Source organism: Campylobacter sp. MG1 (genome assembly GCF_026616895.1).
Lineage (GTDB): Bacteria > Campylobacterota > Campylobacteria > Campylobacterales > Campylobacteraceae > Campylobacter_E.
In genome coordinates, this window is the sequence record NZ_JANYME010000004.1 from 115343 (window position 1) to 168488 (window position 53146).

Genomic DNA, 53146 nt, shown 5'->3' on the forward strand with positions numbered 1-53146 from the left:
AAGATTGCTTGATAATTTAGAAGGTTTTAAAACTTGTTTTGAAGGTTTTTCAAAGCTATTTATTTTGCCTGTTTATAGTGCTAATGAAGATGAAATTAAAATTGATTTAGCTAAGCATTTTCCTAATGCTTGTTTCATAGACGATATAAAAAGAGTTAATAATTCTTTAAAATTATTTAGTAATTTAGGAGAAATTACTTTAGATAAAGGCGTAGTGGTTGGATTTAACGCAGGTGATTTGACCTATAAATTAAGGGGCTTAAAATGATTAGATTTGCAATATTTTTAATATTGTTTTTTGCATTAATTGGTGTTTGCATTTATTATAAGGAAAAGTTAGGTTCTAAATTATATATTTTTGTAATGTCTTTTATAATTATTAGTTCATTAGTTGCTTTTATTTATACAGCATTTGATAATTCTGAGGGGATTTTAAAACAAAAAATATTAAATGCTTATATGAATGATGAAATTTTGGATTGTAGTGGTGTTAAAGTCAATAAAAAAACGCATAATTTTAATAATGGAACTTCAGTTTTTATTGATAATGTAACTTATGAAAAAACAAATATGTTTAAGTGTGAAATTTAGGAATTAATTTGAAAGGTATTATTTTATGTGCCCTGTCTGGCATTAGTTTTGGTTTAGCTTTTAGTATAGCACCATTAACATTTAATGATGGTGGTAGTAACCCTATAATATTAACTTTTTTACGCAATTTTTTTGCTTTACCTTTTTTGTTAGTAATGATGTTTGCATTAAAAGTTAGTTTTAAAATAAACAAAAATCAATTATTTTCATTAGTACTTTTAGGTATTTTAGGTAATGCTTTGACAGCACTTATGTTAAATGTCGCATTATTTTATGTAGATGTTGGTATAGTAATGCCTTTGCATTTTACATATCCATTATTTGTATTTTTAGGTATGGTTATTTTTTATAAAGAAAAAATTAATAGTAAAAATATTTTAGCTTTGTTTTTAGCAATGGTTGGAGTAGGGTGTTTTTTTGTAAGTGCAATAGGTGGTTTATCACAAATTTCTAGTGGTATTTTAAAGGGCTTAATTATTGCTTTAGCTTCAGGTATTACTTATGCTTTTTATATAATTTATATGGATAAGTGTGGTTTAAAAAGTGAAAATCCATTTAAAATTTCTTTTTATGTAAGTGTATTTTCTGGTTTATCTATTTTTATCTATGGTAGTGTTGTTAATGAGCTTACTTTTTATAATTTAACTCCTAAAGCTTGGATACTATCGTTGCTTTTTGCATTATTATGTAATGTTATAGCTTTATCATTTTTACAAGTAGGTATTAAGTATATAGGTGCAAATATGGCTGCAATTATTACTACATTTGAACCATTAACTGGTGTTATAGGTGGAGTAATTATTTTAGGAGAAAGTGTTACAGTTATAAAATTATGTGCTTGTTTTTTTATATTAGCTGGTGTTTTAATATTATCAAAAAAATAAATATGTGTATTTTATAATTATTTATAGAATAGATTTTTTAGTTTTAAATTTATATAATTAATTTATAAATAATACAAAAATGTTTTTTATAAAAATAATAATTTAAAACATAAAGATATTTTAAATTAATGAGTTAATTGTTTTGTCTTTATGATAATTTATAGATTTTTATTACGATTTACTTTTTTCTTATTGTAAATATCACATAAAATTTCTTTCTATAAAATATCTTTATTTAATCTTATTTTATTCATTAGTTAATTATTGCGAATATTTAGCGTAATTTTTATCTTATTTTTATGGCTTTTCTTTGTTATAACAATTTTGAAAGTTTTACTTTTTTATCTTTAGAATATTACTAAAATATTAGCAAGTTATTTTAAATTATTATTATTTAATTTTTTAATTCAAATATTAATAATATTTACAAGCTATTTTATTAATAAAAAATAAAAATTGATTATAACCATAATACTTAAAATAATTAAAATTATTATTTGTTTGTAAATAAGTAAGTAATTTAAATTAGGAATTTCAAATTGAAATTCCTAAAATTAAGGATAAATCCTTGTAAGACTAGTTTTTATAAATTATTATTCTACTTCTGCATCTACTGCATCATCTTTTTCGCTTTTTTTAGCGTCTTTACTATCATCTTTTTTGTAAAGATTTTCAGCTAATTTATGACTTGCGTCGCTTAGTTTTTTCATTTTCTCATCTATTTGAGCTTTTGTTGCATTTTCGTTATTTGCTACATCATTTAGCTCATTTATTGCACCTTCAATCTCTTGTTTAATCGCAGGTTCTACTTTATCTCCTAAATCATTTAGGCTTTTTTGAACTTGATGAACTAGGCTTTGAGCTTGATTTTTCGCATCTACTATTTCTCTTCTTAATTTATCAGCTTCTTTGTTTTTCTCAGCTTCGTTTATCATATTTTTAATCTCTTCATCACTTAATCCGCTTGAACCTGTGATTGTAATATTTTGAGCTTTACCACTTGCTTTATCTAATGCACTTACCGTTAAAATACCATTTGCGTCAATATCAAATGTAACTTCAATTTGCGGCACACCTCTTGGAGCTGCTGGGATACCTTCAAGATTAAAATTACCAAGAGATTTATTATCACGGCTAAACTCACGCTCACCTTGTAAAACATTAATAGTAACTGCACTTTGATTATCTTCTGCAGTTGAGAATGTTTGGCTTTTTTTAGTAGGAATTGTTGCACCTTTTTCTATGATTTTACTCATAACTCCGCCTAAAGTTTCAATTCCAAGACTAAGTGGAGTAACATCAAGTAAAAGCACATCTTTTACATCACCTTGAATAATTCCTGCTTGAGTAGCAGCACCCATTGCAACAACTTCATCAGGATTTACGCTTTTATTTAGTTCTTTTCCAAATACTTTTTTAACTTCTTCTTGAACTAAAGGCACACGAGTTGAACCTCCAACCATTACTACTTCTTTAATCTCGTTTTTGCTAATTCCTGCTTCACTTATAACTTCATTGATTTTTGTGATAGTTTCAGCCACAAGTGAGTCAATCATTCCTTCAAATTGAGCTTTTGTGATTGTTTTTACAAGGTGTTTTGGACCTGTTGCATCAGCTGTAATGAATGGTAAATTCACTTCAGTTTGATTTGTGCTTGAAAGCTCTTTTTTAGCGTTTTCTGCTGCTTCTTTTAATCTTTGTAACGCCATTTTGTCATTTCTTAAATCAATTCCTTGCTCATTTTTAAACTCAGTTGCTAAGAAATCAATTAATTTATTATCAAAATCATCTCCACCTAAAAACGCATTACCACCAGTTGCTAAAACTTCTACAACACCATCACCAGTTTCTAAGATTGTAACGTCAAATGTCCCACCACCTAGGTCATATACTGCAATTTTTTCAGCACTTACTTTATCAAGACCATAAGCTAGAGCTGCTGCGGTTGGTTCGTTTATAATTCTTAATACATTTAATCCTGCGATTTGACCTGCTTCTTTAGTAGCTTTTCTTTGTGCATCGTTAAAGTATGCTGGAACGGTAATTACTGCATCAGTTACAGATGTTCCTAAATAGCTTTCAGCATCTTCTTTAAGTTTCATTAAAACTTTTGAAGAAATTTCTTGTGGAGTGTAAGTTTTACCTGCAATTTCTATCGCACAAGCACCATTTCTATCTACTATTTTATAAGGTAAATGTTTTGCCGCTTCTTTAGCATTGTCTTCATTCATCATAAGACCCATAATTCTTTTAATTGAATAAATTGTTTTTTCTGGGTTTGCTACTGCTTGGCGTTTTGCACTATCACCTACTAAAACTTCGCCTTTATCTGTAAATGCTACTATTGAAGGAGTTGTGTTTTTTCCTTCTTTATTTGGAATTACTTTTTTTTCTCCACGCTCATAAATTGCTACACATGAATTTGTTGTTCCTAAATCTATACCTATTGCTTTTCCCATAATTTTCTCCTTTTATTTTGATACGCTTACTTTGCAAGCTCTAATTATTCTGTCATTTATCATATAACCCTTTTGAAACATAGCTGCAACACAATTTGGTTCAAGCTCTGCTTCAACATGCATCATAGCTTCGTGATAACTAGGGTCAAATTCATCACCTTCATTAGCTACGATTTCTTTAATTCCGTGTTTTGCTAGGATATTTTTAAATAAACTTAAAGTATTATCAATACCTTGTTTAAGTTGTTTTGAAAACTCATCATCTGCTTCAAAATTACTAGCATTTTCTAATGCGTCTAAAACAGGTATTAAATCCTTAAGCAATCCTTCTTGTGCATATAAAACAGCACTTTGCTTATCTTTTTCTAAGCGTTTTTTATAATTTTCAAAATCTGCATTAGCTCTAAGATAAGCGTCTTTTAATTTTGCAAATTCTTCATTTGCCTTATCAAGCTCTGCTCTTAAAGCAATTTCTTCATTACTTAACTCATTTTGTTCGCATTCACAATTTTCATTGCATTCGCAAACTTCTTCGTTATTTACTACATTTTCTTCTTGCGTGGCTTTTTCGCTCATATCGCCTCCCTTAATTGATTTAAAACATTTTCATAGTCTGTAAAAATACTACCTGCAATTATTAAAGAGCTTTTATTTTGCATATAATTACAATCTAATTTAACTCCCATAAAATCAGGTAAAAATAGCTCATCATAAATCAAGTTATTAGTAAAATAATCAAGTAACTTTAAATTCATAATAGAACTAAATGAAGAAAGTTTTACAATATTTGCAAAAATTTTTTCTCCACATATAAATTTAATTTTATTTTTAAAAGAATTTTCAATATCACTTAAAGTATTTATTAAATTTAATCTATATAAAATCGTCTTAATATCATTTATCTCGTATCCTTTTAACTGATTAAAAAGTATATTTAATTCATCGTTAAAATCAATCAAAACCCTATTTTCTATAAAATCTAAAATAATAAATCTATTTTCAATGTTTAAAATATCATTTAAAAATATTTTTTTGTTATCAACAATAAGGAAAAACAAATCATTCTCGTTAGCAACTCTTAATAAATTTAAAGTTGAGTTTAATTCTAATTTAGAATTTAATTCATAATTAAAAAATTGCTTCCAATAATATTTCATAGCTTTTTGAGTAGGAATTCTTCCACCGCTTGCGTGAAGTTTTGAAATATAACCATCACTATCAAGTTGTTTAAAATAAACTCTTATAGTGCTTGCAGGAACATTCAAACTATCTTGCAATAACATAGAGCCAATTGGATTTTGCTCGCTTAAATAAGCTTTAATCATTTGCTCTAGTATAAAATCAGTTTTTTTACTCATTATCACTCATACCTTAAAATTGATAAACGAATTATATCACTTGAGTTGTTAACTATCAAGTAACTATTTAGTCTAATACACTCAACTTAATTTAGTAAAATTATTTAATCATATATTTTATACATTATTTCGTATATATTTTATTTTTTAATGTATTAATTTAAGGATATTTTGTATTTTTTATATTTTTTTACAAATATAAACTCCGTTTTAGCGAAGTTTAATTTTTAAAATCGTATAATTTAAAAATGATTGAGACGAACGATATATTTAATTTATTACATAATGCGATAGAGAGTAAAGAAAATGGTAAGAAAATTTCTTTGCAAGCAATGTCGCAGCGTTTAGGATTACCTATGCGAACTTATCAAGACTGGCGTTTAGGTAATTCTAAACCACAAGCAGTAAAAGCTGTATTTACAATGCTTTGTGAATTAGATGATGATGAGTTATTATTTTTAATGTCTCGTATAAGAAAACAATTAAAGGATTAAAAGTGATTACCGAAAAGGAAAGAATAGAATTAAATTTAATATTTACTCATATAAAAACAAGTAAAAGGGATATGGTTAAAAAATATCTAAAAAATACATTAAAAAAGCTTTATATTTTAATCAAGAGATAATTTAATTTTTTAATGTGTTCTTATAAATTTAATACTCTTGTTTATTTTTTATTATTTTATCTAATTAATCAGTTTTATTTGTTGTAAATTCAATATTATCTAAAGGTATTTTTATGAAAGTAATTTTTGGCCCAGTTAATTCAAGAAGATTTAAAAAATCTTTGGGTATAGATTTAAGTCCTAATGAGAAATGCTGTAATTTTGATTGTTTATATTGTGAGCTTGGAAAAGCTAAATTAAAATATGAAAATAAATCAAATTTAAGTGTTGAATATATAATAAATGAGCTAAAAGAAGCTTTGAAAATACATAAAGATTGCGATTATATAAGCATTAGTGCAAATGGTGAACCTACTTTATATCCATATTTAGATGAATTGATTATAAAAATAAATGAAGTTAAAAAGAATGCAAAATCATTAATTTTGAGTAATGCAAGCACAATTTTTGATAAAAATATTCAAAAGGCATTATTAAATCTTGATAGCGTTAAACTAAGCATTGATAGTGTAAATCCTAAAGTATTTCGCAAAATTGATAGAACGAATATAGATATAAATAAAATAGTTCAAGGTATAAAAGAATTTAGTCAAATTTATAAAGGTGAGTTGATTTTAGAATGCTTGGTTTTAGATGGTATTAATGATAATGAAAAGGATTTTATTGCTTTAAATGATATTTTAAAGGATATTAAAGCAACTAGACTTGATTTAGGAACTATTGATAGACCGAGTGATTATAATGTAAAGGCTGCAAGTTTTGAGAAATTAAGCAAATTGGCTAGTTTAATAACTAATATAAAAGTTAATATTATGAGTAGAAATACTAACATAAATAAATATGATGATTTGCTTAAAACTATTAGTTTAAGACCATTAAGCTCACAAGAAATTGATGAAAAAGATATAAAAATGTTAGATGAATTAGTAGATAAAAATATAATAAAATGTGTGAAAATAAATGATATTAATTTTTATAAATTAAACAAATCAAATTCTAATTAATATAAAAGCTATTGTGATTAATTTGCTTATTTTAAGTGTATTTATAAACTAAGTGCGAATGAAAGAAAAAGGGCTTGATTTTAACATCAAGCTTTGTTATATCAATATTAAAATTATTTAAAAAATATTCATACAAAAGCGAATAATTAGATTTATCCGTATAAATACAAATAATATTCTCATCATCTTCTATTAGTAAAGTATCATAAAATCTTTGATTATTTAAAGTAAAAATTTTATAAATATTTTTAAAAAATACTAAAAGTATAAAATTACAAACACTCATAAAAATATAAAATATACTCAAAAAATTATTTAATTTATATAATTGTTGTTTGCTTTGAATATTAAGGCAGGTTTTATAGATTTTAGCATTTTTTAAATATATTGTTTTTTCTTCTTCATTAAGCTCATCTCTTTGCCTACAACTATGATTAATAAAATAAATAAAATCCTTATGAAAATATATAATATTAGGCTTTTTAAACTTATAATGTAAATATCGCTCATCAAAATATGCAGCAATAATAAATAAATTAATACTAGAAACTTTCATAGAAAAATTTCCAATATACATAAAAACACAAAAACAAATAAACAAAGCGCTAGAATGAACTAAGCTAGTAATATAAGCGTTTTTATCTTTTAAAGAAAATAAAGGCGTAAAATTACTAGAAGTTAAATATTCACTCAAATTTTCTCCTTATTAAACTTTTCTTCTATAAACTGTAATTGCGATTTTTGTAAAATCACCCCTTATATTATCATCATCTATTAGATTTGTAATGACTGCTTTATATGTTTTATTTTCAGGTATAAAATAAAATCCAAGATATCTTATTGCTACATGAACCTTTTCATTTTTAATATTTATACTTATTCTACCACTTACATCTGTGTTTTCATTTGGTGTAGCGACTTTATCAAATACTAATATCTCATTACCATCTTTAGTAAGCTCATATATTTTAATATCAAGTGCAAGTGGATAATAAGGATTATATATTATATCATTTTCTATTTTTTCATCGTATAAATGAACTGAGTAAAAATTCTTACCTACTTTACCATATTCAAAACGCAAAGGATAAAAAGCATAAAGTCCTAAATGCTCTCCTATATCTTTTCTTTGTGGCTTAAAGATTATTTCAAATTTAGTGCCTTTTTTGCTTAAGTCAAATAAAGTATATATAGGAGTTTTTGGTATTTTATCTTTATGAAATATATCAAATAATCCAGCATTTAATAATGAAACTAACATAAGTGATAATCCAAGTTTTTTAAACATTTAAACTCCTTTATTTTTTTCATATCATAACATTATTTAAGAATATTTCTTGGTTTGTAAGTGTGTTTAAAGGTTGAAATATAATTTTTAAATTCTTAGAATTTAAAATGGATAATTAAATATTTTTTATTGTTTAACATTTGCCTTTATTAGGAGTTTTATAAGTTGAATATTTGTAAAATTTTAATACAGATTATTTCAACTCATTTTTTCTCCTTTTTTAGATTTGTTTCACAACCAAAAATTTTAAATTTATTACATCTATTAAGAGTTTTTTCTGAATATGGTTGATAAATTACATTAGATACCATATCTAAAATATCAATAAAAGTTATATTATAATAACTGTCATATCTAATATGATTTAAATTATTAAATTTATGATAATTTAAAATATAATCACTACCCTTATACTCTATAATAAAAGTTTCTTTTGCTTCTTCGTAATATTTATTTGACATTTTCATTTTATTAGAATTTTTTAAAAGTTCTAATAGATTTTTATTCTTCATAGGATGATTGCAAAAATCTTTTTCTATAAATAATATATTTCCAATTTCACCTGATAAAGCTAAGTAATTTTTATCATCTAAAACTACATCACTTATAGTTATACTTTTATGTTTTTCTATGTATTTTTTACCTTTAATTTTACTTATAATATAAAGCTCATTATTTTTATCAACTTCATAAAAAGAATAACTCACATCATTATCAACACCATAGATATTATCACGCCCTATATCTTTATAAACTTTTCTATCAAGCCCTAAATCCCAGCAGTATTTAAGAGTATCTTTTACTTCTTGGCTTGCGTAAGGCTTAGCATCTACAATTTTTGGCTTTATTTTTATATCCTTATATCTAAAAAAATCTTGCCAAAAATTATTGAGTTTTAGTAATTTTCTACATTTTTCTGGCTCATCAATAAATCGTCCATGCTCATATCGCATATAGTTATCTTTATTGCATTCTATTGAGTTTTCTTGAATTATTTTTATATGTTCTATTAGTTCTTTAGGATAGGTTTTTGAGTTTTCAAGACTAGTGCTAAGCTCTTTTATTCTAGCTTTATAAGAACTTATAATACAATTATTATCATCTTTGCAATTACTAATGATTTTTATAAACTCATTTTGGTCTTGTTTTATCTCTTTTGTAATATATGCAAAGCTTTTATAAATACTATCTAGCTCTATTTTTAACTTATTTATTTGATATGAATAAATATTTGTAATTAGTAAAATAGCTAATATTTTAAACATAACTCTCCTTTATTTTTAATATCATAGCATTATTTAAGAATATTTCTTGGTTTATAAATGTGTTTAAAAGTTAAAATATGATTTTTAAATTCTTAGAATTTAAAATGGATAATTAAATATTTTTAATACTTTTAATGTGTTTTTTATGAATATGAGTAGTTATAGTGAAATTAAGCTAGGAAAACCTAGCTTAATTTTTTTAATGTAGTTCTTTCCAGATTGCGTTTTTCCAAGCATAAGCTAATATTGCTAATAATGCAAAATAAGCCATTATTTTGTATCCTAAATCTTCGCGTTCAGCTTTTTTACTATCTCCAACGCTAGTTAAATAAGCAACAACATCATCTTGAGCTTGTTCGTTAAGTCCAACTCTAGGCATTGCAGTTCCTGGAAGTTGTTTTTGAGTATCGTTTATAAATTTATGTAAATACTCATCTCCTTTAGCACGAATTATTATTGATAAATCAGGTGGCGTTGAACCCATATAATCTTTTAAATCTCCGCCATTTACTTTAGCAATAAAACCATCGTATTTAACATCATGACATCTTCCGCAAGCTTCTTCAAAGATAACTTTTTTGTTCTCAAAATTAATTTTTGCAACTTTTTCGCTATCGCTTAATTTACTTGCATTTATTTCATTAGCAATTTTTGTTTTTTTTGCTTCAAGAGCAGCTTTTCCGATACTATTTAAATATCCTACTATATTAGCAACTGATTGAGCATTTTCATCACTTATACTGCCATCATCTTCTAAAAATGCTGTCATCATAGGATGTGGATTTTCATCATTATATTTTTTGTTATTTTTCATAGCAAGTGCAGGATTAAGAGAAATTGCCATTAAGAATTTACTATCATAAATAGCTCCTGCTGTACTTAAATCAGGATAAATAATACCTTGAGCGCTAATTCCATCATCAGCAGCTACTAATTCATCAAATTCAACTCTATGACAGCTAGCACAATTAGCTTCAAAATCAGCTTTTCCAGCTTCAACATCAGTTTTTAAACTAGCTATTTTATCAACATTAGCCCAAAGTTTTTTAGTATCTTCTAATTTTTTTGTAGCAAAATCAATATCATCTTTTTTACCACTTTCATTAGCTTTTTTTAATTCAACTTCAGCTTGAGCTATATCGCCTGCTTTAAAATCAAAATTAACTTCGCTAGTATGTTCGTGCATTTGTGAATGAGCGTAAGGCTCAACTCCCCAATAAACAATACCTGTGAATATAACTAATATTGCAAATATTTTTAACTCTTTCATTACTTAGCCTTTCTTTCCATAAGAGTAATTACTGGTAAAACTACTATTAATAATGCTAAAAATGTAACAGAAGCAATAGTTGCTATTGTATTATTAATTCCAACAGGAGGTAATTTACCATAAATAGTAAGAACAATCATATCAATTACTAATAGCCAAAACCATACAAAAAATGCTCCACGCTTATGTGCAGGCGCTACTACATTTGAGCGGTCTAGGAATGGTAATACAAAGAAAATTACTTGAGCTATACCAAAGCAAGCAAGACCAACTTCATAAGAAAATCCTCTTAAGATTTCATAACTCCATAAGAAATACCATTCAGGATAAATATGTGGTGGAGTTTTAAGTGCATTTGCTGGTTCAAAGTTAATTGGATCCATAGCAAAATCATAGTGAAAGCATACTAGATAAAAATAGAAAATCATAAATAAGCAAACATAAAAAATATCTTTACATAAGAAATCAGGCCAAAATGATATAACTTTCGCTTCTTTTTTCTTGCCAGCTAAATATTTTTCAGCTTCTAAATCAAAATCAATTTCTTCAGCAATTTCGTTATTTACATGTGGAAATCTTAAAGCATAAAAGTGAATTGCAACAAATGCAATAACAACTATTGGTAATAAGCAAACATGTAGCATAAAAAATCTATTTAATGTAGCATCTCCAACAGCGTAATCACCTCTAATCCATTCAACTAATTCAGGTCCTATGAAAGGAATACCACCAAAAAGATTAGTAATAACCATAGCAGCCCAATAGCTCATTTGTCCCCAAGGTAGCATATAACCACTAAATGCTTCAGCAGAGAATAATACGAATAATACCATACCGCTTATCCAAATGATTTCACGACCTTTTTTATAAGAGCCATAATAAATACCTGTTAATAAGTGTATATACATTACTAAAAATACTACCGACGCAGCAACCCCGTGCATATGTCTCCATAGCCAACCATATTCAACTTCTTGCATAATAGTTTTATTTACACTATCAAAAGCAAGTGCAACATCAGGTTTATAATACATTACAAGTAAAAGTCCTGTAATAAATAGTATTGCAAACATAGTAAGTAAAATTACTCCCATTGCCCATAAAAAGTTAATTTTCTTAGGAATCCAGTATTGTGTCATCATAACTTGCATAAATTTTTTGATAGCAAGTCTTTGATCTAGCCAATCAACAATTCCATTTGATTTTTCAAAATGTGCCATGATTAAGCCTTTCCTACATTTTTCATAATTTCTTCATACTCTTTGCCAACTTCTCCTAAAACTAATTTAGTTCCATCAATTGAAAAAGGTGGAATTTCAAGTGGTTTAGGAGGTGGTCCTGACATATTTTTTCCGCTTACATTAAATTTTCCACCATGACAGGCACAAACAAATTCTTTATCAGCTGAATGATATGCTGGAATACAACCTAAATGAGTGCATAGTCCAATTACTACCGTATATCTTGCATCTCCTGCTATTATATCTGTATTGCTTTGTTCCATATCACTTGATTTTTTTAGAATGAATATTGGTTTTTTTCTCCATTCAACAGTTCTTAGCTCTCCATCAGCTAAAGGCGATAAATCAACGGTTGTAAAACCTGCTGCTTTTACACTAGGAAGTGGATCCCAAGTTTTTTTCATACCCACTAGTGTAAAAACACCACCAACAGCCGCAGCAGCGCCTAATGTAAAGCCCATAAAGCTTCTTCTACTAGCCATACTTATCCTTTCATAAAATTTGAAAATAAATAGCTAGTTTAATAGAATTTAGGTTAATATGAGTGGAATTTATTAATATTTTTAGAATAATATTTTTAATTATATTATTCTATAAAAAAATCTAAAATTTTAATTATATAGTTAGGGAAACATAAGTATGAAAACTGGGTCATTATTCGGAATTTTAATGTTAGTAGTGATTTTGTTGTCTGCTTGTATTTATGGTTTTGCTTTTTATAAGACACACGCAAAAAATGATGAATATGTAGCTAAAGTTGAAAGAATTAGTGGATTAAAAGGTAAAAGAATAAATGCTTTAAGAGGTGATATAATAAGTGCTGATGGGTATACATTGGTAACAAGTAGAAAAATTTATAGAGCTGAGATTGACATTAGAAGTATAGATAAAGATAGATTAGATTATTTTTTAAAATTATTCCAAATTTATGCTTTTTTAAGTGATAAAGAAATTAATAATATAAAACAAAAATTAAATGAAGCAATAAAAAATCAAAAACCGTATATATTTAAATTAAGTCAAAATATTGACCAAAAAGCAGCAAGTTATTTAAGAGAGTTGTCAAGAAAGCTTTATTACTCTGGCTTTTTTAAAAATTTTATAAATTCATCTGGCAAGGCTGAAATTAGAGGGCTTGATATAATAGAGCATGGTGATGTTAGGGTATTTTCAAAAGGAGATATTTTAACGCCTGTATTAGGTTATTTAAGAAGTGTTGTTAATAGTAAAGATAAGGTATATGAAAATTTACCTGAAAAAGGTTTAGAGAAATATTATGATAAGTGTTTAACATCGCAAAGTGATTATAAAATTGAAGGCTATAAAGATATAGGTGGAAATATTATTATAAATTCAAATAGTTTTGTAAGCAATCAAGTAGATGGTTGTAATTTGCATTTAAATATAAATTTAAAACTTCAAAAAGGTTTAGAAAATATAGCAACCGATGCTAGCAATGTTTATAAGGCAAAACAAGTAATAATAGGTGTTTTAGATAGTAAAACTGGAAAAGTATTAGCATTAGCTACATCAAAAAGATATGATCCACATAATAGAAAAAAAGATTTATCATTTTTAAATACTGATGCTGTTGAATATGAGTATGAGCCAGGTTCTGTTATAAAACCAATTGCATTTGCTAATCTTTTAAAATTACAAAAAATAACACCATTTCAATGGATAAATACTCATAAAGGGGTATTAAAGTTAGATAAATTTTATATAAAGGATACTCATCCAATGGATGGGATGATAGCTGAGGATATTATAGTTCATTCGTCTAATATAGGTATGGTTGAAATTTCAAATAAAGAAAGTGCAAAGGAATTAATTCAAGGTTATAAGGATTTTAATATAGGCAAGGCTACTGGTATTGATTTGCCATACGAGAAGTTCGGTTATTTGAAGGACAATGTTAGAATTTATGAAGTAGAAAAAAATACTATGGCTTATGGATATGGTTTTAGAACTACTTTTATTCAACTTTTAGCAGCTTACAATGTATTTAATAATCGTGGTCAGTGGGTAAGTCCTAGAATAGCAAGTCATTATCAATTTAAAAATGAAATAGGATATTTTAAACAACCAGTTGTTAATGAAATTTTACCACTTGAGATTGCTAATCAAATGAAAAGAATATTGATAAAAACAGCTAATCAAAAATCTTTGGTAAAATTTTGGCCTGATGGCGTAATAGTTGGTGGTAAAACAGGAACAGCTAGGATTAGTTCAAATGGTGGATATAAGAAAGAATATAATTCTAATTTTTTTGGGTTTGTTAATGACAAGTATGATAATAAATATACTTTTGGTGTTTTAGTAATAGCACCTAGTGTAGATAACAATTCTTATTATGCAGCAAGAACTGCATTACCTACAGCTGCCTCAGTTATTAATAGGTTAATTGAAGATAATTTTTTAAAAGTTACAAATGATAATGATTAATTTAATTTTAATAAAATGAATGGTTATGAATGGGGTTTAAATGGTTGATTTAGATAATGCTTTAGTATTAAAAAATAGAATGGTTTATTTTAGCAATCAGGTATTGACAAATTTTAATGGTGCTGTTTTAGGGCTTAGTGGTGGGCTTGATAGTGCTATTGTATTAAGAATATTAAGCGAGTGCGAAAAAAAGCCACATTGTCTTATAATGCCTACTAATTCTTCAAATAAACAAAATTTAGATGATGCTATTTTATTAGCAAAAAAATATTCCTTAATGTATAAAGTTATTAATATACAATCAATATTAGATGAATTTATTAAAACTAGTGAAAGTACAAATAAAATTTTAACAGGCAATTTTGCCGCTAGAATTAGAATGACTTTATTATATGATTATTCAGCTAAATATAATTTATTAGTAGCAGGGACTACTAATAAAAGTGAACTAATGCTTGGCTATGGCACTATTTGGGGTGATTTAGCTTGTGGATTTAATATTTTAGCTGATTTTTACAAAAGTGAGTTATTTGAATTTGCTAAATTTTTGCAATTACCACAAAATATTATAGATAAAAAGCCTAGTGCTGACTTTTATGAAGGTCAAAGTGATGAAGAAGATTTAGGTTTTAGTTATTATGAAATTGATAAATTTTTAAAAGATTATGAGAATAATAAAGTAGTTGATAAACGTTACGAAAGTTTGTTAAATAGGATTGGGCGTAATGAATTTAAAAGAAAAAATATAAAAATATTTAAAAGGTAGAAAATATGAAAGAAATCTCTTGTTTTTCAAATAGTATTACAGAATATGATAAGGATTTTTTAATAAAGTCTTTAAATAACGATGAAAATATTATACAAAATTTAGAAAATAAATTAAAAGAATTATATAGTGGCTCACATATAGTTTTAACTAATAATCATACAGCAGCACATCATTTAGCATTATGTGCTTTAGATTTAAAAAGAGGGGATAAAGTTTTATGTTCGGTTAACTCATTTCCTAATATAGCACAAAGTATAAGATTTTTTGATGCTGAACCTATATTTTTAGATATTGAATTAGATAGTTTTAATATAGACTTATCGTATTTAGAAAAAGCTTTAATAAAACATAATCATAAAAAATTAAGAGCAATAGTTGTAAATCACATAGCTGGAAAATCAGCTAAATTAGATGAAATAAAATTATTATGTAAAAGATATAATGTTGAGGTTATAAATGATTGTGGATTTGCACTTGGTATGACTTATAAGAATGAACTTGTAGGTAAAAATGAATTAATATCATCTTTTGGTTTTAATGCAATGGGAAAGGATCCAATATTTGCTGGTGGATTTTTAGTTATAAATGATGATGAAATTTATAAGCGAGCAAAATTATTAAATAATAATGCAATTACTCAAAATGCTTGGGGAAACGATGGTAACCTTGGATATTTTTATGATGTTACAGATATAGGACATGAATATGAAATTACAAGAGTTTGCGCAGCACTTGCATTATCAAAACTTAATCATTATAAAGATTATATAAAAAGAAGAAAAGAAATAGCTAGAATTTATGATGATGAGTTAAATAGATTAAAACATATAAGACTACCATTAATTGATGATGAGCATGTATTTACTAGATATATTATAAAGATTGATAAAAATAGAGATAGTTTTGCTAAAAAATTAAAAGAGTTAGGAATTAATACAGGAATTCATTATATTCCTATTAATTTTTTAACTTATTATAAACAAAAATATGGTTTAAAAATAACAGATTTTCCAAATGCTTTATCAAATTATACTCAAATTCTTTCAATTCCAATGCATCCGAATTTGAGTAATGATGATGTGATAAGGGTTTGTGATAGTATAGTAGAACTTGATTCAAGTTGGATTTAATGGGTTTTATTGATAGATATTTTTTTAATCCTAATTTATGGCAAAAGATTTTAATTTTCATTCTTTTGCCGTTTTCTTATATATATTCTTTTATTGCTAGTAAAAACTTTAAATCTACAAAGAAAAATGATTTTAAAATTCCAATAATTAGCGTAGGAAATATCAGCGTAGGCGGTAATGGTAAAACCCCATTTTGCAAGGCTTTAAGCGATATGCTTTATCCTATTTATAACGATGATATTTTTATTATTCTTCGTGGTTATAAACGCAAAAGCAAAGGTTTGCTTGTAGTAAAATTGCATAATCAAATTCTAAGCGATTATTTAAACGCAGGTGATGAAGCATTAGAACACGCTTTATTTACAAAAGCAAATGTAATAGTTAGTGAAGATAGAATTAAAGGCATTCAAAAGGCTATTAGTTTGGGTGCAAAATGTATTATTTTAGATGACGCTTTTTCTAAGACAAATATAAAAAAATTTGATATTTTATTAAATTCAAATATAAAATATAAATATAATTTTACCCTTCCAAGTGGAGCTTATAGACTTCCTAAAAGTTATGAAAAATTTGCAGATTTTAATGCTTATCAAGATTTACATTTTAAAAGGACTTCTTTTATTAAAGACATTAAAGAAGATATGATTTTAATATCAGCTATTGCAAAGCCTTTTAGATTATTGCAATATAAAGATTTAGTAAAAGCTTATTATTTTTATAACGACCATTCAAGCTTTAATAAAGAAGAGCTAATAAATCTTATGCAAAAGCACAATGCAAAATATATTTTGCTAACCAAAAAAGATTATGTAAAAATAAAAGATTTTAATTTAGAAACTATATTAATTGATGAAGAATTAATAATTTTTGATGAGTTAAAAACAGCTATATTTAATTATTTAAAGGAATTTAATGTATCTTATAAAGACAACCAGCAATGATTTAGAATTGCTTAAAAAAATTGCAAATAAAATAATCAAAAAAGAGCTTAGCAAGTGTATTCATATTGCTAAAATTACAAGTATTTATAAATGGGACGGAAAAATTATTAATGATGATGAGTTTAGTTTAGAAATAAAATCAAAAAATATAAAAAAGGTTTATAAAATAATCAAAAAACACCATAATTACGAATGTTTTGAGTTTGTGTATTATAAATTTAAAGCAAAAGATAAGTATTTAGAATTTTTAAAGGAGAAATAATGATATTTTATTCAAGTAGAGATGAAAACATTACAAGTGATTTTGCAAATGCACTTAAAAACCCACTCTCAAGCGATGGGGGATTGTTTTGCCCTAGTAAATTGCAAGTATTTAATAAAGATGAATTAAAAGGTTTGGGTTATAAAGAATTTGCTAAAAAGATTTTTTCAAGTTTGAGTGATGATTTGAGTAATTTTGAAAAGAGTTTAGATGAATATTTAGATTTTGATACTAAAGAGCCTTTTGTTATCAAAAAACTTGATAGTAAAACTGATATATGTGAATTATTTCACGGAAAAACTAGAGCTTTTAAGGACTTAGCATTAGCACCACTTGCAAGACTTATGGATAATGATAAGCATTTAATTATCTGTGCTACTAGCGGAGATACAGGCCCAGCAACTCTTAGTGCATTTAGTAAAAACAAAAGCTCAAAAGTAGTTTGTATTTTCCCAAAAGGAAAAACAAGTGCTGTTCAAGAGCGTCAAATGGCTAATGTAGATTATGGTAATTCTTTAGTTTTAGCAATTGATGGTAATTTTGATGATGCTCAAAGCACATTAAAAAATCTATTAAACGATAAAGAATTTAAAGAAATTGTAAAAAATCAAGGCTTAAATCTAAGTGCTGCAAATTCACTTAATTTCGGAAGAATTACTTATCAATTGCTATATCATTATTATCTTAGTCTTCAATACAAAAACCCAATAAATGTGATAATTCCTAGTGGGAATTTCGGTAATGCACTTGCTTGTTTTTATGCTAAGCAAATGGGTGCAAATATAGATAAAATCAAAATCGTAAGCAATGAAAATACAATTCTTTATGATTTCTTTACTACAGGTGAATATGATTTAAGAAATCGTGAGTTTAAATGCACTTATTCTCCTGCTATGGATATTTTAAAATCATCAAATCTTGAACGCTTAATGTATTATTTCTTCGGAGCTAGTAGAACTAAACAATTATATTTAAGTCTTGAAAGTGATAAATATTTTAAAATCACTAAAGATGAACTTGCTAGATTAAAAGAGCATTTTATAGCTTATAAATGCAGTGATACTGAAACATTAGAAAATATTAAAGCTTATAAAAATTATTTATTAGACCCACACACAGCAACAGCGATTAATGCTCTTGATGATAGTTTTAATGTGATTTGTTCTACTGCTGAATGGACTAAGTTTACCCCTAGTATTCAAAAAGCTTTAGGTATATTTAAAGATGAATTAAGTGGCATTAAAGATTTGGCTAAAAAGTATAATTATAAGCTGAATGATAGTCTTTTAAATGCTTTAAATTCAACTAATTATTATGCAAAAGATATAAAAGTAGATGAGATTAAAAAAACAATAATAGAATGGATAAAACAATGATTATAATTCCTGCTAGACTTAAATCAAGTCGTTTTAGTGAAAAGATTTTAGTGCCAATCAAAGGCATTCCTATGTGTATTTACACAGCTTTAAATGCTAGTAAGGCTGATAGGGTTGTGATTGCCACTGATAGTTCTAAGGTATTAGAATTGGCAAAAGAATATAATTTAACAGCTATTTTGACAAAGCAAACTCACGAAAGTGGGACTGAAAGATTAGCTGAATGCGTTGATATTTTAGGTCTTAATGATGATGAGCTAATTATAAATCTTCAAGCAGATGAGCCTTTATTTGAGCTTAGCAATTTAATTAAGTTTAAAGAATTTTGCAATGAATTTAAGAATGAATTTTTTATGGCGAGTTGCTATACTATAAAAGATACTCCAAGTGATGAAAATATGGTAAAAGTAGTCCTTGATACTAAGCAAAATGCTATATATTTTTCAAGAGCACCAATTCCTTATGATAGAGATAAAAAGGGTGTAAAATACAATCATCATTTAGGCATATACGCTTATAAAGCTAAGTCTTTAAAAGAATTTATAACTCTTAAATCAAGCTTAGAACATATTGAAAAATTAGAGCAATTAAGAGCTATTGAAAATGGCAAAATAATTAAAATGTGCGAGATTAATACAAAGTCTTTTGGTATTGATACAAAGGCTGATTATGAAAGATTATTGCAGGTTTTAGAAAATGACAAATGAGCTAATTTTAGCCATTATTAGTATTGTATTTTTTATAGTTTGCATTATTTTTTATATTCGTTATATAAATATTTTTAAGAGTGAGAGCTCGCTTAAAAACGAGTTTTTATCTCTTGCTAAAGATAAAGAATATTTGAGTGTTTTGAGTGAGAATTTAAAACAAGAATTAAATAGTTATAAAAATAATTTAGTGCAAATTGAAAATGAAAGAAATAATTTAAATATTCAAAACTCGGCTTTAAGTGAAAAAGTAAATAATCTTGAAAATGATTATAAAGAATTAAAAAACGAGAATAATTTTATAAATGCTGAAATAGCAAACAAGCGTAATCAAAATGAAATTTTAAATACAGAACTTTCAAGGCTAAATGAAGAGCTTAAAAATACTAAAGAGCAATTTGAAAAAGAGTGCGAAAACTTAAAAAATACAAAAGATATTTTAGATAATTTATCTTCTAAATACCATTTAGAAAATGCTAAAAACGAAGCTTTAAACGAAAAAGTAAAATTGTATGAAAACAATTTAAAATCTTTAGAAGAAAAATATGAAAATACTTTAAAAACCTTAGAAAATAACTTAAAAGAGCAAAATGAAAAAAGCTCAAAATTAATTTATGAAGAAAACACAAAAGTATTATTAAATAATTCAAATGAGCTTTTAAATAAGATTTTTAGCCCTTTAAAAGAGCAAATTAGCGAATATGAAAAAGCTTTATTAAAGCAAAATACAAGTATAGAAAACAATATAAAAATAATGTTTGAAACAAGTCAGAATTTGGGTAAAAAGGCTGATGAATTTGCTAATATTTTAAAAGGTGATAAAAAGGCTCGTGGGGATTTTGGAGAGATTATGCTTAAGCAGTGTTTATTATCTAGTGGGCTTGTTGAAAACGAGCATTTTTTTATGCAAGAAAGCTTTAAAGATAGTGATAATAATACAAAAAGACCAGATGCGATTGTGTATTTTGAACCTAACAAATGCGTTATTATTGATTCTAAGTTTTCTTTACCAAGTAGTGATAATTTAGAAGTTTATAAAGATGAAATTGCAAATAATTTAAACGCTAGGATAAATGAACTTGCGAAAAAAGATTATGAATTAGCGGTTGATTTTGCAAATGAATATGTGATTTTATTTGTGCCTTATCAAAATATTTTAGATTTAGCCTTAGAAAGTGATTCGCAGATTTTTAAAAAAGCCGAAGCTAAAAAGATATTTTTAGTAAGTCCTACTACGCTTTTTATGGGACTTAAAATGATTTATTTTGGCTGGAAAAACTATGAAGTAAATCAAAATGTTAATAATATTTTTATTGAATTTGGTAAATTTTATGATAAATTTGCTTTATTTTATGATGATTATGAAAAACTTAAAAGGCAAAGTATTGATAGTTTTAACAAAATTAATATACATTTGTATGGTAGGGGAAATATAAAAAATCGTTTAGAAAATCTTAAAAAACTTGGAGCCAAGGCATCAAAAGAGCTACCAGAACATAATAATGATGAATTTTTACAATTAACTAATAATGAAAATTAGTAAAATTAAATTGATAATTATAAAAATAATTATCAATTTAAGTAATTTTTAACTTTTAACTCTTATAATAATCAATATCAAATTTAAAGGATTAAAAATGAAACTTTCAAAATTTCTTATTACAGGTATGTTTTTAGCAAATTCAGCTTTCGCACATCAGTTTTTTCCAATGAAAACCGATAGTGGATATAAGGTAGGATTTTGGGCTGATGATCACTGGGGAGTGTATCAATCAGATAGAGTTTTTGGTATTAGTGCAAAGTCAAAAGATGGTAAAAATTTAAAGGCTGGTTTTGATTATTTAAACAATACAATATTTATTGAAGGTGACGCTGCTGTTGCGACATTGAGTTATGATTTTGGTTATTATACTTTTACAAAAAATGGTAAGCATTATCATAGTAAAAGAAGTGAATTAACAGATAAAGATGGTGCTAACGAAGTCATACAAACTAGAAAGATTTTTAAAATGGGTAAAAGTATATTTTCTTGGAGTGAGGCATCAAGCAGACCTTTGGGATTAAAATTTGAAATTGTTCCATTAGTAAATCCTTTAGAATTAAAAGCAGGGGATAAATTAAAACTTTTAGTTTTACTAGATGGGAAACCGATATCAGGTGTAGATTTTGAAGATCAAAATGATGATATTGATGGAGTAATTACAAATGAAAATGGTGAAGCTACTATAACTTTATCAAAACCAAAGGATGGCTTACAAATAATAGCTGCAGGAATTAAATTACCATATAATTTAGATAGATATGGTGATACTTTACAGCTTACTACCACACTTAGTTTTAAGTCAAAGTAGATTATTAGGGAATTGTTTATTCCCTATATTTGTTAGATAGATATTCTTTTTCTAAATTTAATAAATATTCTTTTATTCCATTAACTGCACAAGTAAAATTTCCTATAGAAGCATCAGAACGAATTACTCTATGGCAAGGCAATATTATTAAATATGGGTTTTTTGATAATGCAGTTCCAACTGCCATGAATGCTTTTGAATTTAAACTATTTGCTAATTCTTTATAAGTAACAGTAGTTCCATAAGGTATTTTTTTTAATTGATTTAATACATTTTGTCTAAAAATTGTATGTTCGTTTAAATTTAATTTAATTTTTGAAAAATCATATTTTTCACCATTAAAATATTTTTCTAATTCTATTTTTGTCATTTTTGTTATATGATTTGATTTTTCTTGTATGGAGTTAAGATTTGTTATATCAATAGATACTAAATATTCATCATTTGCTTTAATTAAAACTATAAAATTCTTAAATTTAATTTTTTCTATATACATTATGCACCGAAACTACCAGAACTTGCTTTACTAGTATTTGAACTTTTAAAAAAACCGCTACTTTTTGAAGCCCCTGCACTAGGTGTGCTTTTAAAGCTATTTACACTTCTTTGATATGCACTTGGATTTTGATAATGTGTAGCTTTGTTTGCATTAAAATGTGAATTATTAAATAACTTATTGCCTATCCAAGAGCCAATTATTGCGCCTGCTACAGAGCTTAGCAAAACTTCGCCTAATGAATGATTTGAGCTAATACTTTCATTTGTTAATGAGCTTTGATTTGCTTCTATTTTTGCATTTTCAGCTTTTATTAGCTCATCCATCTCAGCCTTGCTTAATACTCTTTCATTTCCATTTAATTCTTTTAGAACTACTCTTGTTTCATCACTTGGAAATTCATCTTTAATTCTGTATTGTTTAGGAGCATATTCTTCTATTATTAAAAATGAGCCTTTAGCTTGTTCTTGTTTTTGTTCTTCTGCTCCACAAGCACTTAATAATGAACCAGCTACTATTGCCGTTAAAGATGCTTTATAAGTTAAATTATTTAAATTCTTAAACATATTTTCTCCTAAATCTTTGATAATTTTTTGTTTCTTATATAAATTTGATTATTTTCTAATTTGATTTTTTTGCTTTTGAATAATCTTGAAACTAAATATTTTTTAATTTTATCTCTCTTTTTTTCTTTAAATTTTAATAGATATTCATCTAATAAAATCCATTTTGCTTTGAAAACTACTGGTAAATTTATATTATTTTTTAATTCTTCAATTTCTTTTTTTAGTTCTATGTTTTCTTTTAATAAATCTTGTACTTTTAGAAACAATTCATCATTTAATTCTTTTTCTTGTAGTTCATTTATTATGACATAAGTTTTATTATTTTCTTTTATAGATTGCAAATTTCCACGTCTAATACGATTATATATAGCTTCTTTGCTTACATTTAAGTACCTAGCTGCATCTTTAATTAGAAGTTTCATATATTACCTTTAAAAAAAGGGGAATTTACCCCTTTTAATTAGAGCTTAGACTCGTAGTGTCTTAGCATATAAAGACGCTTAAGCATTTTTTTCTTAGCAGAAATTTTTTGCTTTTTGCGAATTTCAGTCATAGGCTCAAAATAGCGTCTTGCTCTAACCTCAGTTACTATAAGGTTACGATCAGTTTGCTTTTTAAATTTGCGATAAGCCTCGTCAAAAGATTCGTTAGCATGAACTTTAATCCCTGGCATGGCAATCACTTCCTTTCATTTTAAAATTAAAAGCGTTAATATATATAAAAAGTGTAAATAGATGTGAAATTTACTTTAAAGTATTATCATAGTTATAAAAACATGAAAAGGAGTATTATGTCTAAAATTACAAAATATTTTAATTTAAGAGTTATTTTTTATTTATTTTTGACAATTCTAATATTTGCTATACCTTTTATTAGGATAAATGGCAATCATTTATTTTTATTAAATTTTGATAAACAAAAATTGAATTTATTTTTTGTATCTTTTAATACCAATGAATTATATTTGATGCCTTTTTTATTAATTATGATGTTTGTATTTATATTTTTTATTACAAATTTATTAGGTCGTGTATGGTGTGCTTGGGGTTGTCCGCAGACTATTTTTCGCGTAATTTATAGAGATTTGATACAAACTAAAATTTTTAATCTATATGGTAATAGAAAAAATAAGCAAAATGAAGAAAGAAATAAAATTATCCCAAAATTTTTAAGTATTATTATTTTTTACTTTGTTAGTATAGTAGCAGCTAGTAATTTTATGTGGTATTTTATTCCACCTGAAGATTTTTTCTTATACATTCAAAATCCAAATGAACATAAAATATTAATAGGTATAGTATTTTGTCTTTCTTTATTTATCACATACGATATAACATTTATAAAGGAAAAATTTTGTGCTTATCTTTGTCCATATGCTAGGGTTCAAAGTGTTATGGTAGATGATGATACTAAAATTGTGATTTATGATGAAGGTAGAGGAGGGATTATTTATAAGGATGGAGAAAAAATTACAAAAAAACCAATAGGTGGAGAATGTATAGCCTGTGAAGCCTGTGTTAAAATTTGTCCTACTCATATTGATATTAGAAAAGGTATGCAACTTGATTGTATAAATTGTCTTGAATGTGCTGATGCTTGTTCTAAAATCCAATCTAAATTTAATCGTCCATCATTAATATCTTGGTCTAGTACAAAGGAAATTAAAAATAAAGAGAAATTTAAATACTTAAGACCAAAAACTATTATTTATACTACATGTATTTTTATAATGTTTTTATTTTTTATGTATCAAGCAGAACATAAAGAAACAATGCTATTAAATATAAATAGAACAAGTGAACTTTACACATTACATGATGGTGATAAAATAGTTCATAATGCTTATACTATGCTATTTCACAACACTGATAATAAAGACCATAAATTTTACATAGATGTTTTAGATGATGATATTAAAATAGATAGGCCAAATAAAGAGTTTTTAATAAAAGCTGGTCAAAAAGTAAAAAAAGTAGTTGTATTAGAAAGTGAGTTTAAAAAAGTTAAAAAACATCATAAGCATATTAACATAAGAGCCTATGCCTTAGATGATAATAAAATATTTACTATAAAAGATACAATATTTATATATCCTAAGGAGAAAAAATGGAAGGAAAAGAAGAATTAATTTTAAAAATAGCCCTTGAATTATTTTTAGAAAAGGGCTATGAAAATACAAATATTAAAGATATTGTTGATATAGTTGGTGGTTCATATACTACCATTTATAAGAAATTTAAGAATAAAAATCAGTTATTCTTAAAAGCTATAAAAATAGGTGGAGATGGTAGAGTTGCAAGATTAGTTGATATGGTAGAATCACGAAAAAATTTGAATTTAGTTGAATTTTTGGATAGTTTTGCAAGAGATTTTTATACGGATTTTTACAGTGATTATAATGTCAAATTTTTACGTTTAGTTGTTTCTAGAAGTTATCATGATAAGACATTACAAGAAATTATAGCTAAATCAGATAAACTTATTTTATCTAAGCATCTTGCAAAGGTATTTGAAAGTAAACTTGATAAAGCTATTTTTAAAGAGATAGATTCTATTAATTTAGCAGTCATTTATACTTCAATGATTTTAACAAATGAAACCTTTAGTGTTTTAGCTAACACTAAATTTGATAGTTTGACTGAAAAACAAATTTCAAAACATATCAATAATATAAATTCTTTATTTTTAAGGATGATTAATATAAAAAATATTTAATTTACATAGTATTGATTACTAAAATGTTAAATAATGTAATTATAATTACACATTAAAAATAACAAATTAAGGATAAAGAATGAAAAAAATTGTTAGGTTAAGTGTAGTTGCTAGTTTGTTATTTTTTGCAGCATGCAATGAAAACAATGAACAAAAGCAACAAGAAATGCCACCTTCTATTGTAGATATTAAAAAAGTAAGTTTAGAAAATACTGAAATTTATTATCAATATGCAGGAAAACTTGAAGCAAATAAAGATGTAGTAGTTTTGCCAAAAGTATCGGGCGAGATTAAAAAAATATTATTTAAAGATGGCGATTTTGTAAAACAAGGAACAATTTTATATAAGATTGATGATGAGCAATATAAAGCTAGTTTGGATTTAGCGTTAGCTGATGTTGGTGTTGCTAAAGCAAACTATGAAAACGCTAATACTGATTATAATAGAACTAAAGACTTATATGCTAAAAAAGCAGTTAGTCAAAAAGAATTTGATACAAAAGAAGCAGCCTTTAAAAGTGCAAAAGCTAGTTTAGATAAAGCTAATGCCGCTTATAAGATAGCTAAATTAAATTATGATTATACTAACGTAAAAGCTCCATTTGATGGATATGTGCAAGCTTCGTTAGTTGATGCTGGAAGCTATGCTAATGCAAATAATACTCAATTAGTAAAAATTGTAGATCAAAATACTTTAAAAGCTACATTTTTTATATCAGATACAAATATGGAACAAATTAAAAGAAATAATAATGATTTAAAAAGTGCAAAAGCTAATTTTACTTTAAATGGTAAGACTTATGAAGGTAAAGTTGAGTTTATATCAAATTATAATGAATTAGCAAGCACTAAAGCTTATGCGGTTTTTGAAAATACTAATCAAGAATTAAGTGCAGGAACCTTTGTTAGTCTTAAACTAAGCAATATTATGCAAAATGATTCTTTTGTAATTAGTAGAGAAAATTTATTACAAGATATTGATGGATATTATGTATTTGTTAAAGACAAAAATATAACAAAACAAATTCATGTTAAAACAATTTTTGATGATGAGAAAATTGCCGTAATTGACGCAAAAACAAGTGATTTAAAAGTTGATGATGAATTGATTTTAAATAATTATAAAAAGATTTATCCTGGCGCAAAAATAGCAACTAAGGCAGAATTTGGTGCGATGATGCAAAAGCAAGCTCCTAAAGAGCAGACTAAGGAACAATAATGTTTTCTAAGTTTTTTATATATAGACCAGTATTTGCAATAGTTGTTTCAATCATAATTACTATTGCTGGTATTTTAGGAATGAAAGGTTTGCCTATTGAAGAATATCCTAATGTTACATCTCCAACTATTAGAGTAACTGCTAATTATTCTGGTGTTGATGCGGCTACACTTTCTCAAAATGTAGCAAGTATTCTTGAAGACGCAATTAATGGTGTTGAAGATATGATTTATATAACTTCAAGCTCAAGTTCAAGTGGTTTGATGTTTTTAAATGTTTATTTTAAGGTTGGAAAAGACCCATCAAAAGCATTAATTGATGTTAATAATAAAGTTCAAAGTGTTCAAGCAAAAATGCCTGAAGAGGTTAAAAAATTAGGTATTAGTGTTGATGAAACTAGCTCAAATATTTTAGCCGTTGTTACATTTTATTCTCCTGACGATAGTCGTGATGAAACTTATTTAAGCAATTATGCTACTTTAAATGTGGCTGAAGAAATAAAAAGACTAGAAGGAATTGGTAGTGCTGAGGTTGTAGGGCATACTGAATATTCTATGAGAATTTGGCTTGATTCAGAAAAGCTAAATAAATATGACTTAAATCCAGCAATTGTAAGTGCAGCTATAAGAGAACAAAATTCACAATATCCAACAGGAACGGTTGGTGATTTACCACTTAAAGAAGTGAGCCCATTTGTATATACTATGAGTGCTAGAGGTAAATTTACAACTGTTAAAGAATTTGAAAATATTATAATAAAAGCACTTCCAGATGGAAATATTTTATATTTAAAAGATATAGCAAGGGTTGAATTAGGAACAGAAAATTACGGATTTGCAGGTCTTAAAGATGGTAAAAAAATGGTTCCTATGATGATTAATTTAAAATCAGGTGCAAATGCTATAGCAGTAGCTCAAGCTGTGAAAGAAAAATTAGAAGAGCTAAGTAAATTCTTCCCAAGTGGTGTAGCTTATGATATGCCTTATGATACTACCGATTTCGTAAAAGATAGTATAAGCGAAGTTGTTCAAACATTTGTTGAAGCTATTTTACTTGTTTTAATAGTTATGTATATGTTCTTAAAAAACCTTCGTGCAACTATTATTCCATTAATTGCCGTGCCGGTTTCTTTACTTGGAACCTTTGCTTTTCTTTATGTTTTTGGTTTTACAATCAATCTTATTACATTATTTGCTTTAGTTTTAGCAATCGGCATTGTTGTTGATGATGCTATTGTCGTTGTAGAAAATGTTGAGCGTGTGTTTAGAAGTGGTATTACAAAAGATGTAAAAGCAGCTACTAAAATGGCAATGGATGAAGTAACCGGACCTGTAATTTCTATTGTTTTAGTATTAAGTGCAGTATTTATTCCTGTTTCATTTTTAGATGGATTTGTAGGGCAAATTCAAAGACAATTTGCAATTACTCTTGTAATTTCTGTTTGTATTTCAGGTTTTGTTGCATTAACGCTAACTCCTGCATTATGCGGTATATTATTAAAAGACCATGAAGATAAGCCTTTTTATTTAGTTAAAAAATTTAATGACTTTTTTGATTGGAGTATTAATATTTTTGGTAGTGCAGTTGCAAAAGTTTTAAGGCATGTAATTCCAAGTTTGATTATTACTTGTGTATTCTTTTATGGAATTTTTGCTTTATTAAAAATTATTCCTAGCTCACTTGTTCCTAGTGAAGATAAGGGTGCTGTGTTAGTTTTATCTCAGTTAAAATCAGCGAGTAGCTTAGAAAAAACACTAGCCTTTAATAATAAAATTTATGATATGGTTAAAGAAAACCCTGCAGTTGAAGGTATGATTTCTTTAAATGGGTTTGATGTAGAAAGTTCAGCTCTTTCAACAAGTGCTGGAATTTCATTTATTACATTAAAAGATTATGATGATAGAAAACATTTAGGTATTGATGGAAATAGTGAGAATTTAGCTAATACTTGGATGAAAAATATGCTGCTTGACCCTGATGGCTTTGCATTTTTCTTAAATCCACCACCGATTATGGGGCTTTCTTTGACAGGCGGATTTGAAATGTATGTGCAAAATAAATCAGGTAAAAGTTATGAAGAAATTAAAAAAGATATAGATACTTTACTTGCAGCAGCATCAAAAAGACCTGAATTAACTCAAGCAAGAACTACTTTAAACACTGATTATCCTGAGTTAAAAGTAAGTGTTGATGAGAAAAAAGCTAAAATTTTAGGGCTTAGTTTAAGTGATATATATTCAAATTTAAATTTAATTTTTGGTTCTGTTTATGTGAATGATTTTACTGCTTTAGGTAAAAATTTCCAAGTAAATGTAAGAGGCGATGAAGAATTTAGAAATAAAAGAACAAGTCTTGAAAACATTTATGTTAAAAATAGTGAAGGCAAAAGCATATCTTTAGCTAGTGTTGTTGATATTAAGCCAAGTGTAGCAGCGTTTTCAGTAACTAGATTTAACCTTTTCCCAGCTGCAAAAGTTACAGCTTCGCCAGCTCCAGGATATACTAGTGGAGATGCTATTAATGCTATAGTTGAAGTATTTAATGAAACTATGAATAAAGATGAATATTCTTATGCTTGGGCAGGAAGTTCTTATGAAGAAGTAAATGCTAGTGGTAGTGGTTCTACTGCATTTGCATTAGGTATGGTATTTGTATTTTTAATACTTGCAGCTCAATATGAAAGATGGTTAATGCCACTTGCAGTAATTACAGCAGTTCCTTTTGCAGTATTTGGAAGTTTAGCAGCAACTTATTTAAGGGGTATGCAAAATGACATATATTTTCAAATAGGTTTATTATTGTTAATTGGTCTTAGTGCAAAAAATGCTATATTAATTGTTGAATTTGCTATGGAAGAAAAATATAAACACGGCTTAAATACTTATGATGCAGCTATAAAGGCGGCAAAACTTAGATTTAGACCTATTATTATGACTTCTTTAGCGTTTGGTTTTGGTATTTTACCTTTAGTATTTAGCGAAGGTTCAGGTAGTGCTGCTAGACACTCACTTAGCACAGGGCTAGTTGGTGGTATTATTATAGCTTCTAGTATATCTATTTTATTTGTGCCTTTATTTTTATATTTACTAGAGAGTTTAAATGATAAGGTTTTTAAAAAGAAAGGAAAGCAAATTAATGAATAAGCTTTTAATATCAGCAATCGCAGCTTTATTTTTAGCTGCTTGCTCTAGTGTTAATAATTATGAGCTTAAAACTCCAAATAATTTAGATAATAATACTAAATTTGAAATTAAAGATTGGAGAAGTTTAGGTAATGATGCAAATCTTAATCGCTTGATTGAGATTGCTATGGAAAATAATGAAGATGTTAAAATGGCTATTAATAATCTTTTAATAGCTGAATCAAATTTAGTAAGTGTTGGGATTAAAAGAGAGCCTAGTATTAATCTTGGCATTAATGCAAATGAGAGATTAATTAAACACCAAAAGCCAACTTACGGACATTCTTTAGGTCTTAATTTATCTTATGAAATAGATTTATTAAATAAATTTGGTAAGGCTAAAGATAACGCTATTTATAGTGCTAATATTAGCGAATTTGATGTAGAAAATACTTATCAAACTATTGGATTTAGTATTGCAAAACTTTATTATCAAGTTGTAGCAACTAATAAAAAAATAGAAATTTTAGAAGACTTTATAAATAGCTATGAAAAAACTTTAAAATTAAAAGAAGAGCAATATAAATTAGGCTTTATTACAAAATCAGTTCTTTTACAAACTAAAGAACAATTTACTCTAAATCAAACTAAATTAAGAAGTTTAAAATTAGAAAGAGATTTATATATTAATTCTTTAGATATTTTAGTTTATGGATTAAATCAAGAAAAAGAACCAATTAAATTTGCTAATAACTTAATAGAAGATTTTGTTATGCCAGCTACTATACCAAGCTCTGTTATGACAAATCGTCCTGATATAGCAAAAGCAATTTTAGATGTAAAAATAGCTCATAATAATGCAAAAATTGCTTGGGATAGCTTTTTTCCAACCTTTACAATAGGTGCTGGTGTTAGTTGGAGTGGAGATACACATAATGTATTTTCTGACCCTGTTGGCTCAATTACTGCTAGTTTGTTACAACCTTTATTTAATTTAGGTGATGTTGATGAGCAAGTAATTAGAGCAAATTTAGCTCAAGATAATGCAGTATTAGGCTATGAAAAAGTAGTCAAAACTGCGTTAAAAGAAATAGAAGATGCTATTTTAAAATATAATAATGCCGAAGTTAAATTAAGAGATTATGATGAAATAGTAAAACTAGAAGAAGAAATTTATGAGTTTAATAAGCTTAAATTTAATGAAGGAGAAATCAGCTTTTTAGAATTCTTAGATAGCGAAAGAGCTTTACAAAATAGCTTAATAGAGCAAATTGATTTAAAATTAGGCAAGATAACTGCAGGAATTGATGCTTATAAAGCTATTGGAGTTAAAAAACTTGAATTTAGGAAGTGATTTTTATATGAACCTAGCCTTAAAAGAGGCTTGGAAATATCAATTCTTAACTTATCCAAATCCTGCCGTAGGTTGTCTAGTATTAGATAAATACGGCAAGATTTTAAGTATTAAAGCACACCAAAAAGCAGGAACATTTCACGCAGAAAGATTATGTGTGAATGAAATCTTAGAAAAATATGGAAAAGATGCTTTAAAAGATAGTGTATTTTATGTAACTTTAGAGCCTTGCAGTAAGCAAGGTCGCACTCCACCTTGTCATGAATTATTAATAAAATATAAAGTTAAAGAAGTAAATATAGGCTCAAGTGATAGTTCTCAAAATGGTATAAATGAATTAAGGCAAGCTGGAATTAAAGTAAATCTTGGGATTTTACAAGATGAATGCGATAAACTAATTGCTCCATTCAAATTCTGGCTAGATAATAAGCCTTTTGTTTTATTTAAATTAGCAATTAATCTAAATTATAACAATGAAGGTAGTATTAGTAATGAGTATTTAAGGACATATTTTCACGAAATTAGAACTAATATAGATTATTTAATAATTTGTGGCAATACTTTAAGACTTGATAATCCTATGCTTGATGCTAGATATTCTACTAGCAAAAAAGCACCTAATTTATTAGTATTTTCAAAATATTTTCAAGATTTAAATTCTAATTTTAAATCTCTAAATATTTTTAAAACTAATAGAGAAATTATTTTTGGTAAAAATCCTTTAAAATTAAAAGATGAATTGCAAGAGCAAAATATTAAATTTGTAATGATTGAAGGCGGGTTTAATGCCTTAGAACTTTTCAAAAATCAAATAGATTGGTTGTTTTTACAACAAAGTAATTCTACTTATAAAAATTCAAATAACTTTAAGTTAAGTTTAAGTCCTATTTATCAAAGCACTACAAAAGATTTTTATAATAAACCACACGAATACCAACAATTCGGATTTTATGAAATAAGGGAATAAATGTTAGAAAAATATTTTGAAAAATTCCTAGTAAATTCTAGGTTTATTACAATCTTACCTGTTATTTTTGGTCTTTTAGGTGCTTTTATGTTATTTTTTATTGCTAGTTTTGATGTGTATAAGGTCATAAAAGTTACATATACTTATTATTTTTTAGGTGCTGATATTGATATTCACGAAGAAGCTGTAAGCACTATAGTTGGAGCTGTTGATTTATATTTAATGGCTTTAGTTTTTTATATATTTTCTTTTGGAATATATGAATTATTTATAAGCGATGTTGAAGAATTTAAACAATATAAACAAAGCAAGGTTTTAGAAGTTCATAGTTTAGATGAGCTAAAAGATAAGCTTGGTAAAGTTATTATTATGGTTTTAGTTGTTAATTTTTTCCAACATGCACTTAATTTAAAATTTAGCTCAAGTATGGATATGCTTTATTTAGCAATCGGTATTATGTGTATTTGCCTTGGATTATGGGCTTTACATAAAAGTGATAATAAATCTAAAGAACACTAAGGAGCAAAGATGATATTTATAGATACTTGTTTTGGAAAAAAAAGTGATGTTATGCCTATTTGGATGATGCGTCAAGCAGGTAGATACCTAGCTGAATACAAGGCTACTCGTGCTAGAGCAGGAGATTTTTTAAGTCTTTGTAAGGATTATAAATTAGCTAGTGAAGTTACGCTTCAGCCAGTGGATATTTTTGATTTTGATGCGGCTATTATATTTTCAGATATTTTAGTGGTGCCACTTGAAATGGGCTTACCGCTTAGATTTGAAGCAGGTGAAGGCCCTGTTTTTGATGAGATAATATCAAGTGAAATTGATGTAGAAAAATTAAATATAAATGCAGCTAGTAAATTAACTTATGTTTATGACGCTATAAAATTAACTCGTGAAAAATTAGCTTCAAATAAAGCTTTAATAGGATTTTGTGGTGCACCTTGGACTTTAGCAACATATATGATAGAAGGAAAAGGCTCTAAAACTTATGCAAAAAGCAAAAGAATGATTTATGAAAATCCAGCCTTAGCACATAAATTATTAGCAAAAATTACTGAAGTTTTAAAAGAATACTGCGAAAATCAAATAAAAGCAGGTGCTAATGCTATTCAGATTTTTGATAGTTGGGCTAATGCACTTGAGCCTATAGCATATTTAGAATTTGCTTGGAAATATATTCAAGATTTAACAAGTTATTTAAAAACAAAATACCCACATATTGCAATAATTGCATTTCCTAAGGGAGTAGGTAGTTTTATTGAGTGTTTAGATGCAAAAATTGATGTTTTAGGTGTTGATTGGAGTACTCCTATACAAGTCGCTACTAAAAGTAAATTTGTTTTACAAGGAAATTTAGAACCTTGTAGATTATATTCTAAACAAGCAATAAAGGATGGTGTTGAAAGTATTAAAGAAACAATAAAAGATAGACCACATATTTTTAATCTAGGACATGGAATTTTACCAGATGTTTTAGTTGAACATGTACATTATTTAATTAAGTGTGTAAGAAATGCTTAGTTTAATATCTCTTGGTGGGACAATTTCTATGCGTAATTTAGGCGAAGGAGCAATTCCTAGCCTAAATGCTGATGATTTAACAAGTTCATTTAAAGACATTAATGCAATAACTTTTAGTAATATCTCAAGTCCAAATATAACTTTTTCAATGTTAATTGAAGTTTTAAATCTTGCAAAAGAAGAGATTAAAAAAGGCTCTCGTGCTGTAATTATTACTCAAGGAACTGATACTTTAGAAGAAAGTTCGTTTTTTTGTAATTTATTTTGGGATTTAGATGAGCCACTAATTTTTACAGGTGCTATGAAAAATCCTAGCGAGTTAGGAAGTGATTATCTAGCTAATATTAGCAATGCAATTACTTTAGCAAATAGTGAATTAGCAAGGGGTTTAGGTGTGCTTTGTGTATTAAATGATAGCGTTCATTCAGCACAATTTATCCACAAAAGCAATTCATTTAGTCTTGAAACTTTTACAAGTTTTAATCGTGGTTTGGTTGGAGAGATTAAAGAAGGTAAGTTTTATTTATTTAATAATAATTATAAAAGGCTAAAACTAAAGCCTTTAAAAGAAATTACTAAAAAAGTAGCCTTACTAAAAATGTGCCTTGATTTTGATAATGATATGCTTGAATATGCTTTAAATAATTATGATGGTTTGGTAATTAGTGGCTATGGAGCAGGTCATGTAATGGCTAGAGCTATGCCAATTATTCAAAAAGCAAATATTCCAATAATTATGACAAGTAGATGTGAAAGTGGTAAAGTAGGTCTTAGAACCTATGCTTATGTTGGAGCTGAAGTTGATTTGATTAAAAATGGTGTAATTATGAGTGAATATTTAAGTGATGTTAAGGCTAGAGCCTTAATGGTTGCTTTATTATCTTTAAATATTAGTAATATACAAGATATTATTGATAATAAATTATTTTGATAAATCCACTAAAAAGTGGATTTTAAAATTTAATTCCAAATTTATTTATTAATAATCCTTCTAGTAATCCTTCATACTGTTCTATAAATCCTAATTCTTTTATTATAGTTAATGCAAAATAAGTTGAAGTAATAGGACCAGCACTTGTTATAATATTTTTATTAACTACTACAGCTTTATCAATTCTATTAGCGTTTATATCTTTTTCACATCCAGGATAGCATGTAAAATCACCGGTTAAAACCCCAGCATTTGCTAATACTATAGGTGAAGCACAAATTGCAGCAATTAATTTATTTTGAGAATTTAATTTTTGAATAATATTTTTAATTCTTTTATCGTTTTTTAAATTAGTCATACCTAAAAATCCACCAGCTAATGCTATAGCATCAATATTTTCAGTATTAACTTTATCTAATGTTTTATTTGCCATAATTTTAAGACCTGTATCAAGGGTAATATCAAGATTATCAGTAATACTAGCTAGTATAATATCTAAATTTGCTCCACTATTTTTAGCTCTAATTAAAATATCAATTATTGTGATTAATTCTATATCTTCATTTCCATTTGCCATAGGTATTAAAATTGTTTTCATAATTTTCCTTTTTTTTAATAGTTTTATAATATATTTTTTAGGACATATTATATCTTTTTTATTACTTAATTTTTTAAATAAATACTATAATCTTAACAAATTTAATTAAAGGATAGGTATGGATTTTTTTAGACATTTTAATAATTCCTGTTCTAATAAAAGTTTAATGGAGCTTTTAGAAGAACATGGTTTTACTCGTCGTGATTTTTTGAAATGGTCTAGTGGAATGGCTACTATGCTAGGACTTGGAGCTACTTTTGCACCAAGTATTGCAAATGCTGTTGAAAATAATGCTAGTAACACCCCAGTAATTTGGCTTCATATGGCAGAATGTACAGGCTGTAGTGAGAGTTTATTAAGAAGCGATGCACCTACTATTGATAGTTTGATATTTGATTATTTAAATATTGAATATCACGAAACTGTTATGGCAGCAAGTGGTCATCAAGCTGATGAGAATTTAGAAAACGCTATTAAAAAACACGCAGGAAAATATGTATTATTAGTAGAAGGTGCAGTTCCTGCAGGAAGCTCTAGTTTTTATCTAACTTTAGGTGCTAAAGGGCATACAGGCGAAGAAATAGCAAAAAATGCCTGTGCTAATGCAGCTGCTATTTTAGCAATTGGAACTTGCTCAAGCTTTGGTGGTATTCAAGCAGCAGCACCAAATCCAACAAATGCAGTTCCGATTAGTAAAATTACAAATAAAAGCGTAATCAATGTCCCAGGTTGTCCGCCTAGTGAAAAAAATATCGTAGGTTCAATCTTACAAATATTATTATTTGGAACAATGCCACTTGATAATTTTAATCGTCCAAAATGGGCATACGAGCATAGAATTCACGATTATTGTGAGCGTAGGGGACATTTTGATGCGGGTGAGTTTGTAGAAAGTTTTGGAGATGAAGGTGCAAAGAAAGGCTATTGTCTTTATAAAGTAGGATGCAAAGGTCCATATACATTTAATAATTGTGCTAAGCAAAGATTTAATCAGCACATAAATTGGCCTATTGGTGCAGGACATGGGTGTATAGGTTGCTCTGAGCCTGATTTTTGGGATAGTATGAGAACTTACGAAGAACCTTTAAAATCACATTTATTTCAAAGCGTATTTAGCGGAATGGGTGCTGATGCTATGAGTGATAAAATAGGCATTGGTGTTTTAACTCTAACAGGAGTAGCTATTGCAGCCCATGCAAGTATTGCAGCTATTAAAAAAGACAAGGAATAAAAAATGCAAAAAATAGTAGTAGATCCAATTACAAGAATTGAAGGACATTTAAGAGTAGAAGTAATAGTTGATGATGCAAATGTAGTAACTGATGCTTATGCGGGTTCAACATTATGGCGTGGAATTGAAACTATTGTAAAAGGAAGAGACCCTAGAGATGTTGGCTTTATGACTCAAAGAATTTGTGGAGTTTGCACTTATTCGCATTATAGAGCAGGTATTGAAGCGGCTGAAAATGCTTTAGGTATAGTTCCACCAAAAAATGCAAAACTTACAAGAACATTAATGAATGCAGCTTTATATATGCACGATCATTGTGTGCATTTTTATCAATTACACGGGCTTGATTTTGTTGATGTAGTGAGTGCTTTAAGTGCTGATCCAGCAAAAGCTGAAGCTGAAGCTTTAAAATGGTGTGATAAGCCTTTAGTTTGTGGTGTAGGAGAACTTAAAGCAGTTCAAGAAAAATTAAAAACATTCGTAGATAAAGGAGAATTAGGAATATTTGCGAATGCTTATTGGGGACATAAAACTTATCGCTTTAGCCCAGAGCAAAACTTAGTAGCGTTAAGCCATTATTTAGAATGCTTAAAAGTGCAAAGAACAGCAGCACAATTAATGGCTATTTTTGGTGCAAAACAACCACACCCACAAAGCTTAACCGTAGGTGGTGTAACTTGCGTTATGGATATACTTGACCCTGCTAGAATTGGCGAGTATAAAACTAAATTCTTAGAAATTAGCGATTTTATTCATCGTGCTTATTTGGCTGATATTAAGATGGCTGCAGCTGTTTATAAAAATGAGCCAAGTGTAATGAATGATGTTGGTGTTGATAATTTTATGTGTGCTGATGAGTTTTATTTAGGAGATGATTATTTATTTAAAGGTGGAATTGTAACTAATATGCTAAGCAATCCTGTATTAGGTGCTATTGATGAGAGCAAAATCACAGAAGAAGCAACAAGGTCTTGGTATAAAAACGATAAAGCATTACACCCTTATGATGGCGAACAAGAGCCAAATTATACAGGTCTAAAAGATGAAAAAACTCTAAACGCTAAAGGCGAATTAGAAGATTCTAAAGTATTTGATATGAATGGAAAATATAGCTGGATTAAAGCTCCAAGATATGATAATTTACCTGTTCAAGTAGGACCACTTGCTACTATAGTTGTAAATTATTTAGCTAAAAATCCAATCGTTACAAAAGAAGTTGATGCTTTATTAGCTGAATTAAATATTGAGCTTAAAGACTTACTTAGCACTTTAGGAAGAACTGCAGCAAGAATGATTGAAGCAAAAATAATAAGCGAACACGCACTTAAAGCTCTTGATAATTTAGTTGAAAATCTAAAAGTAGATCAAAGCACTTGCGCTCCATATAAAATAGATAATTCTAAAGAATACAAAGGTCGCTTTATAGGTAATGCTCCTAGGGGAATGCTAAGTCATTGGATTAGAATTAAAGATGGTATAGTGCAAAATTATCAAGCAGTAGTTCCATCTACTTGGAATGCAAGTCCAAAAGATGCAAATGGTAAAATGGGAACTTATGAAGCTTGTTTAATTGGTCTAAAGATTGAAGATTTAACCAAGCCACTTGAAATTATTAGAAAAATCCATTCGTATGACCCTTGCATTGCTTGTGCTGTGCATGTATTAGATAAAAAAGGCAATAAGTTAGGCGAATATAAAGTAGGAGTTTGATATGAAACATTATGAGTTTTCAATAGGGCTTAGAGCAACTCATTGGCTAAGAGCATTTGCTATTTTAGCCCTTTGTATAAGTGGCTTTTATATTGCTAGTGTGTTTATTGCACCTGATAAATCAACCGAGCCAAATCTATTTATGCAGGCTAAATTTCGTTTCGTGCATAATGTAGCTGGGTTTGTTTTATTAGCTTGTTTTATTTTTAAACTTTATCTTTTTATATTTGATAAGCTTAGCAAAAAAGAAAGAGTTAGTATTAAAGATTGCTTTAGTTTAAGAGTATGGATAGAGCAAATTAAGTTTTATTTGTTTTTAGGAAAACACCCGTATTTAAAAGGTGTATATAATCCACTTCAATTTGTGAGTTATTTTTTCTTTTATATTGTTTTAGCATTATTAATAATCACAGGTTTTGTGTTATATATTAATGTTTATCACGAGGGTTTTGCTGGTGCAATAACTCCTTTTGTTAAACCATTTGAAGCAATATTTGGCGGACTTGCAAATATTAGGATAATTCATCATATTTTAACTTGGGTTACTATGATTTTTGTTGGTGTTCATATTTATATGGCAGTGTTTAATGCAATTAAAGGTAAAGATGGTGCAATGGACGCTATTTTTAGTGGATATAAATACAAATGAGAGTTTTAGTCCTAGGAATTGGAAATATTTTAATAGGAGATGAAGGAGCTGGAGTTATTTTTCTTGAGTATTTTAGGAAAAACCTAGCTCCTAATATTTATATTAAAGAAGAATTTAAAAATCAAGATTTGCATCAATTGGTATTCTTAGATGGTGGGACGATGGCTATGAATTTAGCTCATATAATTGCTGATTTTGATAAGGTTTATGTGATTGATTGTATAAATGCTGATGATTTAGAAGTGGGCGATGTTGTGTTTTTTGACTATGACAAAGTGCCAAGTAATATAAATTATCAAGGAAGTGCTCACGAACTTGAAATGCAAATGATGCTTAATTTTATGAGTTTAGTAGGTGATTTGCCAGCTTGCAAAATATTAGGTATTGTGCCTAAAAGACTTGAACCTATGAAAATATCTTTAAGCGATGAGGTTAAAAAATCTTTTGCTTTAATGCAAAAATGTCTTTTAGAAGAGCTTAAACAAGATGGATTTTTGTTAGAATTTAAAAATGATTTTAGTATAGAACAAGCGATAGAAAATTATAGGAATTTAAGCAGTGTTAATTAGATATGATTTCAAAATAAAATTAAAAGATTTCGGATTATTTTTATTAAAAATTGCCAAGATAAATAATGTAAATTATAAGCTTTATTATGAAGATGATGAGTTTTCTTTAGTTATAGATGATAATGAAGATAAGGTTTTAGCCTTTAATGAATATTTTAAAAAAATACCTTATTTTTTATTTTTAGAAGATTTTAAAATAGAGCTAGAAAATACACAAAAAACAAAAGAATTTGAAATTGAAATTCCAAGATTGCCTTTAAACTTATGTGATGAAGTTTTTGATGATTTAGGTTTAAATGAGTTAGATTATACTAAAACAACAAAAAGTGATTTTGTAATAATTGCTAATTATGAATTATTACAAAAGGCTTTTATTTGTGATAAAAATACTCAAATTTTACTTAATGCTTATGAAAAACCATTTGTGAAATTAGCTTTAAAACCACTTTATAAAAAAGCACATAATTTAGGAGATTTTTTATATGTATCATTTGCTAATAGCAAAAAGCTTTTTAATGAGTTAAAAAATGCAGATGAGCTTTATTTTGTAAAAAAGCCTAAAGATTTATTATTAATAGCTCCTTTTGCTGATACATTTTGTGTAATTAATAATCCGTATTCAAATCAATTATCAACTGCTTTTAATATTGATAAATTAAGCTTTAATGTCCCTAAAAATAAAGATGAATTAATAAAATTATTACTTAGCTTAGAACAAGGCGAAAAATTATTAAAAAATTATCAAAAAAAGTTCATTTTAAATGAGTTTAGTTTAGAAAATAAAAATATATTTTCATTAATAAAATTAGCAGATATTTTGCTAGATTCTGATATTTTAAAAGTAGTGCCAAATACTTATACAAAGGGAGTTAGAATTGATTGTGAGATTAATGAAGATGGCTTAAATGTAGCTAAGTTTATCTCATCAATTATGAGCTTTAGATTAGCAAATGCAGCTTTAATAGAAGTTGGTGTTTTTGAAGCACTTGTTTTAATGATAGGAAAACTTAATGAAAACGAGCGTGAGATTTGCTCAAAGCTTATGAATTATCAGAGTTTTTTAAATTACAATGCGTTTTTAAACAAGCAATTTAAGTTCAGTAAATGGGCTAATTGTGAGTGTTTTAATTAAGCTTAGTGGCAGGGTGCAAGGAGTTGGATTTCGCCCTGAAGTTTGCAAATTAGCCAAAGCAAAAAAGCTAAATGGCTATATCTTAAATGATACTTTAGGAGTTAGCTTAGCACTTGATTGTGATGAAAAAATAGCAAAAGTTTTTATAAAAGACTTAAAACAAATTCTTAAAAAAAATCGTCCATTAGCAAGTATAGAAAAAGTAAAAATAATTAAAACAAATGAAACTTATAATGATTTTGTTATTAAAAAACCAAGCAAAGATAAGCGTAATCTTGCAGTGATTTTGCCTGATTTCGCTCCTTGTAAAGATTGTATAAAAGAGCTTAATAATCCTAAATTAAAAAGAAGATTTAATCACGCCTTTATAAATTGCACTAATTGTGGCACTAGATTTAGTGTAATTTCTAAAATCCCTTACGATAGAACAAATACTTCTATGAGTGTTTTTAAAATGTGTAAAAATTGCGATAGTGAATATAATAATCTTAATGATAGGAGATTTTACGCAGAGCCTATTGCTTGTAATGATTGTGGGGCTAAGCTTAATTTTGATTTAGCAAAGGCTGTTAAATATCTAAAAGCTGGAAAAATAGTAGCTTTAAAAGGCGTTGGTGGGTTTAATTTATTATGCAATGCTAATGATTTTAATGCGGTAAATAAATTAAGAATGCTAAAAAATAGAGCTTTAAAACCACTTGCAATAATGGTTAAAGATATAAAAATGGCAAAAAAATATGCTAGTTTTACTAAGTTTGAAGAGCGTATTTTAAAGAGCAAAGAGCGACCTATATTGCTACTAAAAAGCCTTAATCAGAGTGCTTTTAATATACATTTTGATTTTAAAAATATCGGAGTGTTTTTGCCAAGCGCTCCGATATTTCATATATTATTTAAAGAGCTTGATTTTGCAATAGTAGCTACAAGTGCAAACAAAAGTGGCGAGATGATTTATTCTAAAAAAAGTGATTTTAAGATTTTAAAACCTGATTTAATAATAAATCATAATAGAAAAATAATTAATAAAATTGATGATAGTGTAGGGCAAGTTGTAGCCAATAAATACCATCATTTAAGAAGTGCTAGGGGCTTTAGACCTTTTTATTACGAGCATAAAATTAAAAAAAATATAAATATCCTAGCTCTTGGAATGGAAGAAAAAAACGAGTTTTTAATATACATAAACGGGCTTTGTATTAATTCGCCTTATATTGGGGATTTAAAGGATATTAGTGTTTATAATCATTTTGTAAAAACTCTAAGATTTTTTGTGAAAAATTATAAGATTAAATTTGATTATGTTTTGTGTGATTTACACCCACATTTCATTCATAGCGAAAAAATCACAAAAGAATTTGAAATAGGAATTAGCAAAAAGACAAAGATTATAAAAATCTACCATCACGCAGCCCATGCGATGAGTATTGGACTAAGAAATATTAGAGCCTTTTGTTTTGATGGCACAGGATATAAAAATAATCATCATATAAGTGGTGGCGAAGTGCTAGATATTACTAAAAACACTATAAATACAGCTTTTTGTTTTGATGAGTTTAAGCTAGTTAATGTAAAAAATAATGAACTATTAGCTTATAGTATTTTAAAAAAATATGAAATTCCGTGTGAAACTAATCTAAATTATGATATAGCATTGCAAAATTGCACTATAAATACTAGCTCATTAGGTAGAATTATTGATGCTTTTGCCTTTTTAGTTTTAGGGGTCAAAAAAAACGAATTTGAAGCACATTCAGGAATGCTTATTGAGAGCTTTTATGATGAAAATATCAAAGATATTTACAAAATTGAGTTTAAAAATAATAAGATTATTTATAAGGATATTTTTGCAACTTGCTTAAATGAAAGCAAGGTTTTAGCTTGTTCAAAATTTATTAATACCATTGTTTATATTGTTAAGTTTTTAAGCCCTAATAAAAAAGCGATTTTAAGTGGCGGGGTGTTTTGTAATAAAAGCATTTTAAATCTTTTGCTAAATGATAAAGAATACAAATTCTATACTCCAAAAAACGAAGCGATAAACGATGGCTGCATAGCTTTAGGGCAGTTAAACTATTTCTTAAACAATATGGAATTTAAGGATTAATTTATTATTTATTGTTAAAATCTAGCCTTTTTTTCAAGGAGAGAATATGAAAATATTACAAGAATTTAAAACATTTGCAATGCGTGGAAATGTTGTAGATTTAGCTGTGGGTGTGGTTATAGGAACTGCTTTTGGTAAGATTGTAAGCTCACTTGTGGCTGATATTATTATGCCTATTGTTGGAGTTTTAACAGGCGGAGTTGATTTTAGTGATTTAAAATTGGTTATTAAAGAAGGTGCTAAAGAAGCTGAAAATGTAACCGTTAATTATGGTTTATTTATTCAAAATATAGTTGATTTTTTAATCATTGCGTTTTCAATTTTCGTTGTTGTAAAGTTAATCAATAAGCTTAAAAAAGCAGAAAAAGAAGAAGAAAAACCAGCTCCTGCTCCAGCTCCAAGCGAAGATATAGTGCTGCTAACAGAAATCAGAGATTTATTAAAAAATAAATAATCTTAAGCTAATCTTAATGATTAGCTTTTTACATTTTATTTTCTTCATTTTTCTTTTTAATTTCATCTATGCTATTTACAATTATTGCGATGATTAGGTTCATTATGATAAAGGTGCAAATTAGTATAAAAGATACAAAAATCACCCAAGCATAAGGATAAACTCCCATAGCTTCTTTTACGATAGCAGAACCTCCATCAAGCGTCATAATGGTAAAAAGAGTAAAAAAGCAATCCCCTAAAGTACCAAAATGCTCATTCATACTAGTAGCAAATAGACTACAACAAAGCACCCCATAAATGTAGTAAAACAGTAGCAAAAGCATAACAATACTAATGATTTGTGGTACAGCAAAAAGCATAGTAGAGTATACAAATCTCATAGATGGCACCACACGAAGAAGCCTTAACACTCTAAACACCCTAAACGCTCTAAGCACCACAAAATCATAGCTTATATAAGCACTAATAATCACTATAAACAAATCATAAATATTCCAACCCTTTTCACTACTTGTAAAAAAACTCAGCCTAAAAGCATAAAGATTTAAAATACTTTCAACGATAAAAATCCAAAGACATATCATATCTACATAATAAAAAAAGCTAGAAAACTTCTCACTAAACTCACTTGAAGTTGCAAATCCTAGCGTGATAGAGTTAAAGACTATTATTAGGATGATGCCTAGTTTGTAAGTCTGTGAACGGAAAAAAATTTTGAAATAATTTTTGCGTAAAAGTCCTTTGAAAAAATTTTTTGTATTTTAATATATTTAAAAGACATAGTGTGTTTTTTGCTGATGGTATCATTTCAATACTTGTTTAAAACAAGAAATTATTTTTTAAGGAGATGTTATGGGATACATTTGTTCTTATTGTGGATATAAAAATCCTAGTGCTTATGGTGGAAGTTGCAGTTATAGTCCAAGTAAAACTCATATTTATATAAATGAGAGTTCTAGTGGGTATATTTGTTGTTTTTGTGGATTAGTAAGCTCACAAGCTGCTGGTAATTCTTGCAATAAAAGTCCGTATAAAAATCACGAGTATATGTAATGTCTAAATGCAAATATTGTGGTTCTAGTAGTTATGGTGGATGTAGTTATAGCCCACACAAAAAGCACGAGCATATAGCAGATGGTAGTTCTGTTTGTAGATATTGTGGATTAAATACGTTTGGTGGATGTAGTTATAGCCCGCATGGAAAACATGAGCATTTTAAAGTTTCAAATTCTAGTGTTTGTAGATATTGTGGATTAAATACGTTTGGTGGATGTAGTTATAGCCCACATGGAAAACACGAACATTGTTAAAATTTAAATTTCGTATGTTTTAAAACATACGAAATTATTTAAAGACACAGCGTGTCTTTGCAGATTGCTATCATTAAGACAATTTATTTTATTATGAAAGGATTTTTTTTATGAAACAATTAGCAAATGCTACCAAACAAGACTTAGATATTATTTCTAAAATAGAATTTAAGGATAATAAATATCATCCTATGAGTAAAGAAGAATTACAAGTATTGATTAAGTATGAAGATATAGCACTAGATACTATAAATACAAGTGCTATTACTGATATGAGTGAATTATTTCAAGATAGTAATAGAAAAGATTTTAGTGGTATAAATACTTGGGATACAAGCAATGTGTACGATATGAGTGAAATGTTTAGAGATTGCTTTAATTTCAATCAAGCTTTAAACTTTGATACATCAAATGTAACTGATATGAGTGGTATGTTTAGCCGTTGTTCTAATTTCAATCAACCTTTAAACTTTGACACAAAAAATGTAGTAAATATGAGCGATATGTTTTATGATTGTGAAAATTTCAATCAAGCTTTAAGTTTTGATACAAGAAATGTAACTGATATGGGTGGGATGTTTGGTAGTTGTAAAAAATTCAATCAGCCTTTAAATTTCAATACTTCAAGAGTAAGTAATATGAGTTTTATGTTTAATAGTTGCTTTAATTTTAATCAGCCTTTAAACTTTGATACAAGCAATGTAACTCATATGAGTAATATGTTTTCTAGGTGTTGGAAATTAAATCAGCCTTTAAACTTTGATACAAGCAATGTAACTCATATGGGTGGTATGTTTTCAAATTGCGAAACTTTCAATCAATCACTAAATTTTAATACTAGTAATGTAACCAGTATGACGCTTATGTTTATGGGTTGTAAAAATTTCAATCAACCTTTAGATTTTGATACAAGCAATGTAACTAGTATGGATTCTATGTTTAGTGGGTGTAAAAGCTTTAACCAACCTTTAGATTTTGATACAAGTAATGTGCACGATATGGGAGGTATGTTTCATGATTGTAAAAACTTCAATCAGCCTTTAAATTTTGATACAAGCAATGTAACTGATATGAGTTATATGTTTTCTAATTGTTCTGATTTCAACCAACCTTTAAACTTTGATACCAAAAATGTAACAAATATGAGCTATATGTTTAATAACTGCTTTGGCTTAACGCATAAACCTAATTTTGATATGAGTAATGTAAAAAAGCAAGAAGATATGTTTGAAGGTTGCGATAAACTAGAAAAATAAACTTAAATTTCGTTTGTTTAAGTATTTTCTAGTATTTCAAACAAACGAAATTCCTATTTTAAATTCCTTTTTTAATTTTCATTATTTACTTAAATAATTCAAAAAAGCTTTCATAAAACACAAATATTTTTCTAAAGACATATCGTGTCTTTGCAGATTGCTATCATTAAGACAATTTATTTTATTATGAAAGGATTTTTTTTATGAAACAATTAGCAAATGCTACCAAACAAGACTTAGATATTATTTCTAAAATAGAATTTAAAGATAATAAATACCATCCTAAGAGTAAAGAAGAATTGCAAGTATTGATTAAGTATGAAGATATATCACTAGATACTATAAATACAAGTGCTATTACTGATATGAGTGTATTGTTTAAGGGTAGTAATAGAAAAGACTTTAGTGGTATAAATACTTGGGATACAAGCAATGTGCACGATATGAGTGAAATGTTTAGAAATTGTTATAATTTCAATCAAGCTTTAAACTTTGATACATCAAATGTAACTAAGATGGATTCTATGTTTTATGATTGTTTTAATTTCAATCAGCCTTTAAACTTTGATACATCAAATGTAATTGATATGAGTTTTATGTTTTATAAGTGCAAAAACTTTAATCAAACTTTAAACTTTGATACAAGCAATGTAACTAACATGTGTTTTATGTTTAATACTTGCATAAATTTCAACCAAGTTTTAAATTTTAATACTTTAAAAGTGATTAGCATGAAATCTATGTTTAAAGATTGTTATAATTTCAATCAAGCTTTAAATTTTAATACTAGTAATGTAACTGATATGAGTTATATGTTTGAAGATTGTTTTAATTTTAACCAAGCTTTGAGCTTTGATACAAGCAATGTAACTAATATGGATTCTATGTTTAGCAAATGCGAAAACTTCAATCAGCCTTTAAGTTTTAATACTAGTAATGTAACTGATATGAGTGATATGTTTGCTGAGTGTAAAAATTTTAATCAACATCTAGATTTTAATACAAGCAATGTAGTAAATATGAGTGCTATGTTTTATGGCTGTTATAATTTTAATCAGCCTTTAAGCTTTGATACAAGTAATGTAACTAATATGGATTCTATGTTTAGATATTGTTTTAATTTTAATCAGCCTTTAAACTTTGATACAGGCAATGTGTGTGATATGAGTCGGATGTTTAACAAATGCGAAAACTTCAATCAGCCTTTAAGTTTTAATACTAGTAATGTAACTGATATGAGTTATATGTTTTCTAATTGTTCTGATTTCAACCAACCTTTAAACTTTGATACAAGAAATGTAACTGATATGAGTAATATGTTTTATAAGTGCAAAAACTTTAATCAAACTTTAAATTTTAATACTAGTAATGTAACTGATATGAGTGGGATGTTTGGTGGTTGTGAAAATTTCAATCAACCTTTAAACTTTAATACAAGTAATGTAACAAATATGAATTATATGTTTAATAACTGCTCTAGTTTAACGCATAAACCTAATTTTGATATGAGTAATGTAAAAGAGCAAGAAAATATGTTTGAAGGTTGCGATAAACTAGGCAAATAATCACTAAATTTCGTTTGTTTAAGTATTTTCTAGTATTTCAAACAAACGAAATTTCTAATTCAAATTCTTCTAATTTTTAAAAGAATTTGAATTAGGAATTTGATTAAGGATATTTGATGAAAAAATATAAGCCAATTACTAAAAGTGAGTTAAAAAAGCTAATTAATAACGAAAACATAAATTTAAGCGATATAGATACAAGCTTAATTATTGATATGAGTGAATTATTTAAAGGTAGTGCTAGAAAAGACTTTAGTGGGATAAATGACTGGGATACTTCAAATGTAATTAATATGAGAGGAATGTTTGAATATTGTATAAATTTAAATGAGGTTTTAGAAATAGATGCTAGCTCTCTTTTAAATACTCATAAAATGTTTTTTGGTTGTATCAATCTAGATTTAAGAAAAATCAAATTAGAAAAATTAAATATTTTAAATTTTATACAATGTAGTGCAATGTTAACAGGGTGTAAAAATATAAGTGAGTTTATATTAAATCATATTTCTTTTGAATACCACAATGGTAAAATATTTCCTAAAAACAAAGCAGAACTTGAGTTTATATTAAACAATAGTGATATTCCTTTAAATTTGTTTGATACTAGTAAATTATATGATACTAATTTGATATTTTGCTCTAGCGATAGGACTGATTTTAGTGGGATAGAGACTTGGCAGGTTTTAAGTAAAAATACTTTTGTAAATTCTTTAATCAGCGATAAAGAATTAGCCAAATATACAAAAATCATCAAATCTAAAAATAGTAAAAAATCAAGCAAATACAAATATAAACCTAAAACCACAGATGAACTTAAGCAACTAGTAGAAAATTTGCAAATAAAACTAAATGAGATAGATACATCTTTGATTACTGATATGAGTTATTTATTTGAATCTTCTAAAAGAAAGACATTACAAGGTATAGAAGCTTGGGATACATCTAATGTAACAAGTATGAAAAATATGTTTGATAGTTGTAAAATAAGAGATTTTTCAGCAATAAATAAAATAGATACTAGTAATGTAGTTAATATGTCTTATATGTTTCGTGGTTGTAAGTATTTTAATCAAGCTTTATTTTTTGATACTAGCAGTGTAATAGATATGAGTTTGATGTTTTGTGATTGTAAAAACTTCAATCAGCCTTTAGATTTTGATACATCAAATGTAACCGATATGGGTCATATGTTTAGAGACTGCAAAAATTTTAACCAGTCTTTATATTTTGATACAGGAAATGTAACAAATATGAGTTATATGTTTAATGGTTGTGAAAATTTTAATCAAGCTTTAAACTTTGATACAAGCAATGTAACCGATATGGGTTATATGTTTAATGATTGTTTTAATTTCAATCAACCTTTAAACTTTGATACAAGCAGTGTAACTAATATGAGCTGGATGTTTTCTGATTGCGAAAATTTTAATCAAGCTTTAAACTTTGATACAAGTAATGTAACAGATATGAGTTATATGTTTTCTGATTGCGAAAATTTTAATCAAGCTTTAAATTTTGATACAAGAAATGTCACTAATATGGATTGTATGTTTTATAAATGCGAGAAATTTGATTTTATTAAAATGATTAAAAATGAAGATTTTATGATAAAAATAGCTTATGAGATAAATGTAGCAAAAGAATATGTGCTAAATAATAATTTGATAAAAAAGGTAGCAAACAAATACCAACCAGCTAATAAATACGAACTAAAAGTTCTAGTTTATACAGATGGAATTAGTCTAAATGATATTGATACAAGTTTAATCACTGATATGAGTGAGCTTTTTAAACATAGTAAAAGAACTGATTTTAGCGGAATAAACACTTGGTATACAAGTAATGTAATAGATATGAGTTATATGTTTAATTGTTGTTTTAATTTCAATCAAGCTTTAAGCTTTGATACAAGCAATGTAACATATATGCAAGGTATGTTTGATGATTGCATATCATTTAATCAACCTTTAAACTTTGATACAAAAAATGTAGTAAATATGAATTATATGTTTTATAGTTGTAAAAAATTCAATCAAGCTTTAAGCTTTGATACAAGCAAAGTAGTAGATATGAGCTGGATGTTTAATGGCTGCGAAAACTTCAATCAAGCTTTAAGCTTTGATACAAGCAATGTATCTAATATGCGTCGTATGTTCTATCATTGTTACAATTTCAATCAAGCTTTAAACTTTGATACAAGAAATGTAACCAATATGAGTTATATGTTTTTGAATTGCGAAAATTTCAATCAGCCTTTAAGCTTTGATACATCAAATGTAACTGATATGAGTGCTATGTTTAGTTATTGCGAAAATTTCAATCAGCCTTTAAACTTTGATACAAAAAATGTAACTAATATGAGTCAGATGTTTTATAAGTGCAAAAACTTTAATCAAACTTTAAATTTTAATACTAGTAATGTAACTGATATGAGCTATATGTTTTCTGATTGTTCTAATTTCAATCAACCTTTAAACTTTGATACAAGCAATGTAACAAATATGCGCTCTATGTTTAGAGGGTGTAAAAATTTCAATCAAGCTTTAAGCTTTGATACTTCAAAAGTAGTTAATATGAGTTCTATGTTTAGTGATTGCAAAAATTTTAATCAACCTATAAGTTTTAACACTAGCAAAGTAACTAATATGAGTGAGATGTTTAGAAAATGCAAAAACTTCAATCAACCCTTAAACTTTAATACAAGCAATGTAATTAATATGAGTGTTATGTTTTTTAACTGCTCTAGCTTAACGCATAAACCTAATTTTGATATGAGTAATGTAAAAAAGCAAGAAAATATGTTTGAAGGTTGCGATAAGCTAGAAAAATAAACTTAAATTTCGTTTGTTTGAGTATTTTCTAGTATTTCAAACAAACGAAATTCCTATTTTAAATTCCTTTTTTAATTTTCATTATTTACTTAAATAATTCAAAAAACTTTCATAAAACACAAATATTTTTCTAAAGACATATCGTGTCTTTGCAGATTGCTATCATTAAGACAATTTATTTTATTATGAAAGGATTTTTATGAAAACATTAAAAAAGGCAAGTAAAAAAGACTTAAATACTATATCTAAAATAGAATTTAAAGATAATAAATACCATCCTAAGAGTAAAGAAGAATTGCAAGTATTGATTAAGTATGAAGATATATCACTAGATACTATAAATACAAGTGCTATTACTGATATGAGTGTATTGTTTAAGGGTAGTAATAGAAAAGACTTTAGTGGTATAAATACTTGGGATACAAGCAATGTAACTAGTATGAATTCTATGTTTTATGGTTGTAAAAAATTCAATCAGCCTTTAGATTTTGATACAAGCAATGTAACTGATATGAGTTATATGTTTGAAGATTGTTTTAATTTTAACCAAGCTTTGAGCTTTGATACATCAAATGTAACCGATATGAGCCATATGTTTTGGTATTGCAAAAAATTTAATAAACCTTTAAAATTTGATACAAAAAATGTAACTGATATGAGTAGTATGTTTTCTGTTTGTGAAAATTTCAATCAGCCTTTAGATTTTGATACAAAAAATGTAACTGATATGGGTGGTATGTTTAGTAATTGCAAAAAATTTAACAAACCTTTACAATTTGATACAAAAAATGTAACTGATATGAGTGATATGTTTGCTGAGTGCTATAATTTCAATCAGCCTTTAAACTTTAATACTAGTAATGTAATTGATATGAGTTTTATGTTTTATAATTGTTTTAATTTTAACCAAACTTTGAGCTTTGATACTTCAAAAGTAGTTAATATGAGCCATATGTTTTATGGTTGTGAAAATTTCAACCAAGCTTTAAATTTTGATACAAGTAATGTAACAGATATGCAAGGTATGTTTGATGGTTGTGAAAATTTCAATCAGCCTTTAAACTTTGATACAAAAAATGTAACTAATATGAGTTATATGTTTAGTTGGTGCGAAAGCTTCAATCAGCCTTTAGATTTTGATACAAGTAATGTAACTAATATGCGTTCTATGTTTAGTAGTTGTAATAACTTCAACCAGCCTTTAAACTTTAATACAAGTAATGTAACCGATATGAGTCGGATGTTTAGTGTTTGCGAAAATTTCAATCAAGCTTTAAACTTTAATACAAGTAATGTAACAGATATGCGTTCTATGTTTAGTAGTTGTAATAACTTCAACCAGCCTTTAGATTTTGATATATCAAAAGTAGTTGATATACAAGGTATGTTTAATGGATGTGAGTCATTTGATTTTATTAAAATGATTAAAAATGAAGATTTGATGATAAAAATAGCTTATGAGATAAATGTAGCAAGAGAATATATGCTAAATAATAATTTGATAAAAAAGGTAGCAAACAAATACCAACCAGCTAATAAATATGAATTAAAAGTTCTAGTTTATACAGATGGAATTAGCCTAAGCGATATTGATACTAGTTTAATCACTGATATGAGTGAGCTTTTTTATAAAAGTGATAGAAAAGACTTTAGTGGGATAAATGAATGGGATACTTCAAATGTAACTGATATGAGTTTTATGTTTTGTATTTGCAAAAACTTCAATCAGCCTTTAAGCTTTGATACAAGTAAAGTAGCTAATATGTGTGAAATGTTTAGTACATGCAAAGATTTTAATCAACCTTTAGAACTTGATACAAGAAATGTAACCAATATGAGTTATATGTTTTGGGATTGCAAAAACTTCAATCAGCCTTTAAGCTTTGATACAAGCAAAGTAACTAATATGAGTAAGATGTTTAGATATTGTTCTAATTTCAATCAGCCTTTAAACTTTGATACAAAAAATGTAACTGATATGTCTAGTATGTTTGATAGTTGTCGTAATTTCAATCAGCCTTTAAACTTTGATACAAAAAATGTAGTAAATATGAGTTATATGTTTGATAGTTGTCGTAATTTCAATCAGCCTTTAGATTTTGATATATCAAAAGTAGTTGATATACAAGGTATGTTTAATGGATGTGAGTCATTTGATTTTATTAAAATGATTAAAAATGAAGATTTGATGATAAAAATAGCTTATGAGATAAATGTAGCAAGAGAATATATGCTAAATAATAATTTGATAAAAAAGGTAGCCAACAAATACCAACCAGCTAATAAATACGAACTAAAAGTTCTAGTTTATACAGATGGAATTAGCCTAAGTGATATTGATACTAGTTTAATCACTGATATGAGTGAGCTTTTTAAGGATAGTAAAAGAAAAGATTTTAGAGGGATAAATGAGTGGGATACAAGCAATGTAACTGATATGAGTTTTATGTTTTATAATTGTGACAATTTCAACAAAGCTTTGAATTTTGATACAAGCAATGTAACTAATATGAGCCATATGTTTTATGGTTGTGACAATTTCAACAAAGCTTTGAATTTTGATACAAGCAATGTAACTAATATGAGCCATATGTTTGATGATTGCATATCATTTAATCAACCTTTAGAACTTGATACAAGAAATGTAACCAATATGAGTTATATGTTTTGGAATTGCAAAAACTTCAATCAGCCTTTAAGCTTTGATACAAGCAAAGTAACTAATATGAGTAAGATGTTTATATATTGTTCTAATTTCAATCAGCCTTTAAACTTTGATACAAAAAATGTAACTGATATGTCTAGTATGTTTGATAGTTGTCGTAATTTCAATCAGCCTTTAAACTTTGATACAAAAAATGTAGTAAAT

The 53146-nt window shown here is 27.1% G+C and carries 51 protein-coding genes (1 of these 51 only partly in view); 36 read left to right on the forward strand and 15 right to left on the reverse strand.

Annotated features, from left to right (window positions below; genetic code table 11):
* The 3 genes in view from murC to NY022_RS04705 are tightly spaced (at most 8 nt apart) and all read left to right on the forward strand, a layout consistent with a single transcriptional unit that may run on beyond the window.
* Positions 1–268, forward strand: the final stretch of a protein-coding gene (murC, locus tag NY022_RS04695; protein ID WP_267523958.1) for a UDP-N-acetylmuramate--L-alanine ligase. The gene continues 1037 nt to the left of window position 1, outside the view; only the last 268 of its 1305 coding nucleotides appear in the window; the start codon falls outside the window, past its left edge; the stop codon is at positions 266–268.
* Positions 265–591, forward strand: a complete 327-nt coding sequence (locus tag NY022_RS04700) for a hypothetical protein (protein ID WP_267523960.1) — start codon at positions 265–267, stop codon at positions 589–591. The genes murC and NY022_RS04700 overlap by 4 nt, the downstream gene beginning before the upstream one ends.
* Positions 592–599: 8 nt before the next feature.
* The gene (locus NY022_RS04705; RefSeq protein WP_267523962.1) at positions 600–1475 is read left to right on the forward strand and encodes a DMT family transporter; all 876 of its coding nucleotides are present in this window, start codon (positions 600–602) and stop codon (positions 1473–1475) included.
* A 593-nt stretch (positions 1476–2068) separates the two neighbouring features.
* Here the strand turns inward: NY022_RS04705 and dnaK are convergent.
* The 3 genes from dnaK to NY022_RS04720 are packed head-to-tail and all read right to left on the reverse strand — an operon-like array spanning position 2069 to position 5292.
* Positions 2069–3934 (reverse strand): molecular chaperone DnaK, encoded by a 1866-nt coding sequence (gene dnaK, locus NY022_RS04710; protein WP_267523964.1) that lies wholly within the window; start codon positions 3932–3934, stop codon positions 2069–2071.
* Positions 3935–3946: 12 nt separating this feature from the next.
* Positions 3947–4510: a nucleotide exchange factor GrpE gene (locus NY022_RS04715; RefSeq protein ID WP_214118832.1), complete on the reverse strand. Its 564-nt coding sequence runs from the start codon at positions 4508–4510 to the stop codon at positions 3947–3949.
* On the reverse strand, positions 4507–5292 hold the full coding sequence (locus NY022_RS04720) for a hypothetical protein (protein WP_214120281.1): 786 nt from the start codon (positions 5290–5292) through the stop codon (positions 4507–4509). The genes NY022_RS04715 and NY022_RS04720 overlap by 4 nt, the downstream gene beginning before the upstream one ends.
* 248 nt (positions 5293–5540) lie before the next feature.
* Between NY022_RS04720 and NY022_RS04725 the strand changes: the two genes are divergently transcribed.
* Entirely contained in the window at positions 5541–5786 is a 246-nt protein-coding gene (locus NY022_RS04725) for an XRE family transcriptional regulator (RefSeq protein WP_214118828.1), read from the forward strand.
* 244 nt (positions 5787–6030) lie between these two features.
* Positions 6031–6921 carry a radical SAM protein gene (locus NY022_RS04730; protein WP_267523968.1) on the forward strand — a complete coding sequence of 297 codons (891 nt, stop codon included), beginning with the start codon at positions 6031–6033 and terminating at the stop codon, positions 6919–6921.
* Positions 6922–6952: 31 nt separating this feature from the next.
* On the opposite strand, the gene NY022_RS04735 is transcribed toward NY022_RS04730, so the two are convergent.
* From NY022_RS04735 to NY022_RS04760, 6 genes are all read right to left on the reverse strand, one after another.
* Complete coding sequence (locus tag NY022_RS04735; protein WP_267523970.1) at positions 6953–7615, reverse strand: hypothetical protein; 663 nt, start codon at positions 7613–7615, stop codon at positions 6953–6955.
* 12 nt (positions 7616–7627) lie between these two features.
* Positions 7628–8209, reverse strand: a complete 582-nt coding sequence (locus NY022_RS04740) for a hypothetical protein (RefSeq protein WP_267523972.1) — start codon at positions 8207–8209, stop codon at positions 7628–7630.
* Between the two features lie 203 nt (positions 8210–8412).
* Positions 8413–9474, reverse strand: coding sequence for a hypothetical protein (locus NY022_RS04745; protein ID WP_267523974.1), 1062 nt, complete (start codon positions 9472–9474; stop codon positions 8413–8415).
* A 199-nt stretch (positions 9475–9673) separates the two neighbouring features.
* A complete protein-coding gene (locus NY022_RS04750; RefSeq protein ID WP_267523976.1) occupies positions 9674–10744 on the reverse strand; it encodes a c-type cytochrome in 1071 nt (356 codons plus the stop codon).
* Entirely contained in the window at positions 10744–11964 is a 1221-nt protein-coding gene (locus NY022_RS04755; protein WP_214142682.1) for a cytochrome b, read from the reverse strand. The genes NY022_RS04750 and NY022_RS04755 overlap by 1 nt, the downstream gene beginning before the upstream one ends.
* Before the next feature lie 2 nt (positions 11965–11966).
* Positions 11967–12467, reverse strand: coding sequence for a Rieske 2Fe-2S domain-containing protein (locus tag NY022_RS04760; protein ID WP_214117862.1), 501 nt, complete (start codon positions 12465–12467; stop codon positions 11967–11969).
* A 157-nt stretch (positions 12468–12624) separates the two neighbouring features.
* Here NY022_RS04760 and NY022_RS04765 point away from each other — a divergent pair, with 157 nt between their 5' ends.
* From NY022_RS04765 to NY022_RS04805, 9 genes are all read left to right on the forward strand, one after another.
* Complete coding sequence (locus NY022_RS04765) at positions 12625–14430, forward strand: peptidoglycan D,D-transpeptidase FtsI family protein (RefSeq protein WP_267523980.1); 1806 nt, start codon at positions 12625–12627, stop codon at positions 14428–14430.
* A 40-nt stretch (positions 14431–14470) separates the two neighbouring features.
* On the forward strand, positions 14471–15196 hold the full coding sequence (nadE, locus tag NY022_RS04770; protein WP_267523982.1) for an NAD(+) synthase: 726 nt from the start codon (positions 14471–14473) through the stop codon (positions 15194–15196).
* A gap of 5 nt (positions 15197–15201) precedes the next feature.
* On the forward strand, positions 15202–16329 hold the full coding sequence (locus NY022_RS04775) for a DegT/DnrJ/EryC1/StrS family aminotransferase (protein WP_267523984.1): 1128 nt from the start codon (positions 15202–15204) through the stop codon (positions 16327–16329).
* Complete coding sequence (locus NY022_RS04780; RefSeq protein ID WP_267523986.1) at positions 16329–17270, forward strand: tetraacyldisaccharide 4'-kinase; 942 nt, start codon at positions 16329–16331, stop codon at positions 17268–17270. Before NY022_RS04775 ends, NY022_RS04780 begins: the two co-directional genes overlap by 1 nt.
* On the forward strand, positions 17242–17532 hold the full coding sequence (gene cutA / locus NY022_RS04785) for a divalent cation tolerance protein CutA (RefSeq protein WP_214120292.1): 291 nt from the start codon (positions 17242–17244) through the stop codon (positions 17530–17532). The genes NY022_RS04780 and cutA overlap by 29 nt, the downstream gene beginning before the upstream one ends.
* Complete coding sequence (thrC, locus tag NY022_RS04790; protein WP_214117853.1) at positions 17532–18908, forward strand: threonine synthase; 1377 nt, start codon at positions 17532–17534, stop codon at positions 18906–18908. The genes cutA and thrC overlap by 1 nt, the downstream gene beginning before the upstream one ends.
* Positions 18905–19615 carry a 3-deoxy-manno-octulosonate cytidylyltransferase gene (kdsB, locus tag NY022_RS04795; RefSeq protein WP_267524050.1) on the forward strand — a complete coding sequence of 237 codons (711 nt, stop codon included), beginning with the start codon at positions 18905–18907 and terminating at the stop codon, positions 19613–19615. The genes thrC and kdsB overlap by 4 nt, the downstream gene beginning before the upstream one ends.
* A complete protein-coding gene (gene rmuC / locus NY022_RS04800) occupies positions 19605–21155 on the forward strand; it encodes a DNA recombination protein RmuC (protein WP_267523989.1) in 1551 nt (516 codons plus the stop codon). The genes kdsB and rmuC overlap by 11 nt, the downstream gene beginning before the upstream one ends.
* Before the next feature lie 97 nt (positions 21156–21252).
* Positions 21253–21966 carry a DUF4198 domain-containing protein gene (locus NY022_RS04805; RefSeq protein ID WP_267523991.1) on the forward strand — a complete coding sequence of 238 codons (714 nt, stop codon included), beginning with the start codon at positions 21253–21255 and terminating at the stop codon, positions 21964–21966.
* Between the two features lie 16 nt (positions 21967–21982).
* Here the strand turns inward: NY022_RS04805 and NY022_RS04810 are convergent, their stop codons facing one another.
* The 4 genes from NY022_RS04810 to rpsU are packed head-to-tail and all read right to left on the reverse strand — an operon-like array spanning position 21983 to position 23701.
* Entirely contained in the window at positions 21983–22462 is a 480-nt protein-coding gene (locus NY022_RS04810; RefSeq protein WP_267523993.1) for a methylated-DNA--[protein]-cysteine S-methyltransferase, read from the reverse strand.
* Positions 22462–23028 carry a UPF0323 family lipoprotein gene (locus NY022_RS04815; RefSeq protein WP_267523995.1) on the reverse strand — a complete coding sequence of 189 codons (567 nt, stop codon included), beginning with the start codon at positions 23026–23028 and terminating at the stop codon, positions 22462–22464. Before NY022_RS04815 ends, NY022_RS04810 begins: the two co-directional genes overlap by 1 nt.
* 8 nt (positions 23029–23036) lie before the next feature.
* Positions 23037–23450, reverse strand: coding sequence for a hypothetical protein (locus NY022_RS04820; protein ID WP_267523997.1), 414 nt, complete (start codon positions 23448–23450; stop codon positions 23037–23039).
* Between the two features lie 38 nt (positions 23451–23488).
* Positions 23489–23701 (reverse strand): 30S ribosomal protein S21, encoded by a 213-nt coding sequence (gene rpsU / locus NY022_RS04825; RefSeq protein ID WP_267524052.1) that lies wholly within the window; start codon positions 23699–23701, stop codon positions 23489–23491.
* Positions 23702–23815: 114 nt separating this feature from the next.
* Here rpsU and ccoG point away from each other — a divergent pair, with 114 nt between their 5' ends.
* From ccoG to NY022_RS04870, 9 genes are all read left to right on the forward strand, one after another.
* Positions 23816–25156: a cytochrome c oxidase accessory protein CcoG gene (gene ccoG / locus NY022_RS04830; RefSeq protein ID WP_420707985.1), complete on the forward strand. Its 1341-nt coding sequence runs from the start codon at positions 23816–23818 to the stop codon at positions 25154–25156.
* A complete protein-coding gene (locus NY022_RS04835; protein WP_267524001.1) occupies positions 25135–25743 on the forward strand; it encodes a TetR/AcrR family transcriptional regulator in 609 nt (202 codons plus the stop codon). The genes ccoG and NY022_RS04835 overlap by 22 nt, the downstream gene beginning before the upstream one ends.
* A 79-nt stretch (positions 25744–25822) precedes the next feature.
* The gene (locus NY022_RS04840) at positions 25823–26962 is read left to right on the forward strand and encodes an efflux RND transporter periplasmic adaptor subunit (RefSeq protein WP_267524003.1); all 1140 of its coding nucleotides are present in this window, start codon (positions 25823–25825) and stop codon (positions 26960–26962) included.
* The gene (locus NY022_RS04845) at positions 26962–30105 is read left to right on the forward strand and encodes an efflux RND transporter permease subunit (protein ID WP_267524005.1); all 3144 of its coding nucleotides are present in this window, start codon (positions 26962–26964) and stop codon (positions 30103–30105) included. Before NY022_RS04840 ends, NY022_RS04845 begins: the two co-directional genes overlap by 1 nt.
* Positions 30098–31438, forward strand: a complete 1341-nt coding sequence (locus tag NY022_RS04850) for a TolC family protein (RefSeq protein ID WP_214119951.1) — start codon at positions 30098–30100, stop codon at positions 31436–31438. The genes NY022_RS04845 and NY022_RS04850 overlap by 8 nt, the downstream gene beginning before the upstream one ends.
* On the forward strand, positions 31407–32405 hold the full coding sequence (gene ribD / locus NY022_RS04855; RefSeq protein WP_267524008.1) for a bifunctional diaminohydroxyphosphoribosylaminopyrimidine deaminase/5-amino-6-(5-phosphoribosylamino)uracil reductase RibD: 999 nt from the start codon (positions 31407–31409) through the stop codon (positions 32403–32405). Before NY022_RS04850 ends, ribD begins: the two co-directional genes overlap by 32 nt.
* A complete protein-coding gene (locus NY022_RS04860) occupies positions 32406–32924 on the forward strand; it encodes a YqhA family protein (RefSeq protein WP_214117232.1) in 519 nt (172 codons plus the stop codon).
* Positions 32925–32933: 9 nt separating this feature from the next.
* A complete protein-coding gene (hemE, locus tag NY022_RS04865) occupies positions 32934–33935 on the forward strand; it encodes a uroporphyrinogen decarboxylase (RefSeq protein ID WP_267524011.1) in 1002 nt (333 codons plus the stop codon).
* A complete protein-coding gene (locus NY022_RS04870; protein WP_267524013.1) occupies positions 33928–34866 on the forward strand; it encodes an asparaginase in 939 nt (312 codons plus the stop codon). The genes hemE and NY022_RS04870 overlap by 8 nt, the downstream gene beginning before the upstream one ends.
* 22 nt (positions 34867–34888) lie before the next feature.
* On the opposite strand, the gene NY022_RS04875 is transcribed toward NY022_RS04870, so the two are convergent.
* On the reverse strand, positions 34889–35467 hold the full coding sequence (locus NY022_RS04875; RefSeq protein WP_324287467.1) for a DJ-1 family glyoxalase III: 579 nt from the start codon (positions 35465–35467) through the stop codon (positions 34889–34891).
* Positions 35468–35582: 115 nt separating this feature from the next.
* Between NY022_RS04875 and NY022_RS04880 the strand changes: the two genes are divergently transcribed.
* From NY022_RS04880 to mscL, 7 genes are read left to right on the forward strand one after another with little or no spacing between them, the layout of a single operon-like run.
* A complete protein-coding gene (locus NY022_RS04880; RefSeq protein ID WP_324287466.1) occupies positions 35583–36695 on the forward strand; it encodes a hydrogenase small subunit in 1113 nt (370 codons plus the stop codon).
* A 3-nt stretch (positions 36696–36698) separates the two neighbouring features.
* Complete coding sequence (locus NY022_RS04885; protein ID WP_267524018.1) at positions 36699–38405, forward strand: nickel-dependent hydrogenase large subunit; 1707 nt, start codon at positions 36699–36701, stop codon at positions 38403–38405.
* Between the two features lies 1 nt (position 38406).
* Positions 38407–39054 carry a Ni/Fe-hydrogenase, b-type cytochrome subunit gene (gene cybH, locus NY022_RS04890; RefSeq protein ID WP_239802691.1) on the forward strand — a complete coding sequence of 216 codons (648 nt, stop codon included), beginning with the start codon at positions 38407–38409 and terminating at the stop codon, positions 39052–39054.
* Positions 39051–39623, forward strand: a complete 573-nt coding sequence (locus NY022_RS04895; protein WP_267524022.1) for a HyaD/HybD family hydrogenase maturation endopeptidase — start codon at positions 39051–39053, stop codon at positions 39621–39623. Before cybH ends, NY022_RS04895 begins: the two co-directional genes overlap by 4 nt.
* On the forward strand, positions 39613–40755 hold the full coding sequence (locus tag NY022_RS04900; protein WP_267524024.1) for a hypothetical protein: 1143 nt from the start codon (positions 39613–39615) through the stop codon (positions 40753–40755). Before NY022_RS04895 ends, NY022_RS04900 begins: the two co-directional genes overlap by 11 nt.
* A complete protein-coding gene (gene hypF, locus NY022_RS04905) occupies positions 40739–42859 on the forward strand; it encodes a carbamoyltransferase HypF (RefSeq protein ID WP_267524026.1) in 2121 nt (706 codons plus the stop codon). Before NY022_RS04900 ends, hypF begins: the two co-directional genes overlap by 17 nt.
* 46 nt (positions 42860–42905) lie before the next feature.
* A complete protein-coding gene (mscL, locus tag NY022_RS04910) occupies positions 42906–43313 on the forward strand; it encodes a large-conductance mechanosensitive channel protein MscL (protein WP_214117937.1) in 408 nt (135 codons plus the stop codon).
* Between the two features lie 28 nt (positions 43314–43341).
* Here the strand turns inward: mscL and NY022_RS04915 are convergent, their stop codons facing one another.
* Positions 43342–44028 carry an ion transporter gene (locus tag NY022_RS04915; RefSeq protein WP_324287468.1) on the reverse strand — a complete coding sequence of 229 codons (687 nt, stop codon included), beginning with the start codon at positions 44026–44028 and terminating at the stop codon, positions 43342–43344.
* A 139-nt stretch (positions 44029–44167) separates the two neighbouring features.
* Here NY022_RS04915 and NY022_RS04920 point away from each other — a divergent pair, with 139 nt between their 5' ends.
* The 6 genes from NY022_RS04920 to NY022_RS04945 form a co-directional block, all read left to right on the forward strand.
* Entirely contained in the window at positions 44168–44368 is a 201-nt protein-coding gene (locus NY022_RS04920; RefSeq protein ID WP_267524029.1) for a hypothetical protein, read from the forward strand.
* Positions 44368–44625, forward strand: coding sequence for a hypothetical protein (locus NY022_RS04925; RefSeq protein WP_267524031.1), 258 nt, complete (start codon positions 44368–44370; stop codon positions 44623–44625). Before NY022_RS04920 ends, NY022_RS04925 begins: the two co-directional genes overlap by 1 nt.
* Before the next feature lie 110 nt (positions 44626–44735).
* Positions 44736–45881: a BspA family leucine-rich repeat surface protein gene (locus NY022_RS04930; RefSeq protein WP_267524033.1), complete on the forward strand. Its 1146-nt coding sequence runs from the start codon at positions 44736–44738 to the stop codon at positions 45879–45881.
* Between the two features lie 203 nt (positions 45882–46084).
* Positions 46085–47446 (forward strand): BspA family leucine-rich repeat surface protein, encoded by a 1362-nt coding sequence (locus NY022_RS04935; protein ID WP_267524035.1) that lies wholly within the window; start codon positions 46085–46087, stop codon positions 47444–47446.
* 116 nt (positions 47447–47562) lie between these two features.
* A complete protein-coding gene (locus tag NY022_RS04940; RefSeq protein WP_267524037.1) occupies positions 47563–50277 on the forward strand; it encodes a BspA family leucine-rich repeat surface protein in 2715 nt (904 codons plus the stop codon).
* 199 nt (positions 50278–50476) lie between these two features.
* Positions 50477–53146: BspA family leucine-rich repeat surface protein (locus NY022_RS04945; RefSeq protein WP_267524039.1), on the forward strand; the 2670-nt coding region annotated here is incomplete at its 3' end.

Bases quoted from the DNA above. Each gene is read 5' to 3' on its own strand.
- NY022_RS04700 (WP_267523960.1), top strand. From the start codon at position 265: ATGATTAGATTTGCAATATTTTTAATATTGTTTTTTGCATTAATTGGT.
- dnaK (WP_267523964.1), bottom strand. From the start codon at position 3,934: ATGGGAAAAGCAATAGGTATAGATTTAGGAACAACAAATTCATGTGTA.
- NY022_RS04715 (WP_214118832.1), bottom strand. From the start codon at position 4,510: ATGAGCGAAAAAGCCACGCAAGAAGAAAATGTAGTAAATAACGAAGAA.
- NY022_RS04720 (WP_214120281.1), bottom strand. From the start codon at position 5,292: ATGAGTAAAAAAACTGATTTTATACTAGAGCAAATGATTAAAGCTTAT.
- NY022_RS04725 (WP_214118828.1), top strand. From the start codon at position 5,541: ATGATTGAGACGAACGATATATTTAATTTATTACATAATGCGATAGAG.
- NY022_RS04730 (WP_267523968.1), top strand. From the start codon at position 6,031: ATGAAAGTAATTTTTGGCCCAGTTAATTCAAGAAGATTTAAAAAATCT.
- NY022_RS04740 (WP_267523972.1), bottom strand. From the start codon at position 8,209: ATGTTTAAAAAACTTGGATTATCACTTATGTTAGTTTCATTATTAAAT.
- NY022_RS04745 (WP_267523974.1), bottom strand. From the start codon at position 9,474: ATGTTTAAAATATTAGCTATTTTACTAATTACAAATATTTATTCATAT.
- NY022_RS04750 (WP_267523976.1), bottom strand. From the start codon at position 10,744: ATGAAAGAGTTAAAAATATTTGCAATATTAGTTATATTCACAGGTATT.
- NY022_RS04755 (WP_214142682.1), bottom strand. From the start codon at position 11,964: ATGGCACATTTTGAAAAATCAAATGGAATTGTTGATTGGCTAGATCAA.
- NY022_RS04760 (WP_214117862.1), bottom strand. From the start codon at position 12,467: ATGGCTAGTAGAAGAAGCTTTATGGGCTTTACATTAGGCGCTGCTGCG.
- NY022_RS04765 (WP_267523980.1), top strand. From the start codon at position 12,625: ATGAAAACTGGGTCATTATTCGGAATTTTAATGTTAGTAGTGATTTTG.
- nadE (WP_267523982.1), top strand. From the start codon at position 14,471: ATGGTTGATTTAGATAATGCTTTAGTATTAAAAAATAGAATGGTTTAT.
- NY022_RS04775 (WP_267523984.1), top strand. From the start codon at position 15,202: ATGAAAGAAATCTCTTGTTTTTCAAATAGTATTACAGAATATGATAAG.
- NY022_RS04780 (WP_267523986.1), top strand. From the start codon at position 16,329: ATGGGTTTTATTGATAGATATTTTTTTAATCCTAATTTATGGCAAAAG.
- cutA (WP_214120292.1), top strand. From the start codon at position 17,242: ATGTATCTTATAAAGACAACCAGCAATGATTTAGAATTGCTTAAAAAA.
- thrC (WP_214117853.1), top strand. From the start codon at position 17,532: ATGATATTTTATTCAAGTAGAGATGAAAACATTACAAGTGATTTTGCA.
- kdsB (WP_267524050.1), top strand. From the start codon at position 18,905: ATGATTATAATTCCTGCTAGACTTAAATCAAGTCGTTTTAGTGAAAAG.
- rmuC (WP_267523989.1), top strand. From the start codon at position 19,605: ATGACAAATGAGCTAATTTTAGCCATTATTAGTATTGTATTTTTTATA.
- NY022_RS04805 (WP_267523991.1), top strand. From the start codon at position 21,253: ATGAAACTTTCAAAATTTCTTATTACAGGTATGTTTTTAGCAAATTCA.
- NY022_RS04810 (WP_267523993.1), bottom strand. From the start codon at position 22,462: ATGTATATAGAAAAAATTAAATTTAAGAATTTTATAGTTTTAATTAAA.
- NY022_RS04815 (WP_267523995.1), bottom strand. From the start codon at position 23,028: ATGTTTAAGAATTTAAATAATTTAACTTATAAAGCATCTTTAACGGCA.
- NY022_RS04820 (WP_267523997.1), bottom strand. From the start codon at position 23,450: ATGAAACTTCTAATTAAAGATGCAGCTAGGTACTTAAATGTAAGCAAA.
- rpsU (WP_267524052.1), bottom strand. From the start codon at position 23,701: ATGCCAGGGATTAAAGTTCATGCTAACGAATCTTTTGACGAGGCTTAT.
- NY022_RS04835 (WP_267524001.1), top strand. From the start codon at position 25,135: ATGGAAGGAAAAGAAGAATTAATTTTAAAAATAGCCCTTGAATTATTT.
- NY022_RS04840 (WP_267524003.1), top strand. From the start codon at position 25,823: ATGAAAAAAATTGTTAGGTTAAGTGTAGTTGCTAGTTTGTTATTTTTT.
- NY022_RS04845 (WP_267524005.1), top strand. From the start codon at position 26,962: ATGTTTTCTAAGTTTTTTATATATAGACCAGTATTTGCAATAGTTGTT.
- NY022_RS04850 (WP_214119951.1), top strand. From the start codon at position 30,098: ATGAATAAGCTTTTAATATCAGCAATCGCAGCTTTATTTTTAGCTGCT.
- NY022_RS04860 (WP_214117232.1), top strand. From the start codon at position 32,406: ATGTTAGAAAAATATTTTGAAAAATTCCTAGTAAATTCTAGGTTTATT.
- hemE (WP_267524011.1), top strand. From the start codon at position 32,934: ATGATATTTATAGATACTTGTTTTGGAAAAAAAAGTGATGTTATGCCT.
- NY022_RS04870 (WP_267524013.1), top strand. From the start codon at position 33,928: ATGCTTAGTTTAATATCTCTTGGTGGGACAATTTCTATGCGTAATTTA.
- NY022_RS04880 (WP_324287466.1), top strand. From the start codon at position 35,583: ATGGATTTTTTTAGACATTTTAATAATTCCTGTTCTAATAAAAGTTTA.
- NY022_RS04885 (WP_267524018.1), top strand. From the start codon at position 36,699: ATGCAAAAAATAGTAGTAGATCCAATTACAAGAATTGAAGGACATTTA.
- cybH (WP_239802691.1), top strand. From the start codon at position 38,407: ATGAAACATTATGAGTTTTCAATAGGGCTTAGAGCAACTCATTGGCTA.
- NY022_RS04895 (WP_267524022.1), top strand. From the start codon at position 39,051: ATGAGAGTTTTAGTCCTAGGAATTGGAAATATTTTAATAGGAGATGAA.
- mscL (WP_214117937.1), top strand. From the start codon at position 42,906: ATGAAAATATTACAAGAATTTAAAACATTTGCAATGCGTGGAAATGTT.
- NY022_RS04920 (WP_267524029.1), top strand. From the start codon at position 44,168: ATGGGATACATTTGTTCTTATTGTGGATATAAAAATCCTAGTGCTTAT.
- NY022_RS04925 (WP_267524031.1), top strand. From the start codon at position 44,368: ATGTCTAAATGCAAATATTGTGGTTCTAGTAGTTATGGTGGATGTAGT.
- NY022_RS04930 (WP_267524033.1), top strand. From the start codon at position 44,736: ATGAAACAATTAGCAAATGCTACCAAACAAGACTTAGATATTATTTCT.
- NY022_RS04935 (WP_267524035.1), top strand. From the start codon at position 46,085: ATGAAACAATTAGCAAATGCTACCAAACAAGACTTAGATATTATTTCT.
- NY022_RS04940 (WP_267524037.1), top strand. From the start codon at position 47,563: ATGAAAAAATATAAGCCAATTACTAAAAGTGAGTTAAAAAAGCTAATT.